We start from the raw sequence: 56478 nt of genomic DNA on the forward strand, positions 1-56478 counted from the left end.
GGGCGTGATTACGGTCACCCCGGTCAACGCCGCGCCGACAGCTACTGATGGCGCGGTGTACGGCGTCGAGGATACGGCTTACGTATTCTCCTGGGCCGACTTCAACGTCACGGATGCTGACTCCGATCTTGCATCGCTTGGCATTCAGGTCACTGTGTTGCCTGAAGATGGAGTGCTGCAGGTCTTTTCGGGTGGCAGTTGGCAGGATGTGACGCTGAATCAGACGATTTCGCAGGCCGATATTGCAAGCGGTAGCCTGCGCTTCGTCCCTGCCGCTGATGAGTCGGGCAGCGACGTCTTTGGCGGGACTGGAGTTGGTAACAAAGAGGCTGATTACGCGCGCTTCTCGTTCAAGCCAACTGACGGCAGCGATCTCGGTGCCGAAAAGAGCCTGTCGATCGATATTGAGCCGGTAGCCGATGCAGCATCGTTCACGGTCGCGCTTGGAAGTCCGGTACAGGTTACCGTTTCGCAAGGTACACCAGTGAGTGGTGCACTGACGAGTTCGAACTTGTTCTCGACGTCGGGCGTGACGGTTGGCGCTGCAAACGTTGACCCGTTGACCGGGCAGCTGACGTCCGTATCCGCTTCGAACGTCTATGTTGGGGGGGGGAAGATCGGTGCGACAGGGACACACCCCGGTTCCGTGACGCAGATCGGATACAGCTATGAGCATGACACGTCCGAGCAGCTTGTTTTCAAGTTTGACTATGCGCTGACCAGTGCCACGGCGACATTCTCGAATCTGTATGAGAAAGACAACGGTGTTGCAGGCCGGTCGGAGCAGGGGATTTACGAGCTGTACAGCAATGGCGTGCTGGTCGCGAGCGGGACGTTCGTTGCTGCTGCCAACAAGAACACGGGTTCGGTGACGATGTCGGTTTCTGGCGGCGGGACATTCGACACCGTCGTGTTCAAGGCGCAAAGCGGTTATGCACAAGGGCCGGGCGTCGAAACCGGGGACGGGAGCGACTATTTCATCACCGGGCTCACCTACGTGGGTACCACACAGCCAGTGCTGGAGACGCGCTATCCGATCGACATCTCCGTGCTCGCGCAGGACCAGGATAACTCCGAAGCCTTGTCGAGCCTTAGCATGAGCGGCATTCCTGCTGGTTCGGTTTTGCGCGATGGCAGCGGAAACGAATACTCATCCTCGTCTGCAGATGCCGTGCTCAGCCTTGCAGGCTGGGATACATCGACGCTGACGGTTACGTCGCCGAGCGGATCATCCACGGATTTCGCGCTGCAAGTGAGCGCCAGTTCGGTCGAGCCCAACGGCGACACCGCGCTGTCGGTAAAGAGCTTCACGATCATCGTTGGGACCGCAGACACTGTCGCGCCGGGCAGCGAGCTCGTGGGTGCCGCAGGCGACGATCTGTTGTCGGGCGGTTCCGGCAATGATTCCTTGCAGGGTGGTGGGGGCAATGACAGTCTGCTTGGCGATCTCGGCGCCGACACCTTCGTCTGGAAGCTCAACGATGGCGGCACGGCAGGGAACCCGGCGGTGGACACCGTTGGTGACTTTACCGTCGGCATCTATGACGGTACCGGTAACGCCGACCGTCTGGATCTGGCCGATCTGCTTAAGGACGAAAGCAGCACAACGATCGACAACTTCCTGAGTGTCGAGCAGGTTTCTGGCAATACCGTGCTGCATGTCAGCAGCAGTGGCGGTTTTGCGGGAGGGTACTCGGCGGGCGCGGAGGATCAGACCATCGTGCTGGAGAATGTGACCTTCGACAGTGCGCTGAGCAGTCATGACATCATTAATCAGCTCATCACCAATAATCAGCTTCTGATCGACAAATGATGCAGCAGTCTTTTTCCGGAGGATGGATGCGTGTTCGTAAGGCGTGATGAAGCGGGACGCATCGTGGCTGCCAGCCTTGAGGCTGAGGGCGCGATCAGCGAGTGGGTTGAGGATGGCGAGCCGGAGCTGCTGGCTTTCGGGCAGGGGGAGGCGAGCGATGCGACTCTGACGGCATCCGACCTCAGACTGGTCCGGGTGCTGGAAGATATCGTCGATCTGTTGATCGAGCGTGATGTCATCCGCTTCACCGACCTGCCCGAACAGGCGCAGGCGAAGCTCATGGAGCGCAAGTCCTTGCGTGCCTCGATGCGCAGTGGACTGAATCTGCTGGGCAGCGGGGACGATGGTGGCTTGATCTGAACCCGCAGGGGGACGGGCCTTTGGGCTCGCCCCTTTTTTCCGTTCTCAGCGGATGCCGGGGCCGGTCATGGCATCAAAGCCCACATCGCTCAGCATCGTGACGGCCTCAGGGTGATCCACGCCTTCCGCGATCACGCTCAGGCCCAGAGCGTGCGCCAGCATGCACAGACTGCGCGCGAAGGCCTGGTTGCCGCTGTTGCCGTCCAGGTCGCGAAGCAGTGAAGCGTCGACTTTAAGGTAGTCGAGCCCGAGGTCGTGCAGGTCGCCAAGCGCGTTGAAGTTCGGTCCGGCATGCTCCAGGCCGAGCTTGCACGCCAGGGGTTTGAGCGCGAGGCAGAACGTGCGGAACTCGGCCTGATTGCGCGCAGCCTCCTGCTCCGGAACTTCCATCCACAGCAGTGGTGCTTCGTTGGGTGCCATCTCCAGTTGGTGCAGCAGATCGGCCAGAAAGCCGGCGCTGCGGATGGCCTGGGACGAGATGTTAACCGCGACGGCTTGACCGGTGTTGCGAATGAGTTCCAGCGCAGTCTTTACCACGGCTGCATCGATCTTCCCCATCAGATCGAGGCGCACCGCCCATGGCATGAAGTAGGCGACGCCGCGCCACTCGCCATCGAGCCGCAAGCGCAGCGGTGCCTCGACGTGCACCAGTGCGCCATTGCCATCCCGCACAGGATAGGTTTCAAGGCGCAGTTCATGCTGATCGAGCGCCCTGGAAATGAGCTGATGCCATTGCGACTGGTCGCGCTGAGGCTGCGTCAGGCGCACCCAGGCGTCGAGCTGAACCGCCCGCCCGCCGGCCAGTTCGGCTTCGGCCAGCGCCGTATCGGTGCGGGTCAGCACCGTTGGCAGTGCTTCGCCGGGGGAGTACAGGGCCGCGGCGATGGGCAGGGCGATGCCCGTGCTGTCTCCGCCGGTGACGTGCTTGTCCGCTACGTCGTGCAAAGCCTTGACCAGGCTCTCGGCCCATAGCGGAAGATAGGCAACACCCGGGGCGAGGATCGCAAGGTCGCTTCCGTTCAGACGGCCCGCGACCCATGTCGGCTGCTCCCCGATCTGCTTGCGGATGGCATCTGCCAGCGCTCGCAGCAGGGCATCTGCGAACTCCCGGCCCTGGGTGCGGTTGAGTTCGGACAGATCGCCGACTCGTGCGATCAGCAGTGCGCCGCCCGTCGGTGCATCGTGGTCGACCAGTTGCGCACCGAGTACGTTGAGAAACTGGCGGCGCTCGAACAGGCCGGTCAAGGCGTCTTCCTGCGTTTGCTTGCGCAGGGTTTCAAGGCGCCGGGCTTCGTCCACCAGCATCAGGCGCACGCGTTCGGACAGCGCGTTCATCGCGCGCACCACGACGCGCAGTTCGGCGGTGGCGGGCTCGGGCGTGGTGACGAAGCGGCGCTCACCGATGGCCTCGGCCTGCCCAACCAGCTTGCGCAGAGGGGCCGTGATGCGGCCCAGCAGCAGACTGCCGATAACGCCGGCTGCGGCCGCCATGATGGCGAACCACACCAGCATCTGCCGAATGCTGTGCCACAGCTCGGTGTAGGCGTAGCTGGTCTGGCTTTCCAGCGTCAGGGTGGCGAACTGCTGCCAGCCGTCCTGCACATGCGCCACACCGGGGTGAGCTTCGATTGCTGCGAGGCGGACGAACCAGGCCGGGACGTCGTCGAGACGGGGCTCGGCAGTACGTTCGACGAGAATGTTGCCGTCGGGTCCGACCAGGCGAATGACCCGGTAGTGTCCGGCATCGAACTGTGCGGCGACCTGCAGTTCGACTGTGACCGGGTCCTTTGGCATCTGCGACAGTGAAAGCGCGAGCGCGGTGGCGTTGTCGACGTTCTTCACGTTGAGCTGCTGTTCCAGGTAGCGTTTTGCCGCCAGGGTGCTCACCACCAGGCTGCCGCCAAGGGATAGCAGGGTGACCACGACAATGGCGATCCAGAGTTGCTTGATCAGTGACATGGACGGGGTGCTCCGGGAAATTTCGGGTACGGGTTCATTGCAGTCCTTCGCTGCGCATGCGTTCGAGCACGTCGCGCCAGCGTGACAGGCGGGTGGTGGGGTCGGCGGCGGAGGTGGTGCCGCCGCCCACCCACAGGCCTTCATTGTTGAAGCTGAAAACCGGAAACAGATCGGGGCGTCGGCCGGCCGGGCGGATCTCGCCAATCAGATTGTCCAGTACCAGCGGTTCGGCGCTCGGTGTTTCGAAATAGCTCAGTACCATGTGGGCCTGGGTGATGGTGCTGTCGGCAGCGCCGATGCGGGCGCGCACGTAGACAAGTCGCAACTTATCGGCCGGTACGTCGAGCAGACGCAGGCTCATGTACTTGGCGATCGAGAAGTCTTCGCAGTCGCCGGCGTCGCGGCCGAGTGTTTCCAGCGGCGTGGCCCAGTAGTCGGATTGCTTCCAGACGATGATGTCGTCCACGAAGCGGATACGGCGGTTGAAAAAGGTGTTCACTCTGGCGAGCTTGCCTGCCTCGTCCAGTTCGCGGGCTTCACTGATCATCCGGCGCCATGCGGCGACCGCTTCGCCGGCCGGGTCGCCATAGCGGGCCACGGCAAGCGTCTGCATGCGGTCGAGGTCTGGCGCCGCTGCGCACAGACCGATCGCGAGTCCGAGCATGAGCACGGCCCGTTGTCCCGCGCGCCAGCATCTGTCCAGGGGCAGGCAGACTGAAAACAGCGGTCGGTCGGACAGGGGCATCGGGGCTCTGGGAGTGCTTGTCTCTGCATTATCCGGAATCGAAGCGTCTTGTGCTGTTCTTGTGACCGGCGCAGCGTGACTTTTATCTGGGTTGAGTGATGCCCATGCTAATGTGCTGAATGCCTTCTGGCTGGTGCTTGCAGCGTGGTTTCTTCGCGCGAGCGTTGAATTGTGCGCATTGTGCAGCGCGCCAAGGCGGTTATGATTCTTCCTGCTCAAGTTGGGCAACGCTCAATGCTGCTCATTCACTACTCAGAAGTGTCGGAGTTTCCATGAAACGAATTCGTATGCTGGTCTCGCTTGCGGTCCTGACGAGCCTGCCTGTTGTTGCCGCTGCGTCGGCCCCCGAGTTGCTGCGCGACGCTGCGCGCAAGGCCGTTGTGAGCAACCCCGAGGTGCAGGCACGCTGGCACGCATTCCGCGCAGCCGGTGCCGACCAGGATGCCGCGCGCGGCGGCTACCTGCCACAGATCGACCTGAGCACCAGTATTGGCCGTGAGAGTGAGAAGCTCGAGGGCAGTTCGACGGATTACTACACGCACAGCAACGCCACCCTGTCGCTTAACCAGATGGTGTACGACGGCTTCTACACCCGCAGCGAGGTGGCCCGCCTCGGCTATGCCCGTCTCGCGCGCTACTACGAAATCATCGATGCGTCCGAGTCGGCCGCGCTCGAGGCGGTGCGTGCCTATGCTGACGTGCAGCGCTACCGTGACCTGGTTGCGCTCGCAAAGCAGAATTATGTCGAACACAAGCTGGTGTACGACCAGATCGCTGAACGCGCCGGCGCGGGCGTCGGCCGTCGCGTGGATCTGGAACAGGCGACCGGACGTCTGGCCCTGGCCGAATCCAATCTGCTGACCGAGGTGTCCAACCTGCACGATGTCAGCAGCCGCTATCAGCGCGTGGTTGGCGAACTGCCGGCCGACGCGCTCACCCCGCTGGGAGACAGACTGGGTGTCGCGGGCATTCCGCCCACCGCAGCGAACGCCTTGCGCGACGCCTTTAACACCAGCCCGTCGCTCAACGCCGCGGTCGAGAACGTGCGTGCCGGCCAGGCCGCAATCGAAACCCGCCGGGCGGCTTACCACCCCCGCGTGGATCTGCGCGCCAGCCAGGCGATCGACCGCAACCTCGACAACTATGATGGCCGCACACGTGATGGCGTGGTAGAGCTGGTGCTGACCTACAACCTGTTCCGCGGTGGTTCGGACGACGCCCGCATTCGTCAGGCGGCCGAATCGCTCAATCAGGCCAAGGATCTGCGCGACAAGGCCTGCCGCGACCTGCGTCAGACAGTGTCGATTGCGTACAACGATGTGCAGCGAATCCAGGAGCAGTTGCGCTACCTCGACCAGCATCAGCTTTCGATCGAGAAGGCACGCGAGGCCTACCGTCGCCAGTTCGACATCGGCCAGCGTACCCTGCTCGACCTGCTCGATAGCGAGAACGAGTACTTTCAGGCGCGTCGTGCCTATACCAATGCGCGATACGACGGTCTGACCGCCGAGGCCCGCACCCTGTCGGGCATGGGGCGCCTGATGCGTGCGCTCGACGTTTCGCGCGATGACTTGCCGAGTGCTGTCGATGCAGGGCAGGACCGCGACGGTATCGACCCCGCCAGCCTGTGTCCGCCCGATGCCCCGGCGCCGCTGCAGATCGACAAGGCCGCCTTGCTCGCCAAGACCCTGAAGGAAATGGGCGCGGCAAAGTAAGGCGATCTCCGGTCGGTCGCTGCCGAACAAACGGCATGATGCCGGCCGGGCTCACATAGAATGGCGCAATCGCTTTTTGCATTGCGCCATTCTTACGTCCGATGAACGCTGCCGATTCTCCTTCCGACCGCCTCCCTGACGCTGCTGCGCAGACGGACGGACACGGCGCCGCGCCACAGCGGGTGGTGAAGATCCGGCGCGACTACAACACCTGGGTCGCCAACGAAACGCTCGAGGACTACGCGCTGCGCTTCACCCCGCGCAGCTTCCGCAAGTGGTCCGAGTTCCGGGTCGGCAACACCGCGTTTGGCGCGGCGTCCTTTCTGGTGCTCGAAGCGGTCGGCGCGACCATGCTGGTCAGCTACGGCTTCATCAACAGCTTCTGGGCCATCCTCGCGATCGGCCTCATCATCTTCCTCACCGGTCTGCCGATCAGCCTCTACGCCGCACGCTACGGCGTGGACATGGATCTGCTGACCCGCGGCTCCGGTTTCGGCTACATCGGCTCGACCATCACCTCGCTGGTGTACGCCTCCTTCACCTTCATCCTGTTCGCACTTGAAGCCGCGATTATGGCCTACGCGCTCGAGATGGCGCTCGGTATCCCGCCAAGCTGGGGCTACCTGATCTGCGCGCTGGTGGTGATACCGCTGGTCACGCATGGCGTGACCGTGATCAGCAAGCTGCAGACCCTGACCCAGCCGGTGTGGCTGTTCCTGCTCGCGCTGCCATTTTTCTTCCTGCTGCGCGAAGAGCCGACAGCACTCGCCGGTCTGTGGCAGTACCCGGGCGTCGACGGGCAGGGCGGGGCATTCGACTTCCACCTCTTCGCCGGCGCCATGACCGTCGGCATCGCGCTCATTACCCAGATGGGCGAACAGGCCGACTACCTGCGCTTCATGCCGGCGCGTACCGCGACCAATCGCTGGCGCTGGCTGTTCGGCGTGGTGCTGGGCGGGCCGGGCTGGGTGCTGATTGGCGTGGTCAAGATGCTGGGTGGAGCCCTGCTGGCGTGGATGCTGTTGCGCAACGGCATGGCGCCGGACAAGGCGGTCGATCCCAATCAGATGTATCTGCTCGGCTTCTCCGCGGTGTTCGACAGCAGCCTGTGGGCAGTGGTGGTGACGGCGCTGTTCGTCATTGTGTCGCAGCTCAAGATCAACGTCACCAATGCCTATGCCGGCTCGCTGGCGTGGTCGAACTTCTTTTCGCGGCTGACCCACAGCCACCCCGGGCGCGTCGTCTGGGTGGTGTTCAATATCCTGATCGCGCTGCTGCTGATGGAGATGAACGTTTTTCAGGCGCTCGGGCAGGTGCTCGGTCTGTATTCGAACATCGCGATTTCATGGATGGTCGCTGTCGTGGCGGACCTGGTGATCAACAAGCCGCTCGGCCTGTCGCCACCGGGCATCGAATTCAAGCGCAGCCACCTGTACGACATCAATCCGGTCGGCGTCGGGGCGCTGCTGATCGCCTCGGCGCTGTCGGTGAGTACCTTCATCGGCCTGTTCGGCCCGGCGCTGCAGCCTTATGCGCCCTTCGTGGCGCTGGTTGTGGCCTTGTTCACCTCGCCGCTGATCGCGTGGCTGACCAAGGGACGCTACTACCTTGCGCGGACGCCCGAACCGGTGAACACCGGTGGCAAGACCCGGGTGGCGACCCGCCAGTGCTGCATCTGTGGCCAGCACTTCGAGCCCGAGGACACCAGCCATTGCCCGGCCTATCAGGGCACGATCTGCTCGCTGTGCTGTTCGCTCGATGCGCGCTGCGAAGATCAGTGCAAGCCCCATGCACGCCTGTCAGTGCAGTGGTCGGAGCTGTTGCAGAAACTGCTGCCGAAATCCCTGTTGCCCTATCTCGATGCCGGGCTCGGTCACTACCTGTTGCTGATGATCGGAATCACCGCCTTTCTCGGTCTGCTGCTCGGCACGCTCTACTACCATGAACTGATCGCGCGCAGCGTCGACCTGGCCGCCGGCTACCCCGGCGAGATGCTACGGGGCGATCTGAAGGGCGTGCTGCTCAAGGCCTTTGCTGCCCTGTTCCTGATGGGCGGTATTGCGGCCTGGTGGATGGTGCTGACGCACAAGAGCCGGCAGGTGGCGCAGGAGGAATCGAACCGCCAGACCCGCTTGCTGATGGAAGAGATCGAATCCCACCGCCGTACCGACGAGCAGCTGCAGAACGCGCGTCGCGTGGCGGAGCAGGCCAATCAGGCCAAGAGTCGCTACGTCACCTCGATCAGCCACGAATTGCGCACGCCGCTCAACAGCATCCTCGGCTATGCGCAGATTCTCGATGGCGACGAGACCATCCCGCCGCAGCGGCGGCAGGCGGTGAGCGTGATTCGCAGGAGCGGCGAGCACCTGCTGTCGCTGATCGAGGGCACGCTGGACATTGCCCGCATCGAGGGCGGAAAGTTTGCACTCGAGATGCGCCCGCTGGCCTTCGCCGAGTTCGTGCGCCAGCTGGTGGCCATGTTCGAGCTGCAGGCGCGCAACAAGGGGCTCGGCTTCCACTTCGAGATCGTTGGCACGCTGCCGGAGTTCGTGCGTGCCGACGAGAAGCGTCTGCGCCAGATCCTGATCAACATCATCGGCAACGCGGTGAAATTCACCGCGCGCGGCACGGTTCGCGTGCGCCTGACCTACCGCCGTGAGATGGCCTTGTTCGAGGTCGAAGACAGCGGGCCCGGCATCGCTGCAGACGAGATCGCGCATGTCTTCGAGCCCTTCGCCCGCGGCAGCAGTGCCCGCGGCAGCACGACGACGGGCACCGGGCTGGGGCTGACGATCAGCAAGATGCTCACCGACCTGATGGGAGGTGAGCTCAGCGTCGACAGCCAGCCCGGCGCCGGCAGCGTGTTTCGCGTCCGCCTCTTTCTGCCGCAACTGCACGACGCGCAGGCCGCGGAGGTGCTGCCGCGCGTTCAGCGCATTGGCTACAAAGGTGTGCGGCGGCGCATTCTCACGGTAGATAACGAGCGTGTCGACCGCGAACTGCTGGCGAATCTGCTCGAGCCACTCGGCTTCGAGGTCGGTCAGGCCGAGTCCGGCTACGACTGCCTCGAACTGGTACCGCATTTCCGCCCCCACCTGATTTTCATGGATCTGGCGATGCCCGGCATCGACGGCTGGGAAACCATCCGGCGGCTGCGTGCAGCCGGGCTCGACGAGGCGCCGGTGGCGATCATCTCGGCCAATGCCTTCGACAAGGGGCTGGATCACGATGTCGGGATCGGCGCGGAGGACTTCATCCTCAAGCCCATCCGCGTGGAGGAGCTGCTCGACTGGATCGGTCGCCGTCTGCAGCTGGAATGGGTGTGGGCAGATGCGCCGGCCGCGGCTGCGGAAAGTGTGCCCACGGTCGAGGTGGAACAGCTAGTGCTGCCTCCGGCCGCCGAGCTGCGGGCGCTCGACGAGTTGATCGAACTGGGTTTCCTGCGCGGTATTCTTGCCCGGCTGGCTGACATCGAACGCATGGCACCCGAGTATGCCGAGTTCGTGCGGGTGCAGCGCGAGCTCGCGCGTCAGTTTCAGTTCGACGCCATGCGCGAAATACTGTGTCGCAAGGACTTGCCGGAATCATGAGCCCATCTGCCCTGAGTGCTGCCGACCCAACTGCTGCAGGCATCGTGCTGATCGTCGACGACGTGCCCGAGAACCTCGCGCTGCTGCACGATGCGCTCGACGAAGCCGGCTATCTGGTACTGGTCGCCACCAACGGTGAGAGCGCGATTGCGCGCGCGCGCCAGAGCCTGCCCGATGTCGTGCTGCTCGATGCGCTGATGCCCGGCATGGACGGCTTCGAGGTCGCGCGGCGGCTCAAGGCCGATTTTGCGACCCGCGCGATCCCGCTCATCTTCATGACCGGGCTCACGGAAACCGAGCATGTGGTTGCGGCGTTTGCCGCCGGTGGCGCCGACTATGTGACCAAGCCGATCAAGCCCGCCGAGGTGCTCGCCCGCATTGCTGCCCATGTACAGAACGCGCGTCAGATGAAGCAGGCCCGCAGCGCCCTCGACGCCTTCGGCCAGGCAACGGTCGCGGTGCGAGCAAGCGATGGGCGCCTGGTATGGCAGACGCCGCTGGCGCGCCAGCTGATCCGCAGCTGGTTCGAGCCCGAGCGCAGCGAACCGAGCGAGATTGCACCGCCGCGCCTGCTCGACTGGATCATGGCTGCCGAACTCGCGCGGCGCGAGCGTCGTGAGGTGCCCGGCCTGGTGGCGAGCGAAGGTGCACGTCGCCTGCTGGCCTCGTTCCACGATCAGACTGGCGACGAAGAGTGGCTGGTGGTGCTGCGCGAAGAGAACGACGCCAGCGCGATCGAGGCCCTGATCGCAGCCTTCCGCCTCACCGGGCGCGAGGCCGAGGTGCTCTACTGGGTAATCCGGGGCAAGACCAACCGCGACATCGGCGACATTCTCGGTACCAGCCCGCGCACGGTGCACAAGCACCTCGAACATGTGTTCGAGAAGCTCGGCGTCGAAACCCGCACGGCCGCGGCGTCGATGGCGATGGCAAAGATCCGCGCCGCGAGCGAGGGGGCCTAGCGGACGATGGCCGCCGCGCACCCTTGAGCGGCACGGGCGTCAGCGCATCGTCACCAGCTCTTCTGCGCTGGTCGGGTGGATGGCCACGGTGGAATCGAAGTCGGCCTTGGTGGCGCCCATCTTGATCGCCACGGCGAAGCCCTGCAGCATCTCATCCGCGCCTTCGCCGATGATGTGGCAGCCGACGACGCGCTCCTCTGCGCCGGCGCACACCAGCTTCATCGCGGTTTTGGGTTTGTGCTCGGTCATCGCGTTGTACATGCCGGTGAAGCGGGTGGTGTAGACCTTGACCGTTTCGTGTTGCTTGCGCGCCTCGTCCTCGGTGAGGCCGATGGTGCCGATCGGCGGATGGCTGAAGGTCACCGTCGGAATGTTGTCGTAGTCGAGCCTGGCGTCGGCTTCACCCTTGAACAGTCGGGCCGCGAGCTTGCGTCCTGCGGCGATGGCCACCGGCGTCAGTTCGGCACGGCCGGTGATGTCGCCAATGGCATAGATGCCCGATGTGGACGTGTTCTGGAAGGGGTCGGTGACGATCACGCCGCCGGCCTCGGCGGTAATGCCGGCGTTGGCAAGGTCGAGCCGGTCGGTATTGGCCTCGCGGCCGATGGCCCAGATCAGGGTATCGACCTCGAGGTCGAGCTGATCGCATTCAACGCGCAACGCGCCGCTCTGCGTGCGCTCGACCGAACGTGCCTGGGTGCTGGTCAGGATGTTTACGCCATCGTCCTTCATCTGCGTCATCAGCTCTTCACGCACCATCGCGTCAAAGGGCCGCAACAGCTGCTCGCCGCGCACCAGCATGGTGACCTTGCTGCCGAGTGCATTGAGCACCCCGGCGAGCTCGACCGCAATATAGCCGCTGCCGACTACCGCAACCCGGGCGGGCAGATGGTCGAGGGTGAAGAAACCGTCCGAGGTGATGCCGAGGACGGCGCCCGGAATCTCAGGTACCGAGGGCCGTCCGCCGGTGGCGATCACGATGTGTTCGGCGCTGTAGTGCTGACCATTGACCTCAACGGTGCGGCCATCGACAAAGCGTGCGAAGCCGCGCACCAGGCTGACGCCGGCTTTTTCCAGCATGTTGGCGTAGATGCCGTTGAGGCGGTCGATGTAGGCGTCGCGCGAATGCTTCAGCGTGGCCCAGTCGAATGAGGTCTGGCCAACGGTGAAACCGTAGCCGGGTGCATCTGCCAGGGTCTGCGCGATGCCGCCGGCGTACCACATGACCTTTTTCGGCACGCAGCCCACGTTCACGCAGGTGCCACCGAGGCGACCGCCTTCGATCAGCAGCACGCGTGCGCCGTATTCCGCCGCCCGTCTCGCAGTGGCGACGCCGCCGCTGCCGCCGCCGATCACCAGATAGTCGTACTCGCTCATGCCCGTCTCTCCTGTATGTGCAGCGGATTGGTCGCCGCTGACCGTCTTGTTCTTACAGTACCAAATTCTGTGCAGGCATGAATGCGGATGCCGGATCCGTCGTGGCTGTTTTCATCCTGCATCAGGTCCGCAGGGCATCTTCTGGTATACCGCTTGTCGACTGACCGGCGGCTCTGAAAGTCCGCCGGTATTCATGGAGAGTCTTTGCGTGTTTCGTCTGTTTGAAAAGCTGGTCGACCCCTATCCCGAGGCTGCACCTTCCTCGCCGCCGCGCGGCTTCTTCGCCTTCCTGTGGGCCGGCACCACCGGTCTGCGCCCCTTCATTGCCGGCATGACGCTGCTCACGGCCACCATCGGCGCCTTCGAAGCGCTGCTGTTTGCGATGCTCGGGCGGGTGGTGGACTGGCTGGCGAAAGTGGAGCCGGCAAGCCTGTGGGCCCAAGAAGGCAGCACCGTCCTGCTCCTTGCGGGGATCATCGGCGGAAGCATCGCGCTGGTGGCCTTGCAGACCATGCTCAAGCACCAGACCCTGGCGGGAAATTTTCCGATGCGGCTGCGCTGGAATTTCCACCGCATGATGCTGGCCCAGAGCATGGCCTTCTATCAGGATGAGTTTGCCGGGCGGGTTGCTGCAAAGGTGATGCAGACCGCTCTCGCGGTGCGCGACACCATCCTGATCCTCACCGACATCCTGGTGTTCGTCACCATCTACTTTGTCACCATGATCGTCGTGGTGGGGGGCTTCGACAGCTGGCTGCTGCTGCCCTTCATCGGCTGGCTGGGCTGCTATCTGCTGTCCCTGTGGTGGTTCGTGCCGCGCCTGTCGAAGGTTTCGCGTTCGCAGGCGGACGCACGCTCGCTGATGACCGGCCGTATCACCGATGCGTACACCAACATCGCGACGGTGAAGCTGTTCTCCCACGCCGGGCGCGAAGCCACGCATGCGCGTGGCGCGATGCAGGAGTTTCTGCACACCGTGCATGCGCAGATGCGGCTGGTGAGCAGCATCGAGGTGGTCAACCACACCCTGAGCATGGGCCTGATCATGAGCACGGCAGGCGTTGCGCTGTGGCTGTGGACACAGGGCGCGGTGGGTGTCGGTGCGGTGGCGGCCGCAACCGCGATGGCGCTGCGGTTGAATGGCATGTCGCACTGGATCATGTGGGAGATGGCGTCCCTGTTCGAGCATGTGGGCACGGTGCAGGACGGCATCAACACCCTGGCCCGGCCTCATCAGGTTGTGGACCGCCCGGATGCGCAGCCGCTCAAGGTCAGCCGTGGCGAGATCCGTTTCGAGCAGCTGAGCTTTGCCTACGGTGCGACCGGCCCCCAAGCCCGGCGGGTGATCGACGACATGACCCTCGTGATCCGCCCCGGCGAGAAGATCGGACTGGTCGGGCGTTCGGGTGCGGGCAAATCCACCATCGTCAATCTGCTGCTGCGTTTTTACGATGTCGAGCAGGGGCGCATCCTCATCGACGGGCAGGACATTGCGCAGGTGACCCAGGACAGCCTGCGCGCCCAGGTCGGGATGGTGACGCAGGACACCTCGCTGCTGCATCGCTCGGTGCGCGACAACATTCTGTACGGGCGCCCGGATGTGACCGATGAAGACATGATCGCGGCGGCCAGGCGCGCCGAGGCCCATGACTTCATCCAGACCCTCACCGATCCCCACGGGCGCACCGGCTACGATGCGCATGTCGGCGAGCGCGGGGTGAAGCTCTCGGGCGGTCAGCGTCAGCGCATCGCGATTGCGCGCGTTATGCTCAAGGATGCGCCCATCCTGCTGCTGGACGAGGCCACAAGCGCGCTCGATTCGGAGGTCGAGGTGGCGATCCAGGCCAGTCTGTACCGCCTGATGGAGGGCAAGACAGTGGTGGCGATTGCGCACCGGCTGTCGACCATCGCCGCGATGGACCGTCTGATCGTGCTCGACAAGGGGCGCATCGTCGAGGAAGGCGACCATCGCAGCCTGATGGCGCAGGGCGGACTGTATGCGCGGCTGTGGTCGCACCAGAGCGGCGGCTTCCTTGGCGAAGAGGCCGGGGACGAGGTCGCGGACGAAGTCGTGCAGGCTGCCTGAGTGCGGGGGGCGAAACGATGAAATACCTCAGCGGCTACCCCGAAGCCCTCCTTGCCCAGGTTCGTCAGCTCATGGAGCAGGGCAGGCTGGCGGATGTGCTGGCGCAACGCTACCCGGAGGCGCATGCGGTGCGTACCGATAGCGCACTTTACGACTACGTGACCGGGCTGAAGCAGGACTTCATGCGCAAGGCCGCACCCCTGTCGCGGGTGAACTACGACAACAAGCTGCATGTCGTGCGCCACGCGCTCGGTACCCACACCAGCATCTCGCGGGTACAGGGGGGCAAGCTCAAGGCCAAGCGCGAGATCCGCATCGCCAGCGTGTTTCGCGACATGCCGCCGGAGTTCCTGCGCATGATCGTGGTGCACGAGCTCGCGCACCTGAAGGAGAAGGACCATGACAAGGCCTTCTACCAGTTGTGCGCGCACATGGAGCCGGCCTATCACCAGCTTGAGTTCGACCTGAGGGTGTACCTCTGTCATCTGGATGCGGGTGGCCAGCCGCTGTGGTCGGCCGGCCCGGAAACGCCCGCACCCTAGCTCGGGTACGGCGTTCCGGCAGCGGACTTACCAGCGCAGATCCTCGATCGCATCCACCACCATGCCGGTACCGATCGCGATCAGCAGGATGTCGGCTGCAACGCGCACGTAGCGATGACCCGCCGGTGGCGCGCCGATCTCGATCACGATGGCCGGCGGCAGGTCGTAGAAGACGACATCGCGCGGCAAGGGACGTCCCTTCGACCATTTCCTGGCCAGTCCGGGGGGCATGCAGCCGTTCCCCTTCTTGCTCAGCCCGGGTGGGCAATGCTTGCTGGAATAGGTCTTGCGGTAGTAGTTCTGGATGACGACACGATCGTGGTCGTGATCCCGAAATCGATAGCTGCTCGAGCGTTCCCGGCTGTCGTACTTGCGGTCGTCACGTCGGTCACTGCTTCGATCATCACGCCTGTCGTCGCGGGCGCTGTTGCTGCGTTCCTGCCGCTCCTCGCGAGACTGCGATTTCGTCTCGGCGCGCGTCTTGTTGCCCTTGTCGCGCTGCTCGTATCTGTCCTTGCCCTTGTCCTTCTCGGCCCATTCGGGTTTTTCGGCAAAGCCGGGGGTGCTCAGCAGCAGGCCGAGTGCGAAGGTGGCCAGCAGGCGCCCCTTGATCATTCCATTCGTCATGCTTTCCGTCCTTGATTGACGAGGTCCTGATCAGGGCGCGCTGCAGCGCGGTGAAGCGCCTATATCGACCTGACCTTGACCTTCTTTCCCTTGATTTTGCCGTCTGCCAGTTTGCGAACGGCCAACGACACGATATCCCGGGCAACGGCCACATAGGTGTAAGCATCGGTGACCTGAATCTTGCCGACCTGTTCGCGGGTGAAGCCGGCTTCGCCGGTGAGTGCGCCGAGCACGTCGCCGGGGCGGATCTTGTCCTTGCGTCCGCCGAGAATCTGCAGGGTCGCCATCGGCGGCAGCAGGGGTGCGTCGCTGACCGCTTCGAGTTCATCGAGCTTGTGCCATTCGGGCTCGAACTTCTGCGCCTCCGCGATGGCGGCGATGCGACGCTGATCGGCGCGACTGGCCAGGCTCAGCGCCCAGCCGTTCTCGTCTGCACGTCCGGTGCGGCCGATACGGTGTACATGGATCTCCGGGTCGGGGGTGACGTCGACGTTGATCACCGCCTCCAGCCCGGCGATATCCAGGCCACGGGCGGCGACGTCGGTGGCGACCAGCACCGAACAGCTGCGGTTGGCGAACTGCACCAGTACCTGGTCACGCTCGCGCTGGTCCAGCTCGCCGTGCAGGGCAAGGGCGTGGATGCCGTGCGATTGCAGCACCTCGAGCAGGTCGCGACACTGCTGGCGGGTGTTGCAGAAGGCCAGGGTGCTGACCGGGCGATAGTGCTGCAACAGCTTCACCACGCCTTCAAGGCGCTGTTCATGCTCGACTTCGTAGAAGCGCTGGCGGATCTTGCCGCTGTCGTGTTGCTCCTCGAGCTTGACCGTCTTTGGCTGGCGCAGGAAGCGTGCCGCAAGGCGTGCAATTCCGTCCGGGTAGGTGGCGGAGAACAGCAGGGTCTGGCGGTGCGGCGGGCAGGCGTCGGCAACGGCGACGATGTCGTCGAAGAAGCCCATGTCCAGCATGCGGTCAGCCTCGTCCAGCACCAGGGTGTTGAGGGCTTCGAGTCTGAGCGTGTCGCGCTGCAGGTGGTCGAGCAAGCGTCCCGGCGTGCCGACAACGACGTGCGCGCCGTGCTCCAGGCTGTTGATCTGCGGACGGATCGGCGAGCCGCCACACAGGGTCAGCACCTTGATGTTTTCGGCTGCGCGCGCCAGGCGCCGGATCTCCTTGGCGACCTGGTCGGCCAGTTCGCGCGTGGGGCATAGCACCATCGCCTGAACCCGCGTGCTGCGCGCATTGAGCTTGCCCAGCAGCGGGAGGGCGAAGGTGGCCGTCTTGCCGCTGCCGGTCTTGGCCTGTGCGATGAGATCGTGCCCGCCCAGCGCCAGCGGAAGCGCCGCAGCCTGGATTGGCGTCATCGTGAGGTAGCCGAGCTGGTTAAGGTTGGCCAGGACTTCGGGCGCGAGGGCGAGTTCGGCGAATGCAGGCGCAGCAGAGACGGGTGTGTCAGGCGCAGCGCCGTCTTCGGGGATGTCAGGTGTCGAGTTCATACCGGATTATACGGTGCCCCCGGTATGAGACCCGAACTGGCGCGCATGCTGCTCACGACGCAAACAGAAAAGGCACCCGGAGGTGCCTTGAAAGCGGGACCTTGCAGCAAGGTCAGAAGCGGTAGCCGACGCCGATGCCGAGGGTCAGGGGGTTCAACCCGAGCTTACCGATCTTGCCGCCATTGAGTTTGACGTCGGTTTCCATCTGGATGTACTTGGCATCGATGTTCAGAGACCAGTTCTTGTTCAGCATGTAATCGGCGCCGACCTGGGCGACCAGGCCCACCGTGTTGGCGTCCACCGAGACCTTGCCCAGCGCGGTGTCGAAGCTGCGGTCGGTGAACATGGTGAAGTTCACACCCAGACCAACATAGGGCTTGAAGGCGCCGAGTTCGGTGAAATGGTACTGAACGAGGAGTGACGGCGGCAGGGCATCGACGCTGCCGATCTTGCCGAGCGCGGAAGTCTTGATGTCGACTTCCTGCGGGTAGGTCAGGACCAGTTCTGCAGCGATGTTCTTGGTGAAGAAGTAGCTGATGTCGACTTCGGGGATCCAGCGGTTGTCGGCTTCAACCTTGCCGACACCGGCATGCTGAAGGTTGTCGCCATTGTTGTTGTCCCAGTCCAGGGACACGGCACGGGCGCGAACCATGAAGCCGCTTTCGTCTGCAAAAGCGGCACCGGAGGACAGGACACAAGCGGCAGCGAGGATCCCGACGGCGATATTCATTTTCATCTTTACTCCCTAGTAGTGACAGCAGAACTGAAACGCGACGAATGCTACTGCTGCGGAATTTCTGCGATTTTGACCGGGGTCAAAATAACCCTTAGTAGTGTGTGGGTTTTACGGGCTGCGCACTCTGTGTGCCATCCTGTCCGTCTTCCCCGAAAAGTCATCCCTGCCGCCTTGGCCTGTGGAAAGGCCGCGTCAGGCAAGGCACGGATTCATAGCGTCACCCGGCGGAAAACTTGCGGACGACGGGCGCTTTTTCCGTTTCTCGTTGTCCATGCTGATTCAGACAAGGCAGCGCTTGTGCCGGTGTGTGGCCGGAGCAGTCTTCCATGGACGGATCGACGAGGAGGTGTGGAGATGAAAACGTTCGCGAAATCTCAGGTGTGGCTGGCCGGGCTGGCGCTGGTCATTGGCATGTTCGTGGCTCAGGCCTCACTCGCGCATCACGGCTGGGCGTGGGCGACGGACGTGGAGTTCGAGCTGACCGGCACGATCACCAAGGCGCGTCTGGGCAACCCGCACGGGGAGTTGAATGTCGCCGTAAAGGATGAAGACTGGGTGGTTGAAGTCGGGCAGCCGTGGCGCAACGAGCGTGCCGGCCTTAGCGACGAGATGCTCGGTGTTGGCCGCGTCATCACGGTGCATGGTCACCGTTCGGCCAACCCTGAGCAGCGCGTGATGAAGGCTGAACGCATCATCATTGATGGCAAGAGTTACGACCTCTACCCCGACCGCAAGTCCTGAGGCTTGAGCTGCGCCCATGATCGACAGCTGGCTGCTTGCTCTCGAGGGATCGGTGCTTGCGCGCTCGCTGCGGGCTTCGGTGTGGGTCTATCCGCTGGTCAACGCTGCTCATATCCTCGGGGTGGCATTGCTCGTCGGTGCCATCGTCCCGCTCGACCTGCGCTTGCTCGGCGCGTGGCGCGCGCTGCCACTGGCGCCGCTGTGGCACGTGCTGACGCGTACCGCAGCATTCGGGCTGATGCTCGCCGCGGGCGCGGGGGGGCTGATGTTCATCGCGCGTGCCACCGAGTACGCTGCGTCCAGCCTTTTTCTGGCGAAGATAATGATCGTGGGTGTGGCGACGGCCAATGCACTGGCCCTGCGCACGATCGGGCTCGATGCCTTGCTGCGTTCGGAAACCGCAGCGTCTAAGCTGCCCGGGCGGGTGCGCTTCGCAGCGCTCGTGTCGCTGCTGGCCTGGCTGGTGGTGCTGTTGCTCGGGCGTCTGGTGGGGTATTCGTAAGGCACGGTCTTGCCCCTCCTACGCAATCTTGCGTATTCCTGTTCCAGCGGTGAATCCCTAATCTGGCATTGCAGCGCAGCAATGCGCTCCTACTACCGATTACTGGGAGACCCACATGCAGACTCGTCGCAGCTTCATCAAGGCACTGGCCCTTTCCGCTTCCATCGCAGCGATCGGCGCGCCGATTGGCGCACATGCAGCCGACACCATCAAGGTCGGCATCCTGCACTCGCTCTCGGGCACGATGGCCATCTCCGAGACCGCGCTGAAGAACGTTGCGCTGATGACGATCGAAGAGATCAACGCCAAGGGCGGCGTGATGGGCAAGATGCTCGAGCCTGTGGTGGTCGACCCCGCTTCCAACTGGCCGCTGTTCGCCGAGAAGGCCCGCCAGCTCGTGGCGCAGGACAAGGTGGCCGCAGTGTTCGGCTGCTGGACGTCGGTGAGCCGCAAGTCGGTGAACCCGGTGTTCAAGGAGCTCAACGGTCTGCTCTTCTACCCGGTGCAATACGAAGGCGAAGAGCTTGAGAAGAACGTGTTCTACACCGGTGCAGCCCCCAACCAGCAGGCCATTCCCGCCGTGGAATACCTGATGAGCGAAGAGGGTGGTTCGGCCAAGCGTTTCGTGCTGCTCGGCACCGACTACGTGTATCCGCGCACGACCAACAAGATCCTGCGCGCCTTCCTCAAGAGCAAGGGCGTGGCCGAGTCGGACATCATGGAGGACTACACGCCCTTCGGCCATTCCGACTACCAGACCATCATCGCCAACATCAAGAAGTTTGCGTCCGAAGGCAAGAAGACGGCAGTCATCTCCACCATCAACGGCGACTCCAACGTGCCCTTCTACAAGGAACTGGGCAACGCCGGCCTGAAGGCGACGGACGTGCCGGTGGTGGCGTTCTCGGTGGGTGAAGAAGAGCTGCGCGGCGTCGATACCAAGCCGCTGGTCGGTCACCTTGCCGCCTGGAACTACTTCATGACGGTGAAGAACCCCGAGAACGATTCCTTCATCTCCAAGTACAAGGCCTGGGCGAAGAAGAACGGTGTGCCGAATGCCGATACCGTGGTCACCAACGACCCGATGGAAGCGACCTATGTCGGTATCTACATGTGGAAGCAGGCGGTCGAGAAGGCCAAGAGCACCGATACCGACAAGGTGATCGCTGCGCTTGGCGGCCAGACCTTCAAGGCACCGTCGGGCTTCACCCTGACCATGGACAAGACCAACCACCACCTGCACAAGCCGGTCTACATCGGTGAAGTGCGCGCCGACGGTCAGTTCGACGTGGTGTGGAAGACGAAGTCGCCGATCCGTGCTCAGCCCTGGAGTCCGTTCATTGCCGGCAACGAAGGCAAGCAGGGGCTTTGATGAAAGGACCGGCGATCGTCATCTGACGCTTGCCGGTGCCCGGTGCGCATGTGTCGCGCCGGGCTGTGCTCCGGGGATGTGCCTGGAGCCGTGTTTTCCGGTCAGGGGTTTCACCTTGGCCCGGCCGTAATTGATTGTTCCGACTTCGCCCTGCTCGGGCGGATGATCCGATGGAGCCTGCAATGAACCGATTGCTGATGCGGCTCGCGCTGCTCTTCGCCACCCTTGTCGCCCTCTCCAGTCCCGCCCGCGCCGCGCTCGATCCTGCGCTGGTCGCCGGCTTTGCCGGTGATTTTTCCAGCCGCATCAGTGCGATTGAAGCACTTGGCGTGGATGGCAGCGAGGATGCCCGCCGTGTGGTGAACGCGCTTGAGGCCGGCAATCTGGGCGTGGCAGCAGAGAAGGTCGTGATTCTCGATGGCGAGACCGTGCGCGATGCCGCCAGCGGTGAAGCGCTCGAGCTTGCCGTCGCCGATGTCGATACCATCACCGTGAATAACCGCGTGCGGCGCTCGATCGCCACCGCGAACGCTGCGTTCGAGCTGGTTTCACCCGATGCAGCAACGCGTCTGGCCAGCGCCAACGTGCTGATCGAGAACGCCAGCGAAGCGCTGTTGCCGCTGTTCGAGCGTACCCTCGCCAGCGAACAGAATGAGGCTGTACGCAGCGTGATCAGTCGCGCCGCTGCCCGTATCAACCTGGGTTCTGCCGATGCGGCCAAGCGCCTGAAGGCGGTCGAGGCTCTCGGCGAATCGTCCGACCCGGCCGTCAAGAACATGCTCGCCGCGCTGCTCGAGAAGCAGGGTGAGGGCAAGCAGGCCACCTGGGTTGAGCCTGACGCCAGAGTCCGTGCCGCGGCCGAGTCCGCGATCAGCGCAATCGATGGTCGTATCGCCACGGCGCAAACCATCGGTACCGTGTTCTCCGGTTTGTCGCTCGGCTCCATCCTGCTGCTTGCCGCGCTGGGCCTCGCCATCACCTACGGCGTGATGGGCATCATCAACATGGCCCATGGCGAACTGCTGATGGTCGGTGCTTACGCCACTTTCATGGTGCAGGGGCTGTTTCGCAATTATCTTCCTGCCTATGTCGACTGGTACGTGGTCGCGGCCGTCCCCGCTGCCTTCTTCGCCGCTGCACTGGTAGGCATCGCGATGGAGCGCCTGGTGCTGCGCCACCTGTATGGCCGCCCGCTGGAGAGCCTGCTCGCGACCTGGGGCCTGTCGCTGGTGCTGATTCAGGCTGCACGCGTGATCTTCGGGCCGCAGAACCTCGAGCTGGCCAACCCGAGCTGGATGTCGGGCGGGATCGAGCTCGCAGCCGGCGTGGTGCTGCCGTTCAACCGTATCGTGATCATCGGTTTTGCCGGCTTCGTGCTGGTGCTGATCTGGCTGATGATGCAGAAGACCCGGCTCGGCATGTTCGTCCGCGCCGTGACCCAGAACCGTCCGATGGCGGGTTGTGTCGGGGTGCCGACCGCACGTGTCGATACGCTGGCTTTTGCCATCGGTTCGGGCGTGGCCGGTCTCGGTGGCCTGGCCCTGTCGCAGATTGCCAACGTCGGTCCGGCCATGGGCACGGGCTACATCGTCGATGCCTTCATGGTGGTGGTGCTCGGCGGTGTCGGCCAGCTGGCCGGTGCGGTGTGGGCGGCGCTTGGTCTGGGCATCGTGGCCAAATTCCTCGAAGGCTGGGCGGGCGCGGTGATCGCGAAGATTCTGGTGCTGGTGTTCATCATCATCTTCATCCAGAAGCGGCCGCAGGGGATCTTTGCTCTGAAGGGGCGGTTTGCGGATAGCTGATTCTGGCGTGGTGCCACGAGTGAGCCAGTCGGGTGTATTTGCTCCAGGGCTGCGGAACTCGCTCGTGTCACTCGCTCGGACTGTCCTCGCCCTTGCACAACCACCATCGACCAGCGCTTGAAGTGGGGTTTCACGCCTCATGGGATGCAAAGAAACCAGCGATGGGTGGGGTGTTCGTGGCGCAGGCGAGGACTGTCCGAGCCGAGCGCAGCGAAGGTGAGTTCCGCAGCCTGCAGAACGAATACCCCATGCATCGCGAATCGCAGGCACTGCCCGTCGGGCAACAACGAATCAAGGCAACCAAGGAGGCGCCAAAAATGCGCACCCCATTTACCGTAAGACTGATCCAGAGCATGCCGAGAAGCGGCTGGATTGCGCTCGCGATCTTCGCCGCCATCACCTGGATCGGCATTCCGGCAGCTCACCTGATGCTGCCCGAATCGAGTCCGCTGCATCTCTCGGCCTATACCATCAGCCTGCTCGGCAAGATCCTGTGCTACATGGTGGTTGCCGTGGCAATGGACCTGATCTGGGGGTATGCGGGCATCCTCAGCCTCGGTCACGGGCTGTTCTTCGCCCTCGGCGGTTACGCCTTCGGCATGTACCTGATGCGCCAGATCGGTCGTGACGGCAGTTACGGTTCCGATCTGCCCGACTTCATGGTCTTCCTCGACTGGAAGGAACTGCCCTGGTACTGGGCCGGTTCGGATTCCTTCCTGTGGGCCATCTTCCTTGCCATGGCGCTGCCCGGCGTGGTCGCCTTCATTTTTGGCTACTTTGCCTTCCGCTCGCGCATCAAGGGGGTGTATTTCTCCATCATCACCCAGGCGCTCACCTACGCCGCGATGCTGCTGTTCTTCCGCAACGAAACCGGCTTTGGTGGCAACAACGGCTTTACCGACTTCAAGCGCATCCTCGGCTACAGCATCACCTCCCCGGAAATGCGCGTCACCCTTTTCGCCTTGTCGGCCGCACTGCTGGTCGCCTGCCTGATCCTTGGCCGCTACCTGGTGAGTTCGCGGTTCGGACGTGTGCTTGCCGCGATTCGCGATGCCGAATCCCGTGTCATGTTCATCGGCTACAACCCGCTGCACTACAAGCTCTTCATCTGGACGCTGTCGGCCGTGCTGTGCGGTCTGGCCGGCGCGCTGTATGTGCCGCAGGTGGGCATCATCAACCCGTCGGAGATGAGCCCGGCCAACTCCATCGAGCTGGCAGTCTGGGTGGCTGTGGGCGGGCGTGGCACGCTGATCGGCGCGGTGCTTGGCGCCGGCATCGTCAATCTGGCCAAGAGCTACTTCACCGTCACCGTCCCGGAGTACTGGCCGTTCTTCCTCGGTTTCCTCTTCATCGCAGTCACGCTCTACCTGCCGGATGGCGTGGTCGGTCTGTGGCGCAAGTTGCGCGCACATAAAGGGCCGGACAGCGCGGTGGCGAGTGAAGCGGCCGTCCGCCCGCAGACTGAAACCGATCACACCACGCCGGCCAATTCCTCAGCCAAGGGAGCAAGGGCATGATGCCGATCACCGATATCGAGCGCGCCGCAAACGAAGCCACGGCCAACGCAGGCAACCTTCGCGAGCAATGGGAGAGCGAGGCAACGACCAGTCACCTGGTGACCGGCGAGCTCGATCTTTCGCACAACGTCATCCTGTATCTGGACGACATCACGGTCAGTTTTGATGGCTTTCGGGCGCTGAACAAGCTTTCGCTGACGATTGATGCCGGCGAGCTGCGCTGCATCATCGGCCCCAATGGCGCGGGCAAGACCACGATGATGGATGTGATCACCGGCAAGACGCGGCCGGACGAGGGCAAGGCGTTCTTTGGTCAGACCATCGACCTGACGCGCATGACCGAGCCGCAGATTGCACACGCCGGTATTGGCCGGAAGTTCCAGAAACCAACGATTTTCGAGAAGCACACCGCGTTCGAGAACCTCGAACTGGCAATGAAGGCGGACAAGCGCGTGCGCCGCAGCCTGTTCGCGAGTCTGTTCGACGATGAGCGCGACCGCATCAGCGATGTGCTGAAGCAGATCCGTCTGGACAAGGAGGCCGACCGCAGCGCCGGCCTGCTCTCGCACGGTCAGAAGCAGTGGCTGGAGATCGGCATGCTGCTGATGCAGGAGCCGCGCCTCCTGTTGCTGGACGAGCCGGTCGCCGGCATGACCGACGATGAGACCGAGCGTACTGCCGAGCTCTTTGTCAGCCTCGCCGGAAAGCACTCGCTGATGGTGGTCGAGCACGACATGGCCTTCGTCGAGGCACTGGGCGGCAAGGTCACTGTGCTGTGTGAAGGCTCTGTGCTGGCTGAGGGCGACTTGGCTACGGTGCAGGCGGATCCGCGGGTGATTGAGGTTTATCTGGGGCGTTGATTTTGTGTCTGTTTTGTATGTGCTGCTAACGTCGGTCACGCGGGGTATTCCTTCCATGGGCTGCGGAACTCGCTCGTGTCACTCGCTCGGACAGTCCTCGCCCATTCCAGAAATACCCCGCATAACCGCCTTGACTGGGTTCGTTGTGAACGTGGGAAAGGCAGAGATGCTGCGGGGAAGTAGTGCACTAATGAAAATCGACGCATTCAGCGGTGTGTCGGTCTGACTAGCGAAGGTCTGACGCGTGACGAGCGCACCGCGCACAAGCTCTTTAAGCGTTTTTCGTTTCTTTTACGTTCCCTGGCACCCCCAGCCAACACCCGGCGTGGCTGGCGTTAGCAGCACTGTCCGCCGTGCTCAATGAACACAAAAGATCTACCCAAATAAAAACCGCGCCCGATTCTTGCTAATAAATCCCTGACCCAAGGCCCCAGGCCACAAGCCAGGAAGCGCCGAAAGGAAAATATCATGCTGAAAGTCGACAACCTGAATCAGTACTACGGTGGCAGTCACATCCTGCGCGGTCTCTCGTTTGAGGTCCCGGTGGGCAAGGTGACGACCCTGCTTGGGCGCAACGGTGTGGGCAAAACCACGCTGCTCAAGACACTGATGGGCCTCGTCCCTGCAGCCAGCGGTTCGATCCACTTTGGTGCGCAGGACATCACCCGCGCACCATCTTATAACCGAGTGCGCGCCGGCATCGGCTATGTACCCCAGGGGCGCGAGATCTTTCCGCGCCTCACCGTCGAAGAAAACCTGCACATGGGGCTGGCGACCCGCCCCAGCGGCGAAAGCATCCCCGCACGTATCTTCGACATGTTTCCGGTCCTCAAACAGATGATGGGCCGGCGCGGCGGCGACCTCTCCGGTGGTCAGCAACAACAGCTCGCCATCGGCCGGGCGCTCGCCTTCGGCCCCAAACTGCTCATCCTTGACGAGCCCACCGAGGGCATTCAGCCCTCCATCATCAAGGATATCGAACGCGCCATCCGCAGCCTGGCCGCCACCGGCGAAATGGCCATCCTGCTGGTGGAACAGTATTACGATTTCGCACGTGCACTGTCCGACCAGTACCTTGTCATGGAGCGTGGCGAAATCGTCATGCGTGGTGCGGGTGAAAACATGGACGCCGACGGCGTGCGAGAGGCGCTCGCCGTCTAACACCGGGCCCAGGTGGCCCGTACAGGAGAATCACTATGGCCAACGGATGCACCTGGGATTCACTCGACGCACACCTGCTGCGCGTACTGCATGTACTGCTCACCGAAGGCAGCGTGTCGCGCGCCGCGCGCCGTCTCAACCTGTCGCAGCCCGCGGTCAGCACCGCACTCAAACGCCTGCGCGACATCACCGGCGACCCGCTGCTGGTGCGCTCGCGTGGCGGCATGACACCGACCGAGCGCGGCGCCGAATTGCTCGAGCCGATCCGGATCGTTCTCGAACAGATCGAGCGCATCGCCGAAGGCCCGACCGGATTCGACCCCGCGAGCACCCGTCGCAGCTTCAACGTGGCTACGCCTGACTACCTCAACGCCATGCTGCTGGGCGAAGTCGTCACCGACGTGCACAAGCTCGCGCCCAAGGCACAGATTGCCTTCCATTCGATGACGCAAAACTCGGATTACCCGCGTGCGCTCGAATCCGGCGAACTCGACCTCGTCATCGGCAACTGGCCCAACCCGCCCGATCACCTGCGCACCGCCCCGCTGTTCGAAGACCGCATGGTGGTGATGATGCGCACCGGCCATCCGCTCGCCAGTGGTCAGCTCAGCATGAGCGACTGGCTGGCGGCGGAGCATGTCGTGCCCACACCGTATTCGGTCGGTCAGCGTGGTGTGGTCGACGTCTTCCTCGCGCGCGAACGCATGCGTCGCAACGTGGTGGCGCATGTGCCGTACTTTCACATGGCGCCCTTCATGCTGATCAATTCCGATCTGATCTTCACCGCGCCAGCACGCTTCGCCGAGCACTACACCACCATGCTGCCGCTGAACATCGTGCCCGCGCCGGTCGAACTGCCGTCGATGGCTTACTACCTGTTGTGGCACGACCGCACCCAGCACTCGGCAGAATGCCGTTGGTTCCGTGAGCGCATCGTGCGTGCGGCCCGCACAACGCCTGTTGCCTCACCGCTGCGGCGAGTTGCCTGAAACCTTTCCGGATCTGGGGGGGCGACTTTGAAACGCTGACGGCCCGGACCTCGTCTGCCCGGACCGTCTTTGCCTGACCTCCGCATACGGGTGCTTACATTGCCCCGTTCGGATTGCGGTGCGCCCAGCCGGTGAGCTTGCGTTCGACCAGTGCAAACAGTTCGTACATCACCACGCCCATGATGCCGATGACGATCAGGCCGGCGAACACCAGGGCCATGTCCATCGACGAACTTGCCGCCATCATCAGGTAGCCAATGCCAAGGTTGGACGCAACCGTCTCCGAGATCACCGAACCGACGAAGGCGAGCGTGATCGCGACCTTCAGCGAGGCGAAGAAGTAGGGCATGGCACGCGGCAGGCCGACCTTCTTCAGGATGTCGAGGCGGGATGCGCCCAGCGAGCGCAGCACATCTTCCATTTCGGGCTCCAGCGTCGCCAGGCCGGTGGCCACGTTCACCACGACCGGGAAGAAGGAGATCAGGAAGGCAGTGAGGATCGCCGGAATGGTGCCGATGCCGAACCACACCACCAGCACCGGAACGAACGCAACCTTGGGAATCGAGTTGAAGCCCACCAGCAGGGGGTAGAGCGCCTTGTAGATGATGGGCGAGGAGCCCACCGCGGCACCGACCACGAGCCCGAACACCACCGCGATGGCGAAACCGGCCAGGGTGGTGAGGAACGTCTGGGTGGCGTGCATCATGATCGGGTCCCAGTGCATCACCGTTGAATGCCAGACGGAAGATACCGAGGGAAACAGGAACTCTGGCACATCGAAGGCAACGACGATGCCTTCCCACAACAGGCCGAAGAACAGCACGACCAGCCAGGGGGCGAGCCGGATCAGGGTTTTCTGTGACAGCATGAAGGCCTCCGGGCTCAGGATTCGCGAATGTGGCCGATGTGCTCGCGCAGTTCGTGCACGTAGTTGGCAAAAGGCTCGGTGTAGGTCACGTCGAGGTCACGTGGGCGCGGCAGGTCGATTTCGCGTCGTACCAGGATGCGGCCCGGGCGCTTGCTCATCACGTACACCGTGTCGGCCAGAAACACCGCTTCGCGCAGGTCGTGGGTGACCAGCACCACGGTGAACGGCTCTTCCTGCCACAGGTCGCGCACCATGCACCACAACTCTTCGCGGGTGAAGGCATCGAGCGCGCCGAACGGCTCGTCGAGCATCAGCAGGCGTGGCTTGTGAATCAGGGCGCGGCAGATCGAGGCGCGCTGCTGCATGCCACCGGAGAGCTCCCACGGGAATTTGTCCTCGAAGCCTGCGAGGCCGACACGCTTGATCAGGGCACGTGCCTGCTCCTCGTATTCGGCACGCTTCGCACGCAGCGTGGAACGATAGGGTTCGACGATCTCCATCGGCAGCATCACGTTCTGCAAGGTGGTGCGCCAGGGCAGCAGGTTCGAGGCCTGGAAGGCCATGCCGACGCACTTCTGCGGTCCGCCGACCTCGCGCCCGTCGACATAGACATAGCCCTTCGAGGGGGGCTTGAGGCCAGTGACCAGCTTCATCACCGTCGACTTGCCGCAGCCTGAGGGGCCGACCAGCGAGATGAACTCGTTTTCGCGGATCGACAGGCTGACATCTTCGATCGCAAACGGACTGCCGGGCTGGTAGGCCAGGCTCACATCTTCAAAGCGGACGAAGTCCATGAATTTTCCGGCGGGCAACGACGAATGGTCGCCGCCCGCACACTCCTTGGTACGGTACTTACTTGATTGCGCGGTCGGCTGCGGACGGCAGGTAGGCGGAGGTGAACAGCGCGCCGGCATCAGGCGTGGCGGGCAGACCGAAAGCAGTGGCCGCTTCTGCCACCGAGCGCTTCAGGCGTTCGGGATTGACTGCGCCCAAACCGATCGAACGGGTTTCGGGCGTGATCACCACAGAGTTGATAGCGAGCTTCAGACGCTGGCTTTCGAGCGCCACATTGATCAGCGGATCGCGCTCCTTCACAGCCAGCACGGCGGTGTCGGGGTCAGCGATGGTGTCCTTCAGCGCCTTGTTGAAGGCACGCACGAAACCTTCGACGGCCTTGGGCTGTTCGCTCAGCATCTTCGGGCTGGCGATCAGGGTGTTGCCGTAGAACTCGACGCCGTGGTCGGGGTACTTCAGTGCGACGATCTGGTCGGCCGGCACGCCACGCGCCTGCAGGTTGAGGAGGCTGGTGAAATAGAAGCCGGTGATGCCGTCGACGTCGCCGCGCGCAAGCAGGGTCTCCCGAATCGCGGGCTCGACCGTCTGCCATTTCACTGCATCGAGCGCCAGACCATTGGCCTTGGCGAAGGCCGGCCACGCCTTGCGTCCGCCGTCGAATATCGGTGCAGCCAGCGCCTTGCCGACGAGGTCCGCCGCCTTGGTGACGCCCGACTTCTTCAGCACGAAGACCGCGGCGGGGGTCGAGTTATAGACCATGTAGATGGCCTGAATCTTCGAGCCCGGTGTTTTCGCATCGTATTCCACCAGGGCATTGAAATCGGCAAAGCCCATGTCGTAGGCGCCAGTGGCGACACGCGTCACGGCACCGGCCGAGCCGTTGCCGGCGTCGATCTCGACATCCAGACCTTCGGCAGCGAAGTAGCCCTTGCTCTTGGCAAGCAGGAATGGTGCGGACGGGCCTTCGAAGCGCCAGTCGAGGGTGAACTTGATCTTCACCGGGTCGGCGGCATGAGCCTGCCCGAGGCCGAGTGCGCAGGCCGTCGCGAGCAAGGCGCCGAGAACACGGCGGCGGATCTGGGTGGTCGGTGCGTCTTTACGGGTGTGAAACATGTAGTGCTCCTGTGTGTCGTTACAACACACATGGCAAGCGCCATGCCATGCCCGTTTAGCCCGGAAAACAGGCTTTGGCCATGTTCTGCGGCTCACGAGGCACCAAAACGGTGCGACATGTTTCGCTCACGGATCTCAGTACCTTGAAAACTATCATTTTTGCGGCGCACAAATACTGTGCGTCATGCAGTCGGCTGGCGCGAACATGGTGCCTTCAGGAGTGGCGTATCAATTGTTTAATACGCTTCATAAACAATAACTTAGATAGACGATCAGTATATCCATTACGTAATAATCCATATTGATCAAAATCACCGCGAGTCCTGTTAGCTTGAAAAAAACGCGGCGACTCATGTTGCGTTGAATCAAACACTTTTCTCGTTCAGGAGCCCTCGCATCATGTATCCCACCACCTCGCGAATCATCACCACTGCAGTGCTTGGCGCCTGTCTGGCTGCGCCGATCTCGGCCTCGGCCGCCAACTGGAGCGACACGTCCATCTCCTACCGTTATGGCGAAAAGTTCAACGAACCGGCCATTTCGGACGATGTGTCGAAAGACATCGTTGGCTTTACCCATGTGAGTGGCTATGACTACGGGCAGAACTTCCTGAACGTGGATATCCTGATGTCGGACAGCAAGGACCCGGCCAAAGGCGGCGATACCGGCGCGCAGGAAATCTATGTGGTGTATGCCCACCAGCTCTACCTGGGCAAGGTCTTCGACAAGAACCTGTCATTCGGACCGGTGAAGGAAATCGCGCTGACGACCGGTCTCGACTGGAACTCCAAGGACACGGCATTTGCGCCGAAGGTGCGCAAGATTCTGGTTGGTCCGACGCTGAAGTTCGATATTCCCAAGGGCTTCTTCGACGTGAGCCTGCTCTACTACAAGGAGTGGAACAACAACGGCATCGTCGGCAAATCGGTTGAATTCGATCCGACCTACCGGATCGCGATGGCCTGGGGCATTCCCTTCAACGTCGGCTCGGTGCCCCTGTCCTTCGAAGGTTACCTGAACTACACCGGCAAGAAGGGCAAGGACGGCTTCGGCGTGAAGACCGATCCCGAGACCTGGACCAACATGTTTGTCATGGCCGACGTCGGCCAGATGCTGATGGGCAAGCCGCGCACCCTGCGCGCAGGCATCGGTTACGAGTACATCAACAACAAGTTCGGTTCGAAGGAAGGCAGCACCGGCTCTGAAACCTCCGCGCCGATGATCAAGGTGCAGTGGCACTTCTGAGCTTGCTCATCGTGGTCTGAGTTTTGGGAAGGGCGGCATGGCCGCCCTTTTTTCGTTCACTGCCGTCTGTCTGCCCCGCTTTCTCATCCCGCTGTGCGGGATTTCTCTCGGGCATCGTTATTGCTTTTGTATACAACGAAGGCGCGTGGCAGCCCCACTTGCGCCATTCTTGTCAGGCGGTTCGCGTCAACACGCCTGTGTGAAGACTTTCCTGTCCCAGGAGGAGGTGTGCGGTGTTATGTACAGCAAGCCATATAAGAACCGGTGATCGTCGTCGTGCCGCAGACAGTGGCGAGCAGCCCTGGTGGGGCCGCTTGCCGATGGAGTGGCGCGACATGGTGGTGGTGCCCCTGTCCTTTGATCTGTTTCGCGAGGCCGAACTTGATGCCGAGCGGGTCTTCGGCTATGACCCTGACGGAGAAGCCTGCTATTACGCACACCGCTATGTATTGCGCGAGCCGCGCTCGGATGACGGCGAAGAGTTCTATGCCGCAGCGGCTTACGCGGAGTCGGTCGCGGCCTGGCGTTTGCGCGACCAGCGCTGGCTGATCCACCGCACCGTGCAGCCCGGTCAGGACTGCGCCGGGCAGTCCTTCTACAGCTTCAGCGAAAGCATGCCGCGCTGAGTTCCTGCGGCGACACGAATGTCCCGGCGTGCGCGCTCAGGCGGGAACCCCAAGAATGACGTTCGACGCCTTGATGACTGCAGTGACGGGGACGCCGGGCCTGAGTCCAAGCTCTGCGGCTGCTTCCTTGGTCACGACCGACGCCACCTCGCTGCCGCCGGGAAGGCTGATGGTGACCTCGGCGTTGACGGTGCCGACCTCGACCGATTTGACCGTGCCGGTCAGGCTGTTGCGTGCTGACAGGCGGATGTCGCTGCCTTCGCTCATCAGCATGACCCAGGGCGCCTTCACCAGCGCGACGACGTCCTTGCCCGTCTTGAGCTCAAGGGCATTGAGGCTTTCCATGGTGACGACGGCGACGAGGGTGTCGTTTCCGCCAATCGAAACTGCGACCTCTGCATTCACGATGCCGGTCTTGATTGCACTGATGGGGCCTTTGAAGATGTTGCGAGCGCTGACTTTCATGCTGTTCTCCAGAACGATCCTGCAATTGAAGGAAAAGAAACACGTTGTAGCTTGAGCTACATATAATTGTCAGGTAATCAACAAATGTCCCCGGCGTGCACTGTAGTTTCAAGGGTTGTTCCTATGCAACCATAGTAAATGCCGCCTGGCATGGTTTTGGCTTTATATAAAATGGAATACATAATGCCTTCACAGACGATGACCGCTACCCGCTTCCTCGCCCGCATGTCGCTCGAAACCGAGATCGGTGCAGCGCTATCCGATACGCGTATCCGGTTGCTGGAAGAGATCGGGCACAAGGGCTCGATCAACCAGGCGGCGAAAGCGGTACCCCTGTCGTACAAGGCGGCCTGGGACGCGATCGACACCATGAACAATCTGGCGCCCGAGCCCCTGGTCGTTCGTGTCACCGGCGGCCGACAGGGTGGAGGCACCCAGCTCACCGAATACGGCCAGAAGATGGTGGCGATGTATCGCGCGCTGGAAATCGAGTATCAGGCCGCGCTCGACCGCCTGTCCGAACGACTGAACCAGGCGGGTGGGTGCGACATTCGCGGCTTCCAGAAGCTGATGCACCGAATGAGTCTGAAGACCAGCGCCCGTAACCAGTTTTCCGGGTCGATTACGGGCTTGCGCGATGGTGGGGTCGATTACGAGGTGCGGGTGCGCATCGATGAAGAAACCGAGATCGCCGCCATCATCACCAAGGCCAGCGCCGAAAATCTCGGGCTGACGATCGGCAAGGAGGTCTTTGCACTGGTGAAGTCGTCCTCGGTGATGTTGTCGGTCGATCAGACGATGCGGCTCACCGCACGCAACCAGCTGTGGGGCAAGGTCGCCGAAGTGCATGCAGGGCCGGTGAACAACGAGGTCACGCTGGTGCTGCCATCGGGTCGCAGTGTGACCTGCGTGGTGACCGGCGAGAGCTGCAAGGCATTGGGTATCGAGGCCGGCGTGCCGGCCTGTGCCTTTTTCAAGTCATCCAGCGTCATTCTTGCGATCTACGACTGAGGCTGGCCTTTTTCGTCATCATCTACAGGAGTTGAATCATGAAGCCGCCCGTTTCCCGCCTTGTCATTGCACTCAGTCTTGGTGTGTTCGCCGCTGGCGCGAACGCAGCCGAAGTTCAGGTCGCCGTTGCCGCCAACTTCACCGCACCAATCAAGGAGATCGCACTGCAGTTCGAGAAGGATACGGGGCACAAGGTGCTGGCGGCGTTCGGCCCGACGGGCGGGCTCTACACCCAGATCAGGAACGGCGCGCCTTTCGAGGTCTTCTTCGCCGCCGACAGCAAGACGCCGGCGAAGCTGGAAGCCGAAGGTGGCATCGTGCCCGGGTCCCGCTTCACCTATGCGGTCGGAAAGCTCGTGCTGTGGTCGTCTGATGGTGCTTACGTGGATGACAAGGGCGAGGTGCTGAGCAGGAATGCGTTCAAGCACCTGTCGATTGCCAATCCCAAGACGGCGCCCTACGGGTTTGCTGCAACTCAGGTGCTGGACAAGCTCGGCCTGACGGCAGCGGTCGGACCCAAGCTGGTCGAGGGCACCAACATCACTCAGGCCTACCAGTTCGTTTCCACCGGCAATGCCGAGCTTGGATTCGTCGCGATGTCGCAGGTGTCGAAGGATGGCAAGATCACGTCGGGTTCAGCCTGGGTGGTGCCCGCCGACATGTACGATCCGATCCGTCAGGACGCGGTGATCCTGAGCAAGGGCAAGGACAGCGAGGCGGCGAAGGCGCTGGTCGATTACCTCAAGGGGCCGAAGGCTGCGGCGGTGATCCGCGCCTACGGCTACGATCTGTAAGGAGCGGGGCGGGCATGTCACTCACTGCGCTCGATCTCTCGGCAATCTGGCTCACGCTGGAGCTGGCGGGCCTGACCACGGTGTTGCTGCTGCTGATCGGTACGCCAATCGCCTGGTGGCTGGCACGCACGCGTTCGTGGCTCAAGGGACCGATCGGGGCGGTGGTGGCATTGCCGCTGGTGTTGCCGCCGACGGTGATCGGCTTCTACCTGCTGGTGACCATGGGGCCGCACGGGCCGATTGGTCAGATGACGACCGCACTGGGGCTGGGCACGCTGCCCTTCACCTTTGCCGGCCTGGTCGTCGGTTCGGTGTTCTACTCGATGCCCTTCGTCATTCAGCCCTTGCAGAATGCCTTTGAAGCGATTGGAGAGCGCCCGCTGGAAGTCGCCGCCACCCTGCGCGCCAGTCCGTGGGACACCTTCTTTTCGGTGGTGCTGCCGCTGGCGCGACCGGGCTTCGTCACCGCGTCGATTCTGGGGTTCGCACATACCGTGGGCGAGTTTGGCGTGGTGCTGATGATCGGCGGCAATATTCCAGGCAGCACGCGGACGGTCTCGGTGCAGATCTTCGATCACGTCGAGGCCATGGAGTACGCACAGGCACACTGGCTCGCTGGCGGCATGGTCGTTTTCTCCTTCTTCGTCCTGCTCGCGCTGTACACCAGCCGCCGCTTCAAGCCGGGGATGGGCACATGACGACAGAAGGCATACAGGCCCGCTTTCGCCTCGACTACAGTGGCTTTTCACTCGACGTCGATCTGCAACTGCCGGGGCGCGGCGTCACCGCCCTGTTCGGTCATTCGGGGTCGGGCAAGACGACCTGCCTGCGCTGCGTCGCCGGTCTAGAGCGCGCACCGCTGGGACGGCTCTTCGTCAATGGCGAGCACTGGCAGGATGCCGACGCCGGGATCTTCGTGCCGACGCACGAGCGTGCGATCGGTTATGTCTTTCAGGAGGCCAGCCTGTTCCCGCATCTCTCGGTGCGGCGCAATCTCGAGTTCGGCATGAAGCGGGTCGCCGCAGCAACCCGGCGCGTGGCCTGGGACCAGGCCGTCGAACTGCTGGGGATCGGGCATCTGCTGGACCGCATGCCGGAGCGCCTGTCGGGCGGCGAGCGGCAGAGAGTGGGCATGGCGCGGGCGCTGCTGACCAGCCCGCGACTGTTGCTGATGGACGAGCCTCTGGCCGCGCTGGATCTCAAACGCAAGCAGGAGATCCTGCCCTACCTCGAGCGCCTGCACGACGAGCTCGACATCCCGGTGCTCTACGTCAGCCACTCGCCCGACGAGGTGGCGCGGCTGGCGGATCATGTGATCCTGCTTGATCAGGGGAAGGTGGTTGCACAGGGCGGGCTGGTGGAGACGCTGGCGCGCCTGGACCTGCCGACGGCGTTTACCGAGGATGCAGGGGTCGTCATCGAGTCGGTCATTGCCGAGCATGATGAACGCTACCACCTGACGCGGCTCGATTTTGCGGGTGGCAGCGTACTGGTTGCGCGCCGCCCGGAGCCCGTCGGCCACCGTCTGCGCTTCCGCGTGCATGCGCGCGACGTCAGCCTTGCCGAGACGCGCAACGAAAACAGCAGCATCACCAACCTGCTGCAGGCCATCGTGCAGGAAGTGGTCGTGGCCGATACCCCTGCGCATGTGCTGGTCCGCCTCGATGCGGGCGGCACCCCGCTGATCGCGCGCATCACCCGGCGCTCGTGCGACCAGCTCGGCATCGTGGCCAATCGACGAATGTGGGCGCAGATCAAGACGGTGGCCCTGCTGGGGTGATCCCGCGCGCAGGAATTGCCGGTGCCGTTTGGAAGTGCCCTTGTGCAGATGTCTTCCGGAGTTCGAGTCATGCCTTGCTGTCTGTCCGATCACGCCCTGTCCGAGCTGCTCGCCGATGATGTGCCGGCGGGCGACCTGACCACCGAGACCCTGGCCATCGAGAATGCGCGCGGGCATGTGTCCTTCCACGCTCGCGGTGCGATGCGGGTGTGCGGCAGTGAAGAGGCAGTGCGCCTGTTTCAGCTGGCAGGCGCGACCGCGCGGATCCATGTCGCGTCGGCGACGGCGGTCGAGGCGGGGACCTTGTTGCTCGAGGCCGAAGGCGGGGCGGGCGAGCTTCACCGTGCGTGGAAGGTGGCGCAGACCCTGATGGAGTGGTCCAGCGGCATCGCCACCGCAGCGGCCGCCATCGTCGCGGCTGCGGCGCCGGTTGCTGTCGCCTGCACACGCAAGAACGTGCCCGGCACCAAGGCGATGTCGGCCAAGGCAGTGAAGGCGGGCGGTGCGATCATGCACCGGCTGGGTCTGTCGGAAACCCTGCTGATCTTCGCCGAGCACCGTCTGTTCCTGGAAGAGGCGCCGCAGGACACCGTGGCCCGTCTGCAACGCCTTCAGCCTGAGCGCAAGCTCACGGTGGAGGTGGCCTCGGTCGAGGAGGCGCTGGTCTGGGCGCGTGCGGGGGCCGGTGTGTTGCAGCTGGAGAAATTCCCGCCCGAGGCGGTGGCAGCGTGCAAGGCGCGGATTGCAGCAGAGGGCCTCGGCGCGGTGCTGGTCGCCGCCGGCGGCGTGCGCGCCGACAACGCCGCAGACTACGTGGCGGCCGGGGCGGATCTCATTGCCACCTCGGCCGCGTATACGGCGCCGCCCTGCGACGTAAAGGTGCGATTCGCGCTGACGTGAGCGCGAATCGCGCCGCGTGGGGGCTTTTCAGCCCCGCAGCAGCAGTGTCGGAATGGTGGCGGTGCGCAACAGGTCGGTGGTCTTGCTGCCAAACAGCAGGCTGCGCAGCGGCGAATGGGCGTAGGCGCCCATGATCAGCAGATCGATGCCCTGTGCCTTCACCGTTTTCTCGATGACCTGCTCCGCGTCGCCGGGAATCAGTGAAGCAGGGGCTTCGAAGCCTGCCGCCTCGAGCGTGTTCTTGGCCCATTCCAGCTGCTTGGGCGCGCTCTGGCTTTCCTTGCCCGACATCAGCAGATGGATGGGCAGGCCGCGGAACAGCGGGCTGTTTGCCACCATCTCCACGCCGCGACGGGTGACGATGCCGCCGTCAAAGGCGATCAGGATCCGGCGCGGTTCGCTGAAACCCTCGGTCACGGTCAGCGCCGGCTTGTGCAGGGCACGCACCACGCGCTCAACGTTGCTGCCGATGCTCTGGCTGCTGGTCCCGGCCGAGGCGCCGCGACGACCGAAGACGAACATGCGTACGCCGTCTTCCTGCTCGGCCAGAGTGTCGTCGAGCGCACCGTGGCGCTGGCGCATGTCCGGTGCCGGCACGCCGGCGGCGATCGCGCGCTCGCGCAGGCGGTTGAGGAAGATGCGTCCCTGTTCGCGTGCCGCGCGGCTGAGCGCCGCATCCTTGTCGCTGAGGGTATGCAGCAACTGCTCCTGGGCGTTGAAGCCGATGGCGCCGCTATGATCCTCGCCGGAGCCGAGTTCCGGATGGCGGTCGATGACATGGAGAAACTCGAGCGGCGCGTCCATGCGCGTCGCGGCCCAGGCTGCGTAGTCGGCAACCGTGTCGGCAAAACGGGACTGATCCACGCAGGCCAGAATCTTGTTGTCTTTGCTCATGGTCTGCTCCTCAGTGGCCCATCAGGTTTTCGACGGCTTCAGGCTTGTCGTGCACCGCGAAGCGGTCGACCATGGTCGCACTGGCTTCGTTGAGGCCGATGACCTCGACTTCGGTGCCTTCGCGGCGGAACTTGACCACCACCTTGTCGAGCGCACTGATGGCAGTGACGTCCCAGAAATGGGCGCGGGAGACGTCGATGCTGACCTTGTCGATGACTTCCTTGAAATCGAAGGAGGCGATGAAACGGTCGGCCGAGGCAAAGAACACCTGGCCGGTGACGGCATAGCGGCGCATCCGGCCTTCGTCTTCCGTGCGCGAACCGACGTGCAGCACCTTGCCGACCTTGTGCGCAAAGAAGAAGCCCGACAGCAGCACCCCGACCAGCACCCCGCGGGCGAGGTCGTGCGTGGCAACGGTGACCGCGACGGTGGCGATCATGACCACGCTGGAGCTGGGCGGATTCTCGCGCAGCTTCAGTACCGAGTCCCAGCTGAAGGTACCGATCGAAACCATGATCATCACCGCGACCAGGGCCGCCATCGGGATCTGGCGCACCCAGTCGCCGAGGAAGACCACCAGGATCAGCAGCACCACGCCAGCGGTCAGCGTCGACAGGCGTCCGCGGCCGCCGGACTTCACGTTGATCACCGACTGCCCGATCATCGCGCAGCCGGCCATGCCGCCGAGGAAACCGGAGGCAATATTGGCCACGCCCTGACCGACGCATTCGCGGCTCTTGTTGCTGGTGGTGTCGGTGAGGTCGTCGACGATGGTGGCGGTCATCAGCGATTCGAGCAGGCCCACGACCATCATCGTCAGTGCGTAGGGGAAGATGATCCCGAGCGTCTCGAGGTTGAGTGGCACATCGGGCAGCAGGAACACCGGCAGGCTGTCCGGCAGTTCGCCCATGTCGCCCACCGTGCGGATGTCGAGATCAAGCACCATGTACACCGCGGTCAGTACCACGATGGTGACCAGCGGCGACGGCACGGCACGGGTGATGTAGGGGAAGAGGTAGATGATGCCGAGCCCGGCTGCGGTCATGGCATACACATGCCAGCTGACGTTGGTCAGCTCCGGGAGCTGGGCCATGAAGATCAGGATCGCCAGCGCATTGACGAAGCCGGTCACCACCGAGCGCGACACGAAGCGCATCAGCACGCCCAGGCGCAGCCAGCCGGCGAGGATCTGCAGCACGCCGGTGAGCAGGGTCGCGGCGAGCAGATACTGCAGGCCGTGGTCCTTGACCAGGGTCACCATCACCAGGGCCATGGCACCGGTTGCGGCCGAGATCATGCCCGGGCGACCGCCGGCGAAGGCGATCACGGTGGCGATGCAGAAGGAGGCATAGAGCCCGACCTTGGGATCGACCCCGGCGATGATGGAGAAGGCGATGGCCTCGGGGATGAGGGCAAGCGCGACCACCAGGCCGGCGAGCAAGTCGTTGCGGACGTTGGAGAACCAGTCCTGCTGAAGGGATTTCATTGTCTGTTTTGATCCGTCTTGGGCTGCGTGGCAGGCGCGGCCTTGCTGCTGATGTGCCGGATGGAGTGTCGCAGGGCGTCCGGGTGCGGCCTTGCGGGCGGCGACGTGGCCTGCAGCCTGTCGTCTGATGCCGCGTCTGCGGGTGTTGCGGGAAAGCGCGTCCGTAAACGCATTGACCGGTGAGTTTACTATTCATGCTGCAACGCAGCAACAGCGCATCGTGCGCGCTTCTTTTACAATCATACCGATGAACGATACATCCCCTCTCCGCCATGGTGCCGAAGCCTCGCCGCTCGGCAAGCCTGTCGCCTATCGCGATACCTATGCGCCCGAGCTCCTGTTTCCGATCGAACGTCAGCTCAAGCGCGACGAAATCGGCGTGCGCGGCGATGCCTTGCCCTTTGTCGGTGAGGATCTGTGGAATGCCTATGAGCTGTCGTGGCTGAACGCGCGCGGCAAGCCGGTGGTGGCGCTCGCACGCTTCCGGGTGCCGGCCGATACGCCGCGGCTGATCGAGTCGAAATCGCTCAAGCTTTACCTCAATGCCTTTAACCAGAGTCGTTTTGCCGATGCGGGCACCGTGCGCGAAACGATTGCTCGCGACCTGTCCGCGGCGGCAGGCGGCGCGGTGGCGGTTGAGCTGATGCCGCTCGGCGAGCGCCCCCTGCGCCAGATCGGCTACCCGCAAGGAGTCTGTCTGGACGATCTCGATATCGATATCGATACCTATCAGCCGGCCCCGGCCCTGCTGGCAGCCCGTGGTGAAGTCGTCAGCGAGACCCTGTATTCCCACCTGCTCAAGTCCAACTGTCTGGTGACCGGTCAGCCCGACTGGGGCATGGTCGTGGTGCGCTACACCGGGCCTGCGATCGAGCGTGAGGGCCTGCTGCGCTACATCGTCTCCTTTCGCGAGCACAACGAGTTTCACGAACAATGCGTGGAGCGGGTGTTCTGCGACATCATGGCGCGCTGCCACCCGCAGGCGCTTGCGGTGTGGGCACGCTACACGCGGCGCGGTGGTCTGGACATCAACCCGTTCCGTGCGACTCCCGGTGTGGGCAAGGCTGACGAATTCGACGAGTGCGACGAAGTGCGGCAGTAAGCGCGGGAGGGCGTTCATGCACTGTACTGGTGCATCCGGTCGGTGTTTACATGGTCGCCTGGCACAGGTCGTGCGCCTGCAAGCCTTGTCTGCACAGAATAGTCAGTCTAAACAGTCGTATATCGGGTCGGCCTTTGAGCTGGAACATTGCTTGCTAATGGAAGCTCCATGAATGCTGTGACAGCCCCTGAATCCCGTTCGCTCGGCGCGCCTGCCTGTAATGCTGCCGCCGGGCGCAGCTGGCGTGCCGAGTTGCGGCTGGCGTATGAACGCCGTGGCGAGCGTACCGTGCTTGCGGAGCGCGCGCATGTCGGTCCGCTGGTGGTGCAGCGTCCGCTTTATCCCGAGGGCCATGAGGTGTGCCACACCATTCTGGTACACCCGCCCGCGGGTATCGCCAGTGGCGACAGCCTCAGCGTCGATGTCGATGTCAGGGCAGGCGCCCATGCGCTGCTGACCACACCGGGTGCGGGCAAGTGGTATCGCAGCGCCGGCGCACGCGGCGGGCTGACACAGCGTATTGCGGTGGCCGCAGGCGCCGTGTGCGAGTGGCTGCCTCAGGAAAGCCTGGTGTTCGACGGCGCCTTCGGTGACCTCGTGACGGAGGTCAGCCTGTCCGGAGATGCCTGTTTCATCGGGGCGGAGATGCTGTGTTTCGGCCGCACGGGCTCGGGGGAGCGCTTTACCCGAGGTGAGCTTGCGATGCGCACCAGGATAGTGCGAGACGGGCGTCCGCTGTGGCTGGAGCGCGGCAGGGTGGGTGGTGGCAGCGCCCTGCTGACTGCCGGCATCGGGCTGCAGGGCGAGCCGGTGAGCGGCAGTCTGCTGGTCGCTTCGCCGCTGGTGAATGTCGAACTCCTCAAGGCCTGGCGCGAGATCGCGCCGACGCACGGGACGGGCGGCGTCACCTTGTTGCCCGGCTTGCTGGTAGCGCGTTATCTCGGGCCCGCATGCGAGCCGGGACGCGAATGGTTTGCGCGGCTTTGGGCTGCGGTCAGGCCGACCGTAGCCGGGCGCCCGATGCAGACGCCGAGAATCTGGAATACCTGATCAACTGATGGCGGCGCCACTGGCGCCGTGGAGAAATCGATGGAACTGAGCCCACGAGAGAAGGACAAGCTGCTGATTTTCACCGCCGGACTGCTCGCCGAGCGGCGTCGGGCGCGCGGCCTGAAGCTGAACTACCCCGAGTCGGTCGCCTTCATCACCTGCGCGATCCTTGAAGGTGCGCGCGACGGCAAGACCGTGGCCGAGCTGATGAGCTACGGTGCCACCCTGCTCACACGCGACGACGTGATGGACGGCGTGGCCGAGATGATTCCCGATATTCAGGTCGAGGCCACCTTCCCGGACGGCACGAAACTGGTCACCGTGCATAACCCCATCATCTGACGCATTGGCGGCGACCATCATGAGCGAAGCCGAAATCGAACTGGCGAGGTTGCTGGCCCGCTTCAAGCTGCAGGTGAAGCGTACGCTGGGGCGCAGCGTGAATCTGACGGCGATGACGAGCGATCCGGCGTATGCAAAGGCGACGCTGGACGAGATCGAAGAACTCGCCGACGACGAGGAGTTCTTGCTGCTCGTCATCTGTTTGCGCGAAAAGCTGGCACCGGCTGCAGTGGTCGAACCCGTCGTACCCGCTCCGGCCCCCGAGGCTGCGCCGGCGCGCTCACAGGCCATGCGCGATTATCGCTTCGGCGCCCGTGGCGGTTGAACCGCCAGGCACATCAGGAGAAGAAAATGATTCCAGGCGAACTCATGCCGCTCGACGGCGAGATCGAACTCAATGTCGGACGCTCGACGCTGACGCTTTCAGTCACGAATACCGGCGACCGCCCGATCCAGGTCGGCTCGCACTACCATTTTGCCGAAACCAATGCCGCGCTCGACTTCGATCGCACGGCTGCACGCGGTTTCCGCCTCAACATTGCCGCCGGGACGGCGGTGCGATTCGAGCCGGGACAGTCGCGCACGATCGAACTGGTCGCGCTCGACGGTGCGCGCAAGGTGTTCGGCTTCAACGCCCAGGTCATGGGAGCGCTCTGATATGGCAAAGATTACGCGCCGCGCCTATGCGGAAATGTTCGGCCCCACGGTGGGAGACCGCGTGCGACTGGCCGACACCGGGCTGATTCTCGAAGTCGAACAAGACCACACCATCTACGGTGAAGAGGTGAAGTTCGGCGGCGGCAAGGTCATCCGCGACGGCATGGGTCAGGGGCAGCAGCTCTCGGCCGAGGTGGCCGACACCATCATCACCAACGCGCTGATCGTCGATGCCGTCACCGGCATCGTCAAGGCGGACGTCGGCCTCAAGGACGGCAGGATCTGGAGGATCGGCAAGGGCGGCAACCCGGATATCCAGCCCGGCGTCACCATTCCGGTCGGTGCGGGCACCGAGGTCATTGCCGGCGAGGGCATGATCCTCACCGCCGGGGGCATCGACAGCCACATCCACTGGATCTGCCCGCAGCAGATCGAAGAGGCGCTGATGTCGGGCGTCACCACCATGCTCGGGGGCGGCACCGGGCCGGCGACCGGCACCTACGCCACCACGTGCACGCCAGGGCCGTGGCACATCCATCGCATGCTCGAGGCGGCCGAAGCCTTCCCGATGAACCTCGGCTTCTTCGGCAAGGGCAATGCCAGCCTGCCGGGGCCGCTCAACGAGCAGGTCGAAGCGGGCGTGATCGGCCTCAAGCTGCACGAGGACTGGGGCACGACGCCGGCGGCGATCGACAACTGCCTGAATGTGGCCGAGCAGCACGACGTGCAGGTCGCGATCCACACCGACACCCTGAACGAATCCGGCTTCGTCGAAACCACGCTGGCCGCGTTCAAGGGCCGCACCATCCACACCTTCCACACCGAAGGTGCGGGTGGCGGTCACGCGCCGGACATCATCAAGGCGGTGGGGTCGCCGAACGTGCTGCCGTCCTCGACCAACCCGACGCGCCCATTCACGGTCAACACCATCGACGAGCATCTCGACATGCTGATGGTGTGTCATCACCTCGACCCGGCGATTGCCGAGGACGTGGCCTTTGCCGAGTCGCGCATCCGGCGCGAGACGATTGCGGCCGAAGACATCCTGCACGACACCGGCGCCTTCTCCATGATGTCGTCCGACTCGCAGGCGATGGGGCGGGTCGGCGAGGTCATCATCCGCACCTGGCAGACCGCGCACAAGATGAAGGTGCAGCGCGGCGCACTGCCCGAGGATGGCGAGCGTGGCGACGGCAAGGCGGACAACTTCCGCATCCGGCGCTACATCGCCAAGTACACCATCAACCCCGCGATCACCCACGGCATCTCGCACGTCGTGGGCTCGATCGAGCCCGGCAAGCTGGCCGACCTGGTGTTGTGGCGGCCGGCCTTCTTCGGCGTCAAGCCCAGCCTGATTCTGAAGGGCGGCATGATCGCGGCGGCGGCGATGGGCGATCCCAACGCGTCGATCCCCACGCCGCAACCGGTGCATTACCGGCCGATGTTCGGCAGTTTCGGCAAGGCGCTCAAGACCTCGGTGACCTTCGTCTCGCAGGCCGCGCTGTCCAACCCGGCGGTCGCCGCGCTCGGCCTGACGAAGCCGCTGGTCGCGGTGAAGGGGTGCCGCGGCGTGCAGAAGTCCGACATGGTGCTCAACGGTGCGATGCCGACCATTGACGTCGATCCCGAAACCTATATCGTGCGCGCCGATGGCGAATTGCTCACGTGCGAACCCGCGACCGAACTGCCGATGGCGCAGCGCTATTTCCTGTTCTGACGCAATCCGCCATGATCGTCGTCGAACCTCGTGTCGCGTCAAGCAGGCCCTGGAAACTGAACTGACATGCTGCTGATTGAATCGCTTTACACCGGCGTACGCGCCGCAACGGAAACCCTGGAACTCGATTTTGGCTACCGCACCAAGAGCCGCTTGCGCGCCAAACTGAGCTCGGGCGAGGAAGTCGGTCTGTTCCTCCCCCGCGGCACCATTCTGCGCGGCGGTCAGAAACTCCACGCCCAGGACGGACGGATCGTCGAAGTCGTGGCTGCGCCAGAATCCCTGCTCGAGGTGCGCTGCGCCGATGCCTTCGAGCTCGCACGCGCGGCCTACCACCTCGGCAACCGCCATGTCGCCGTCGAACTCGGCGAAGGCTGGCTGCGGATTCAGGCCGATCACGTGCTCGAAGGCATGCTGGTCGGGCTGGGCGCGGAAGTGTCGCCGATCTCGGCGCCCTTCGAGCCCGAGGCCGGTGCCTATGCCCATGGTCACCAGCATCCGGGTGACGGCAGCGGCGCGCGCATCCACATGATGAGTGCCAAGTGACGCCAGCCATATCCGGTGCGGCGGTCGGCGGCGGGCTGCTGCCGCTGGTGCGTCTGCTTCAACTGGCCAGCCCGGCACTGCCGGTCGGCGCCTACACCTACTCGCAGGGGCTGGAGTGGGCGGTCGAATGCGGCCGGGTCAAGACCGAGGCCGACACCCAGCGCTGGATTGGCGACCTGCTCGAATGGAGCGTGGCGCGCTTCGAGGCGCCGCTGGTGGCGTGTCTGCTCGAGGCCTGGGCGCAGGGCGACGATGACAGGGTGCGACGCCTCAACGACGATTTCGTCGCCAGTCGCGAGACCTCGGAGCTGCGTGCCGAAACCGTGCAGATGGGCTACTCGCTGGTCCGCATGCTGGTCGAGCTCGACGCCTGGTCTTCACTGCCCGGCTGGCGGGCGCGGCTGCAGACGCTCGATACCCCGGCGTTTCCGACTGCATGGACCGCTGCTGCTGCAGCCTGGAAGGTGCCGGTGGCCGATGCGCTCGCCGCCTACCTGTGGGCATGGCTGGAGAATCAGGTGATGGCGGCGGTCAAGACCGTGCCGCTCGGCCAGAGCGCGGGGCAGCGCATGCTGGCAGTGCTCGGCGCGCGCATTCCCGATCTGGTGCCCCTTGCGATCGCGCTCCCGGAAGACGACTGGAGCAACTACACCCCCGGCCTGGCGCTTGCCAGCAGCCACCACGAAACGCAGTATTCACGGCTCTTCAGAAGCTGAACGACGGAAACCACAGAATCATGACTACTCCTGCATCCCAGGCACTCCGTGTCGGCATCGGCGGCCCCGTCGGCTCCGGCAAGACCGCGCTCACGCTCGCCCTGTGTCAGGCCTTGCGTGACAAGTACAACATCGCCGTGGTCACCAACGACATCTACACGGCGGAAGACGCCCAGTTTCTGGTGCGCAATGAGGCGCTGGCGGCAGATCGCATCATCGGCGTCGAAACCGGCGGCTGCCCGCACACCGCCATCCGCGAGGATGCCTCGATCAACCTCGAAGCGGTCGATCGCCTCAACCGCAGCTTTCCGGGGCTGGAGATCATCTTCGTCGAGTCGGGCGGCGACAACCTCGCTGCCACCTTCTCGCCTGAACTGTCGGATCTGACGCTCTACGTCATCGACGTTTCGGCCGGCGACAAGATCCCGCGCAAGGGCGGGCCCGGCATTACCAAGAGTGATCTGCTGGTGATCAACAAGATCGATCTCGCACCGCTGGTCGGCGCCTCGCTGGAAGTCATGGACCGTGACGCGCGCAAGATGCGTGGCGAGCGGCCCTTCATCTTCTCCAATCTGAAGACGGGCCAGGGTCTGGCCGAGATCATCGACTTCGTCGAGCGCCAGGGGCTGTTGCGCACAGTGGAGGCGTGACCCGGCGGGTGGGCGTCGTCACGTCTGGCGTGCTGACCCGGGCCATCGCGCTGTGGCGGACGGCCCGGCAGCTGAAATGAAAACGGGGACAGGTCTTGCGACCTGTCCCCGTTTGATCCTCGACTGATCGAGGATCAGGGCTTCTTGGCCCAGGCAACACAGGTGCCGTTCGGGTTCACTTCCGTGTCGCCCGCGAACAGCTTACAGCCGCCCAGCGGAGAGCCGGCTACGAAGTGCATGCAGCCCGAGCAAACCTTGGCCGCGTCGGTCGACTTGTCGACGTACTTCATGCTGGTACGCATTGCGTCGTTCTTGGCTGCGAAAGCAACGACCGGAATCATGGCCACGACTGCGCCGCTGGCCTTCATGAACGTGCGACGGGTTTGGTTGATGCTGTCAGACATATTCCCTCCTTGATTTGAAAACGCTCCACCCAGGACCGAACCTTCGCTCCGGGATATGCGGGTGCCATTCCGTTACCGCAGGGCGAATAGTATGCCACTCCTCCAAGAATAAATAATCGAAAGCTAATATGGCTTTTTTATCCAGCCATTGATTCGATTGCTTGTACGTCCTGTATCCGCTTTGTGCCGAGCGGCGGTCTTGCGAACAACCCCCCCTGCTCCAGCTGAAGACACGATGCGGGCGCAGGGGGCCTGGATTCAGGCGTCCGGTTCGGTCAGGGCGTCGGGGGTGCCGGGGCCCGCGAGGGGGGCGGCGTCGCTGTTGTCTTTCAGGGCTACGCCAGTCTGGCCGAGCTGGCGACCGGCCTGACACAGCCACCACAGCTTGCGCGCGGCCGCCGGGTAGGCGAGGCCCGCTGGACGTACGTTCGAGATGCAGTTGCGTTCGGCATCCATGCATCCGGGGCGTGGGCCCAGGGTCAGGTAGATGCCGAGGCTGTCCGGTGCGCTCAGCCCGGGGCGCTCGCCCACCAGCACGGCGACCATCGGTGCGTGCAGCGCGGCACCGATCTCGTCGCCGAGTCCCACCCGCGCCTGTCGGGCGAGGACCACAGGGCCGAGACACCAGCCCTCGGGCCGGCTTGCGCAGATGGCGTCCACCAGTGGCAGGGCATGGCGCTCGATGGCCATGGAGGATAGCCCGTCGGCGATGACCAGCAGCAGTTCGAAGGGCGCATCCTTGCGTTCGGCCAGCCGTTTCGCGTCGGCCGGATCGAGCCGGCGGCCCAGGTCGGGGCGCAGCAGATAGGCCGCGCGGTCCGTCGCCTGGCTGGCGACCGTTACCGAGGCGAGGCCGCGTTGCGTAAGGCCTTCGGCCAGGGCGGCGAGGTCGAGCGGCAGGTGCACTGCGTCCCGGGCCTGGGCGTGGGCAAGACCGAAGCCGAGCACTTCACGCGTGGGCAGGCTGGCGCCGCTCCGGCCGAGGGCGAGGCGTGCGGCGGTGTAGCGGCGCAGCCCGGACCACGGGTCCTGGGCGACGCGCTCGGGTGCGGTGTCGTGGCGCGGGTCGATGTCCTTCGATGCCATGAGAGTCTCCGGTGGATCAGGGCAGCAGGCGCAGGCGCTGCATGGTGCCCAGCAGCGCCGGGTCGGCCGCAGCCGGGAGCAGGCGGCCGTCGGCGTTGGTCAGGCCCGCGGCGGCGAGCCAGCTTTCGAACTCGGGGGCACGCTTCAGGCCGAGCACCTCGCGCACGTAGAGGGCATCGTGAAAGGAGGTGCTCTGGTAGTTGAGCATGATGTCGTCGGCGCCCGGCACCCCCATGATGAAGTTCACCCCGGCCACGCCCAGCAAGGTCAGCAGGGTGTCCATGTCGTCCTGGTCGGCCTCGGCGTGGTTGGTGTAGCACACGTCGCAGCCCAGGGGCACGCCCAGCAACTTGCCGCAGAAATGATCCTCCAGTCCGGCGCGGATGATCTGCTTGCCGTCGTAGAGGTATTCCGGGCCAATGAAGCCGACCACGGTGTTGGTCAGCAAAGGCTTGAACTCGCGGGCCACGGCGTAGGCGCGTGCCTCGCAGGTCTGCTGGTCGACGCCGTGATGGGCATTGGCAGACAGGGCGCTGCCCTGGCCGGTCTCGAAGTACATGACGTTCTCGCCCACGGTGCCACGCCCGAGGCTCAGTGCGGCTTCGCGCGCTTCGCGCAGGAGCGACAGGTCGATGCCGAAGCCGGCATTGGCCTGTTCGGTGCCGGCGATGGACTGGAACACCAGATCCACTGGCGCACCGCCCTCGATCATCCCGAGCGTGTTGGTCACATGCGTCAGCACGCAGCTTTGAGTGGGGATGTCCAGGGTGGCGATGACCTCGTCGAGCATGTGGTTGAGGCGGGTGAGCAGGGGCAGGCTGTCGCTGGCGGGATTGATGCCGATCACTGCGTCGCCGGCACCGTAGAGCAGGCCGTCGACGATGCTCGCGGCGATGCCGCGCAGGTCGTCGGTCGGATGATTGGGCTGCAGACGCACCGCCATCCGGCCGGGCAGGCCGATGGTGTTGCGAAAGCGCGTGATCACCCGGCATTTCTTCGCCACCAGGATCAGGTCCTGGTTGCGCATGAGCTTGCTGACGGCAGCCACCATCTCCGGGGTGAGTCCGGCCTGTACCCGGGTCAGTGCCTCGGTGTCGGTGGATTCGGCCAGCAGCCAGTCGCGCAGGCCAGCGACATCGAGGTGCGCGATGGGGGCGAAGGCGGCAGGGTCGTGGCGATCGATGATCAGCCGCGTGATCTCGTCTGTCTCGTAGGGGATCAGGGCCTCGTCGAGGAAGCGGCGCAGTGGCACCTCGGCGAGGCACAGGCGCGCGGCCATGCGTTCGACGGCGGTGTCGGCCGCCAGGCCGGCGAGGACGTCGCCCGAGCGCAGCGGGCTGGCCTTGGCCATCAGGGCCTTGAGGTCGGCAAACTGCCAGGTGTGGCCGGCAACGGTGTGTCGATAAGCCATGGTTGTTTCTCGTCAGGGCATGGGCGGGTGTTGCGTGCTCATGCGAGCACGACCTCGATGCCGGTGTCGGCGAAACCCGCGAACTCGGCGTGCTTTCGGGCGGCCTGATTGGTCACCAGCACGTCGATCCGTTTCGCCGGGCAGAAGCAGCGCCGGCTGCGCATGCCGATCTTGCTGTGATCGGCGAGGATGATCCGGCGCTCTGCGGCATCGCACATGGCCTGGGCCACGGCAGCTTCGTCCAGATCGAAATCGCTCGCGCCCTCGGACGGGTGCACCCCCACCGGCGAGAGCAGGGCCAGGTCGGCGCGGTAGCGTCCGATCTCGGCCACGGTGGCCGCGCCGCAGGTTGCCGGGACGCCGCGCATCAGCTCGCCGCCGAGCACGATGACCCGATTGCCGCGCTCAGCGCCGCCGGCGGCAGCCATCCGGGTGGCGATCTCCAGGCCGTTGGTGAGGACGGTCAGCCCGCTCAAAGAGACCAGTTCCTCGGTCATGATCAGGGTGGTGGAGCCGGCGTCGAGAAACACCGTGTGGCCGCTCTTGAGCAGGCGCACCGCGGCCTTGGCAATGGCGCGCTTTTCCCGGTGATGGCTCTTGAGACGGCGCTCGAACGGCGGTTCGGCCTCGGGCTGGTTGAGCACCACGCCACCATGGATGCGGCGCAGTTCGCCGAGGGCTTCCAGCGCGACCAGATCGCGCCGCGTGGTCTCGCGCGACACGCCCAGATCCTTGGCGATGCGTTCGGCGCTGAGGCGGGTGAAGCTGGCGAGCAGGGCGCGGATGCGTTGATAGCGTTCTTCCTGAAGCATGATCGATCCGGGTGATGGTTCAGTGGCCGCTGGCGCGGCGGTTGGCGAGGTGCAGACCCAGCGATACGGTGCCCACCACCAGCATGATCAGCGACGAGAAGGCTGCCGCCTGCGAGGTGAAGCCGGCCTCATCCAGGCGCATCACGGTCACCGCCGACAGCGACAGCGTGGGCGTGATCAGGAAAATCACCGCCGAGAGCGTCACCATCGAACGCATGAAGAGGAAGGCCGCAACGGTCCACAAGGTGTTGCGCGCCGCGGGCAGATACACGTCGCGCAGCAGGCGCACGGTGCCTCCGCCGAGCACGCCCACTGCGTCCTCGAGCGCCGACGGCACGTTGCGCAGACCGGTCATCATGGTGACGTAGCCTTGGGTGTGATAGTGGTAGAAGTTGCACATGGCGAGCAGCCACACGGTACCGTAAAACACCGTCCACGGCATGTCCGGCGCGTTGAAGGCGAACACGTAGCCAAGGCCGAGCACCAGCCCCGGAACTCCCACCGGCAAGGCCGCGAGCAGGGTCACCAGCCGGGCTGACCAGCCGCCAAGGCGGCGCACCGAGAAGCTCAGCAGGAACAGGAGCGCGGCGCCTACGGCGGCTGCCAGCAGCGACACGGCCAGCGAGGTCCACAGGCTGTCGTAGCCTCCCGATACGGTGATGTCGTAATGCTTCAGGGTGAAGTCGAGACGGTAGGGCCACAGGCGGATGAAGCCGGCGACCACCACCGTGGCGACCACGAAGAAGATGCTTGCTGCAATGCCGATGCCGATCACCGTGTAGGCGGCGTCGCGCGCGGGGGCGCGCACCGGCTGAGGCGGACTGGCCGACTCGGCGCCAATGCCGGCCTGGCGGCGGGCGGCGACGCGCTCGATCCAGACCGACAGGGCGGCTGGCAGCAGCAGCAACAGGCCGACCACCGCGCCCATGCCGAACCGCACCTGACCGCTGACCTGGTTGTAGATCTCGGTGGCGAGAACCGAATAATCGCCGCCGATGACCACCGCGTTACCGAAGTCGGTGATGGTGATGGTGAACACCACGAGGCCGGCGCTGAGCAGGCCGTAGCGCAGGCCCGGCAGGGTCAGATCCATGAACTGGCGCCAGGGGCTCGCGCCGAGCACCTCGGCGGCTTCGTACTGGCGGGCATCGGCCTGGGACAGGGCGACGCGCAGGATCATCACCGCCTGGGGCAGGGCGTAGAGCACGTCGGCGATCAGCAGGCCCCAGAAGCCGTACATCTCGGGGCGGATGTCCAGCACCTTGCCGACGATGCCGTTGCGCCCGAGGATGAAGATCAGGCCCAGGCCAAGCACCAGCGAGGGAGCCAGCATGGGCAGGCTCAGGCACAGGCCGACGAAGCGCTTGCCGGCCATGCAGGTGCGCTCCAGCCCGTAGGCGAGGAAGAAGGCCAGCACCAGAGTGACCACCGTGGTGGCGAGTCCCAGCCACAGGCTGTTGAGTGTGGCGCGCCAGACGCCAGGGGTGTCGAGCAGGGCCAGGTAGTTGCCCAGACCGACGCCACCGCCGTCGATCATGAAGCTGCGCGCGCCGATGTAGAGCATGGGCAGGGCGAAAAACAGCAACAGCGCACCCAGGGGGATCCACAGGCTGACCCGCAGCAGCCAGCGGTCTGCCGGCATCAGGGGGATTTGGGCGGCGGCACTCATGGGGCAATCCAGGCGCAGGCGTGGGGTGCGATGGCGACCCGGGCGGCATCGCCCGGGCGCAGGGGTGTGTGGGCCGGGACTTCGGCCAGCAGGGTGCGGCCGAGCCAGTCCAGGCGCAGGCGCTTGAAGTTGCCCAGGAACAACTGATCGAGCACGCGCGCGTGGCCATCGGTTGCAGCCGTCACGGTCAAGGCTTCGGGGCGCACGCAGGCCAGAGCGGCTTCACCCAGTTCGGTCGGTGCGGTGGCCGCCAGGGCGGGCTCGACCTGTTGCAGCCAGTCGCGCGGCAGCAGATTGCTCTGACCCATGAACTCGGCCACGAAGCGGGTCCTCGGCTGCTGGTAGAGCGCCTCCGGTGAGCCTACCTGCTCGATCCGGCCATGGTTCATGCACACCACCTTGTCGGCGAGCACCATGGCCTCTTCCTGGTCATGGGTCACCATTAGGGTCGGAATGCCCAGGCTGCGCTGAACCTCGCGTAACTCCTCGCGCAAGGCGGCGCGCACCCGCGCGTCCAGAGCCGAGAGTGGCTCGTCGAGCAGGAGCAGGGCGGGATTGACCGCCAGTGCACGGGCAATCGCCACCCGCTGCTGCTGGCCGCCGGACAGTTCGCCCGGGTAGCGGCCGGCGAACTCGGAGAGCTTGACCGTCGACAGCAGTTCCGCCACACGCGCCTCGACCTGGGCCTTGGGCGTGCGGCGGATGGACAGACCGTAACCCACATTCTGGGCCACGGTCAGGTTTGGAAACAGGGAGTAGGATTGGAACACGATCCCGAAGCCACGCTCGCGAGTGGGCACCGCCGACAGGTCGCGCCCATCGAGCAGGATGCGCCCCCGGTCGGCGCCCAGCAGCCCCGCGATGATGCGCAGCAAGGTTGTCTTGCCGCAGCCGCTGGGGCCGAGCAGGCAGACGAACTCGGAGGCCTCGATCGTCAGGTTGATGCGTTCGAGGGCGGGTACGCCGCCGAAGCTCTTGTTCAGGTCTCGTATTTCCAGTGCCATGATGCTTTTCCGTTGTGTCCTGTTTCAGCGGCCAATGGTGGTCTGCCAGGTCTTCAGGATGGTGTCGCGGTCCAGTGCCGACTTGGCGAAGTCCATCGGGTACAGCACCTTGCTCAGATCCTTGGGCAGGCCGGCAGCGGCGGCGGCCTTGGACTGAGGGGTGCCCGGAATGGTCACGACCGCCTTGTACTTGGTGTAGAGCGCGGCGGCCGAGGGTGACAGCGTCCAGTCGAGGAAGCGCTTGGCATCGGCCGTGTTCTTCGAGCCGGTCATCAGGGCCGTGGCCTCGAGCTCATAGCCTGCGCCGTCGTTGGGGATCACCATCTTGAGCGGATAGCCTTCCTCGATGGACTGCATGGCGGCGAAGGCGAGGGACGTTCCGATGGCGTACTCACCAGCGCGGGCGGCCTTGCACGGACGCGAGCCGGACTTGATGTACTGGGCGACGTTGCCGTCGAGCGTCTTCAGAAAGGTCCAGCCAGCCTCGTCGCCCTTGGACTGCAGCAAGGCGGCGATCTGAAGGTAGCCCGTGCCCGAGGAGACCGGGTTGGGCATCACCACCTCGCCCTTGTAGATTGGGTTGCTCAGGTCCTGCCAGGATGTGGGCATGGGCAGGTTCTTGCGCTTGAGCACTTCCGTGTTCACACAGAACGCACCCATGTAACCGGTGGCGGCGAACCACTTGCCGTCGGCGGCCTTGTTGGCAGCAGCGAGCTTGTCCTCGCCCTTGGCGGTGTAGGGCTCGACCAGTGCCTGCACGCGCGGGTCGAGCATGTTGGTCAGTGCCCAGCCCCAGATCACGTCATGCTGCGGATTGGCGGCCTCGGCCAGGATGCGCGCACCGAGATCGCCGGTGGACAGGCGCAGAACCTTGATGTCCAGGTCGGGCATGTCCTTGTTGGCAGCGGCAACATATTCCTTGATCTCGTCTTCCTCGAGCGCGGTATAGACCACGATGGTGCCGGCATGGGCGGCGCCCGCGAAAGTAAAGGCGGCTGCAAGGGCGGCGAGAGGGCGCAGGGCGAAGCGGGACGATTTCATCATTTTCTCCAAAAGGGTGTGCGCGATGAACCAAGGTGGTGCGTGAACCACGCGCTCAAATCAGAAAGCTTGTGGATTTTTGGGTAAATGTGCATAGTTTTGCTATTACACGTCAAGAGCCGAGCAATAATCATGCCTTACACCGACAACCCCGAGTCCTTACTCAGCACGGCGGTCGCGCTGGCCCACCGGCTTGCGGACGAGGCTCGGCGCATCGCCCTGCCACGTTTTCGCACCCCGCTCGATGTCTTCGTCAAGGACGACGAGAGTCCGGTGACGTTGGCAGACCGCGAGGTGGAAGCCGCCTTGCGCACGCTGATCGGCGAGACCTTTCCGGATCACGGCATCCTCGGAGAGGAGCAGGGCCGGGAGAACATGGATGCCGAGTATGTGTGGGTGATCGACCCCATCGACGGGACCAAGAGCTTCATCACCGGCTCGCCCTTGTGGGGATCATTGATCGCGCTGCTGCACCGGGGGCGTCCTGTGCTCGGGCTCATCGACATCCCGTACACCGGCGAGCGCTGGAGTGCCGCCGGTGGTGCACAGACGCTCTTCAACGGTCAGCAGGCCCGCACGCGAGGGTGTGCCGAGCTGGGCGCGGCCTGCATTTACACGACCTCGCCAGATGCTTTTGAGCCTGCCGACTGGGCCCGCTTTGACGCCTTGAGCCGGCGGACGGCCCTGCGCCGTTTCGGTGGTGACAGCTACTGCTATGGCCTGCTCGCCAGCGGCCATGTGGATCTGGTGGTGGAAGCCGGTCTGCAGCCTTACGACTACCTGGCCCTCGTTCCGGTGATCGAAGGGGCAGGCGGGGTGATCACCGACTGGCAGGGTCGGCCGCTTGGCGTGGACTCCGATGGTCGCGTGGTTGCGGCGGCGACGGCGTCATTGCACGCCGCGGCACTGGCCGGGCTGGGGGGCTGAGGCGACGCGCACGGCGCTCCCGCAACTGGCGGGCGATCGGCGCTGTACGCGTGGTGGGCTGTCGTCATCTGTGGCGTCTGCCGCATGGCGCGTTCGCGCCGGTGCGGCATTCGGGCTTTGCGTCGGCCTGCCAAAGGCGGTGCGCCCTCGCATGGTGCCTACTTGCCGACAACGCAAACCGCCAGTGCCGCCAGGGGAACCAAGTGACAGTTCGTAGCATCTCTTAGCTACTGTGTCTCTGACTTATTGGGTAGCATAGGTCTGCCCCTTGGGTTAGTATCTCGCGGCATTTAAGATCATCATAAAGAGGAAGACAACATGAAGGCTCTTGTTGCTGTTGTGGTCGCTGCTGGTCTCCTTTCTGTCGCCCCGGCATTCGCTTCTGCAGATCTGGCGAAGGCCAAGAACTGCATGGCCTGTCATGCTGTCGACAAGAAACTGGTCGGTCCGGCTTACAAGGACGTGGCTGCCAAGTACGCTGGCCAGAAAGACGCCGCTGCCATGCTCGCTACCAAGGTTCAGAAGGGTGGTGTAGGCGCCTGGGGCCAGATCCCGATGCCCCCCAACCCGCAAGTGTCGGCCGAAGAAGCCGCCACGCTGGTGACTTGGGTTCTGTCGCAGAAGTAAGTATTTCCGGGGCGGTTTCGCCGCCCGCTGCAATCAAAAGCCGGCTGATGCCGGCTTTTTCACGCGGGTCGGTGTACGAGCTCGGGCTGTGGTGCCACTTCCAGCCAGCCCGTCGCCTGTGCCGCAGTACCGGGGCGTGCAAACAGATAGCCCTGCATGACGTCGCAGCCGAGGATGCGCAGGGTTTCCGCCTGTTCGGCATGTTCCACGCCTTCGGCGATCAGGTGGAGCCCGAATCCGCGCGCGATGCCCGTGATGGCCGAAATGATCGGATTGGTCGACGGGCCATCGAGGTCACGCACGAAACTGCGATCGATCTTGAGCGTGCTGACCGGAAATTTCTGCAGGTAGGCCAGCGCCGAATAGCCCGTGCCGAAGTCGTCGATTGCCACGCTCAGACCGGCTTCGCGCATTGCCTTGACCTTGGTCGCGACCCCGGCCGTGTCCTGCATCATCATGCTTTCGGTGATTTCGAGCTCGACCTGTGCCGGCGGCAGCTGATTGCGGCTCACGCACTCGGTCACCATGTCCACGATGTCCGGGCGGCTGAAATCGTGAGGTGAAAGATTGAGCGACATGCGCAGGTCTTCAAAGCCGTCAGCGCGCCAGCGTGCGAGCTGCGCACAGGCTTCTTCGAGCACCCAGTGGCTGATGTCGCCGATCAGCCCCATCTCTTCGGCCACCGGAATGAACGTGGCCGGTCCGATCTGCCCGTGGGTGGGATGATTCCAGCGCAGCAGCGCCTCCATGCCAACCACACGGGCGGCTTTCATGCTGACCTGTGGTTGGTAGTAGAGCTCGAACTCCGAGCGCTCGAGCGCAAGCCGGAGATCGTTTTCGAGAGCAATGCGTTCGCGGTAGTGCGCGTTGAGCTCGGGATCGAAGAAGCGAAACGCGTTCTTGCCCGAGCGCTTCACTTGGTACATCGCGATATCGGCGTGCCGGGTCAGGTCTTCAGCGGTGTCACCGTCGCGCGGGAAAAGCGAAATGCCGATGCTGACCGTGGCGCGGAAGTCGCCGTGGTCGAGGCGGAAGGGCGGTGCCAGCGCATCAAGGATCTTGTGCGCAATGATCTCCGCATCTTCCGGGTGGTTGATGTCGGGAAGCAGGACGGTGAATTCATCGCCGCCGAGGCGAGCGAGGGTGTCGCCGCGCCGCAGGGTCGTCGATAGGCGGGCGGCAATGCCGCGCAGCAGGGCATCACCCTCAGCATGTCCGAAGGTGTCGTTTACCAGCTTGAAGCGGTCGACATCGATGAACATCACCGCCAGTGCGCCAGTGCGACGCTGTGCCTGAGCAATCGCAAGCTCCAGTCTGTCCTTGAACAGCACGCGGTTGGGCAAACGGGTCAGCTGGTCGTGATAGGCCTGAAAGGTAATGATCTCTTCGGCGCGCTTGCGCTCCGAGATGTCGCGCGCCACGCCGTAAAGGCCGTTCGAGGTGCGACCGCCGCTGCCGGGCATCGGAATGCCGGTGAGCGATACCGTGGCGCTTTCCGGTCCGCCTTCCACCAGCGTTTCGCGATTTCGCCGCAGGCGCAGTTCGATGTTGAAGCTTTCGCCCGGGGTGTTGCCGCGTGCAAACATCAGGCTGTTGATGCGATCGACGTCTTCCGCCACGACCAGGGTGGAGAAGGGGCGTCGCATCAGCGCGGCCCGCTCGTAGCCGAGCATCTGGCGCACGCGCGGGTTGATGTAGCTGAAGCGGCCCTCGGGGTCGAGGGTGAAAATCATGTCGGGCGAGCTCTCGACCAGAAAGCGGTGCAGGCGTTCCGACGCCCGCAGGCGCTGG

At 64.0% G+C, this 56478-nt stretch carries 53 protein-coding genes (1 of these 53 only partly in view); 33 read left to right on the forward strand and 20 right to left on the reverse strand.

Features of this window, described 5'->3' with window-relative positions:
- The coding region (locus AC22G6_RS13685) for a type I secretion C-terminal target domain-containing protein (RefSeq protein WP_487367227.1) at positions 1-1813 on the forward strand (1813 nt) is incomplete at its 5' end.
- Positions 1814-1843: 30 nt separating this feature from the next.
- A complete protein-coding gene (locus AC22G6_RS13690) occupies positions 1844-2173 on the forward strand; it encodes a tryptophan synthase subunit beta like protein (protein WP_108949849.1) in 330 nt (109 codons plus the stop codon).
- A 45-nt stretch (positions 2174-2218) separates the two neighbouring features.
- On the opposite strand, the gene AC22G6_RS13695 is transcribed toward AC22G6_RS13690, so the two are convergent.
- Complete coding sequence (locus tag AC22G6_RS13695) at positions 2219-4132, reverse strand: bifunctional diguanylate cyclase/phosphodiesterase (protein WP_487367228.1); 1914 nt, start codon at positions 4130-4132, stop codon at positions 2219-2221.
- A 34-nt stretch (positions 4133-4166) separates the two neighbouring features.
- On the reverse strand, positions 4167-4796 hold the full coding sequence (locus AC22G6_RS13700) for a transglutaminase-like cysteine peptidase (protein WP_487367309.1): 630 nt from the start codon (positions 4794-4796) through the stop codon (positions 4167-4169).
- A gap of 353 nt (positions 4797-5149) precedes the next feature.
- Between AC22G6_RS13700 and AC22G6_RS13705 the strand changes: the two genes are divergently transcribed.
- The 3 genes from AC22G6_RS13705 to AC22G6_RS13715 all read left to right on the forward strand — a co-directional run bounded on the left by AC22G6_RS13705 (position 5150) and on the right by AC22G6_RS13715 (position 11144).
- Positions 5150-6592, forward strand: coding sequence for a TolC family outer membrane protein (locus AC22G6_RS13705; protein ID WP_487367229.1), 1443 nt, complete (start codon positions 5150-5152; stop codon positions 6590-6592).
- A 101-nt stretch (positions 6593-6693) separates the two neighbouring features.
- Positions 6694-10182 carry an ATP-binding protein gene (locus tag AC22G6_RS13710; RefSeq protein WP_487367230.1) on the forward strand — a complete coding sequence of 1163 codons (3489 nt, stop codon included), beginning with the start codon at positions 6694-6696 and terminating at the stop codon, positions 10180-10182.
- The gene (locus AC22G6_RS13715; RefSeq protein ID WP_487367231.1) at positions 10179-11144 is read left to right on the forward strand and encodes a response regulator; all 966 of its coding nucleotides are present in this window, start codon (positions 10179-10181) and stop codon (positions 11142-11144) included. The genes AC22G6_RS13710 and AC22G6_RS13715 overlap by 4 nt, the downstream gene beginning before the upstream one ends.
- 39 nt (positions 11145-11183) lie before the next feature.
- Here the strand turns inward: AC22G6_RS13715 and gorA are convergent, their stop codons facing one another.
- Positions 11184-12521: a glutathione-disulfide reductase gene (gene gorA, locus AC22G6_RS13720; protein ID WP_487367232.1), complete on the reverse strand. Its 1338-nt coding sequence runs from the start codon at positions 12519-12521 to the stop codon at positions 11184-11186.
- Between the two features lie 208 nt (positions 12522-12729).
- Here gorA and AC22G6_RS13725 point away from each other — a divergent pair, with 208 nt between their 5' ends.
- Together AC22G6_RS13725 and AC22G6_RS13730 are read left to right on the forward strand one after the other, a co-directional pair.
- Positions 12730-14607 (forward strand): ABC transporter ATP-binding protein, encoded by a 1878-nt coding sequence (locus tag AC22G6_RS13725; RefSeq protein WP_487367233.1) that lies wholly within the window; start codon positions 12730-12732, stop codon positions 14605-14607.
- Between the two features lie 17 nt (positions 14608-14624).
- Positions 14625-15149: a M48 metallopeptidase family protein gene (locus tag AC22G6_RS13730; RefSeq protein ID WP_487367234.1), complete on the forward strand. Its 525-nt coding sequence runs from the start codon at positions 14625-14627 to the stop codon at positions 15147-15149.
- 27 nt (positions 15150-15176) lie between these two features.
- On the opposite strand, the gene AC22G6_RS13735 is transcribed toward AC22G6_RS13730, so the two are convergent.
- From AC22G6_RS13735 to AC22G6_RS13745, 3 genes are all read right to left on the reverse strand, one after another.
- Positions 15177-15776, reverse strand: a complete 600-nt coding sequence (locus tag AC22G6_RS13735; protein ID WP_487367235.1) for an RcnB family protein — start codon at positions 15774-15776, stop codon at positions 15177-15179.
- Between the two features lie 59 nt (positions 15777-15835).
- Positions 15836-17269 (reverse strand): ATP-dependent RNA helicase DbpA, encoded by a 1434-nt coding sequence (gene dbpA / locus AC22G6_RS13740; RefSeq protein ID WP_487367236.1) that lies wholly within the window; start codon positions 17267-17269, stop codon positions 15836-15838.
- Positions 17270-17381: 112 nt separating this feature from the next.
- Entirely contained in the window at positions 17382-18005 is a 624-nt protein-coding gene (locus tag AC22G6_RS13745) for an OmpW/AlkL family protein (protein ID WP_487367237.1), read from the reverse strand.
- Between the two features lie 354 nt (positions 18006-18359).
- Between AC22G6_RS13745 and AC22G6_RS13750 the strand changes: the two genes are divergently transcribed.
- From AC22G6_RS13750 to AC22G6_RS13785, 8 genes are all read left to right on the forward strand, one after another.
- A complete protein-coding gene (locus AC22G6_RS13750; RefSeq protein WP_487367238.1) occupies positions 18360-18746 on the forward strand; it encodes a DUF6152 family protein in 387 nt (128 codons plus the stop codon).
- A gap of 16 nt (positions 18747-18762) precedes the next feature.
- The gene (locus AC22G6_RS13755; RefSeq protein ID WP_487367239.1) at positions 18763-19248 is read left to right on the forward strand and encodes a hypothetical protein; all 486 of its coding nucleotides are present in this window, start codon (positions 18763-18765) and stop codon (positions 19246-19248) included.
- Between the two features lie 115 nt (positions 19249-19363).
- Positions 19364-20620: an urea ABC transporter substrate-binding protein gene (urtA, locus tag AC22G6_RS13760; RefSeq protein WP_108949837.1), complete on the forward strand. Its 1257-nt coding sequence runs from the start codon at positions 19364-19366 to the stop codon at positions 20618-20620.
- A gap of 182 nt (positions 20621-20802) precedes the next feature.
- Positions 20803-22422, forward strand: coding sequence for an urea ABC transporter permease subunit UrtB (gene urtB, locus AC22G6_RS13765; RefSeq protein WP_487367240.1), 1620 nt, complete (start codon positions 20803-20805; stop codon positions 22420-22422).
- Positions 22423-22739: 317 nt separating this feature from the next.
- Positions 22740-23939, forward strand: a complete 1200-nt coding sequence (urtC, locus tag AC22G6_RS13770; protein WP_487367310.1) for an urea ABC transporter permease subunit UrtC — start codon at positions 22740-22742, stop codon at positions 23937-23939.
- Positions 23936-24799, forward strand: a complete 864-nt coding sequence (gene urtD, locus AC22G6_RS13775) for an urea ABC transporter ATP-binding protein UrtD (RefSeq protein ID WP_108949835.1) — start codon at positions 23936-23938, stop codon at positions 24797-24799. The genes urtC and urtD overlap by 4 nt, the downstream gene beginning before the upstream one ends.
- 468 nt (positions 24800-25267) lie before the next feature.
- Positions 25268-25960, forward strand: coding sequence for an urea ABC transporter ATP-binding subunit UrtE (gene urtE / locus AC22G6_RS13780; RefSeq protein WP_108949834.1), 693 nt, complete (start codon positions 25268-25270; stop codon positions 25958-25960).
- Positions 25961-25995: 35 nt separating this feature from the next.
- Positions 25996-26949, forward strand: a complete 954-nt coding sequence (locus tag AC22G6_RS13785; RefSeq protein ID WP_487367241.1) for a LysR family transcriptional regulator — start codon at positions 25996-25998, stop codon at positions 26947-26949.
- Positions 26950-27043: 94 nt separating this feature from the next.
- Here the strand turns inward: AC22G6_RS13785 and AC22G6_RS13790 are convergent, their stop codons facing one another.
- The 3 genes from AC22G6_RS13790 to AC22G6_RS13800 are packed head-to-tail and all read right to left on the reverse strand — an operon-like array spanning position 27044 to position 29725.
- Positions 27044-27817: an ABC transporter permease gene (locus AC22G6_RS13790; RefSeq protein ID WP_108971712.1), complete on the reverse strand. Its 774-nt coding sequence runs from the start codon at positions 27815-27817 to the stop codon at positions 27044-27046.
- Positions 27818-27831: 14 nt separating this feature from the next.
- On the reverse strand, positions 27832-28611 hold the full coding sequence (locus AC22G6_RS13795; RefSeq protein ID WP_199917121.1) for an ABC transporter ATP-binding protein: 780 nt from the start codon (positions 28609-28611) through the stop codon (positions 27832-27834).
- Positions 28612-28669: 58 nt separating this feature from the next.
- The gene (locus tag AC22G6_RS13800) at positions 28670-29725 is read right to left on the reverse strand and encodes an ABC transporter substrate-binding protein (RefSeq protein ID WP_487367242.1); all 1056 of its coding nucleotides are present in this window, start codon (positions 29723-29725) and stop codon (positions 28670-28672) included.
- A 399-nt stretch (positions 29726-30124) separates the two neighbouring features.
- On the opposite strand from AC22G6_RS13800, the gene AC22G6_RS13805 reads away from it, so the two are divergent.
- Positions 30125-30970, forward strand: coding sequence for a hypothetical protein (locus tag AC22G6_RS13805; protein ID WP_487367243.1), 846 nt, complete (start codon positions 30125-30127; stop codon positions 30968-30970).
- Positions 30971-31203: 233 nt separating this feature from the next.
- Complete coding sequence (locus AC22G6_RS13810) at positions 31204-31596, forward strand: hypothetical protein (RefSeq protein WP_487367244.1); 393 nt, start codon at positions 31204-31206, stop codon at positions 31594-31596.
- Positions 31597-31632: 36 nt separating this feature from the next.
- On the opposite strand, the gene AC22G6_RS13815 is transcribed toward AC22G6_RS13810, so the two are convergent.
- The gene (locus AC22G6_RS13815) at positions 31633-32061 is read right to left on the reverse strand and encodes a TOBE domain-containing protein (protein WP_487367245.1); all 429 of its coding nucleotides are present in this window, start codon (positions 32059-32061) and stop codon (positions 31633-31635) included.
- Positions 32062-32244: 183 nt separating this feature from the next.
- Between AC22G6_RS13815 and AC22G6_RS13820 the strand changes: the two genes are divergently transcribed.
- The 5 genes from AC22G6_RS13820 to modD all read left to right on the forward strand — a co-directional run bounded on the left by AC22G6_RS13820 (position 32245) and on the right by modD (position 36546).
- Positions 32245-33072 carry a TOBE domain-containing protein gene (locus AC22G6_RS13820; RefSeq protein ID WP_487367246.1) on the forward strand — a complete coding sequence of 276 codons (828 nt, stop codon included), beginning with the start codon at positions 32245-32247 and terminating at the stop codon, positions 33070-33072.
- A gap of 38 nt (positions 33073-33110) precedes the next feature.
- The gene (gene modA, locus AC22G6_RS13825; protein ID WP_487367247.1) at positions 33111-33866 is read left to right on the forward strand and encodes a molybdate ABC transporter substrate-binding protein; all 756 of its coding nucleotides are present in this window, start codon (positions 33111-33113) and stop codon (positions 33864-33866) included.
- A 14-nt stretch (positions 33867-33880) separates the two neighbouring features.
- Positions 33881-34564, forward strand: a complete 684-nt coding sequence (gene modB, locus AC22G6_RS13830; RefSeq protein ID WP_108949824.1) for a molybdate ABC transporter permease subunit — start codon at positions 33881-33883, stop codon at positions 34562-34564.
- Complete coding sequence (modC, locus tag AC22G6_RS13835; RefSeq protein ID WP_487367248.1) at positions 34561-35646, forward strand: molybdenum ABC transporter ATP-binding protein; 1086 nt, start codon at positions 34561-34563, stop codon at positions 35644-35646. Before modB ends, modC begins: the two co-directional genes overlap by 4 nt.
- 69 nt (positions 35647-35715) lie before the next feature.
- On the forward strand, positions 35716-36546 hold the full coding sequence (gene modD / locus AC22G6_RS13840) for a ModD protein (RefSeq protein ID WP_487367249.1): 831 nt from the start codon (positions 35716-35718) through the stop codon (positions 36544-36546).
- A 27-nt stretch (positions 36547-36573) separates the two neighbouring features.
- On the opposite strand, the gene AC22G6_RS13845 is transcribed toward modD, so the two are convergent.
- The gene (locus AC22G6_RS13845; RefSeq protein WP_487367250.1) at positions 36574-37440 is read right to left on the reverse strand and encodes a universal stress protein; all 867 of its coding nucleotides are present in this window, start codon (positions 37438-37440) and stop codon (positions 36574-36576) included.
- Between the two features lie 10 nt (positions 37441-37450).
- Positions 37451-38926, reverse strand: coding sequence for a SulP family inorganic anion transporter (locus AC22G6_RS13850; RefSeq protein ID WP_487367251.1), 1476 nt, complete (start codon positions 38924-38926; stop codon positions 37451-37453).
- Between the two features lie 247 nt (positions 38927-39173).
- On the opposite strand from AC22G6_RS13850, the gene queF reads away from it, so the two are divergent.
- From queF to ureG, 9 genes are all read left to right on the forward strand, one after another.
- Entirely contained in the window at positions 39174-40028 is an 855-nt protein-coding gene (gene queF, locus AC22G6_RS13855) for an NADPH-dependent 7-cyano-7-deazaguanine reductase QueF (RefSeq protein WP_487367252.1), read from the forward strand.
- Positions 40029-40196: 168 nt separating this feature from the next.
- On the forward strand, positions 40197-41078 hold the full coding sequence (locus tag AC22G6_RS13860) for an urease accessory protein UreD (RefSeq protein ID WP_487367253.1): 882 nt from the start codon (positions 40197-40199) through the stop codon (positions 41076-41078).
- A gap of 39 nt (positions 41079-41117) precedes the next feature.
- Complete coding sequence (gene ureA / locus AC22G6_RS13865; RefSeq protein ID WP_108949818.1) at positions 41118-41420, forward strand: urease subunit gamma; 303 nt, start codon at positions 41118-41120, stop codon at positions 41418-41420.
- A 19-nt stretch (positions 41421-41439) separates the two neighbouring features.
- Positions 41440-41745 carry a hypothetical protein gene (locus tag AC22G6_RS13870; protein ID WP_487367254.1) on the forward strand — a complete coding sequence of 102 codons (306 nt, stop codon included), beginning with the start codon at positions 41440-41442 and terminating at the stop codon, positions 41743-41745.
- 26 nt (positions 41746-41771) lie between these two features.
- The gene (locus AC22G6_RS13875; RefSeq protein ID WP_108951403.1) at positions 41772-42077 is read left to right on the forward strand and encodes an urease subunit beta; all 306 of its coding nucleotides are present in this window, start codon (positions 41772-41774) and stop codon (positions 42075-42077) included.
- 1 nt (position 42078) lies between these two features.
- Positions 42079-43794, forward strand: a complete 1716-nt coding sequence (gene ureC / locus AC22G6_RS13880; RefSeq protein WP_487367255.1) for an urease subunit alpha — start codon at positions 42079-42081, stop codon at positions 43792-43794.
- Between the two features lie 66 nt (positions 43795-43860).
- Positions 43861-44340, forward strand: a complete 480-nt coding sequence (gene ureE, locus AC22G6_RS13885) for an urease accessory protein UreE (RefSeq protein WP_108971697.1) — start codon at positions 43861-43863, stop codon at positions 44338-44340.
- Positions 44337-45056, forward strand: a complete 720-nt coding sequence (locus AC22G6_RS13890; protein ID WP_487367256.1) for an urease accessory protein UreF — start codon at positions 44337-44339, stop codon at positions 45054-45056. The genes ureE and AC22G6_RS13890 overlap by 4 nt, the downstream gene beginning before the upstream one ends.
- Before the next feature lie 20 nt (positions 45057-45076).
- Positions 45077-45706, forward strand: coding sequence for an urease accessory protein UreG (ureG, locus tag AC22G6_RS13895; RefSeq protein ID WP_108971696.1), 630 nt, complete (start codon positions 45077-45079; stop codon positions 45704-45706).
- Between the two features lie 134 nt (positions 45707-45840).
- On the opposite strand, the gene AC22G6_RS13900 is transcribed toward ureG, so the two are convergent.
- From AC22G6_RS13900 to AC22G6_RS13930, 7 genes are all read right to left on the reverse strand, one after another.
- The gene (locus AC22G6_RS13900) at positions 45841-46110 is read right to left on the reverse strand and encodes a high-potential iron-sulfur protein (protein ID WP_108971695.1); all 270 of its coding nucleotides are present in this window, start codon (positions 46108-46110) and stop codon (positions 45841-45843) included.
- A 258-nt stretch (positions 46111-46368) separates the two neighbouring features.
- The gene (eutC, locus tag AC22G6_RS13905) at positions 46369-47196 is read right to left on the reverse strand and encodes an ethanolamine ammonia-lyase subunit EutC (RefSeq protein ID WP_487367257.1); all 828 of its coding nucleotides are present in this window, start codon (positions 47194-47196) and stop codon (positions 46369-46371) included.
- A gap of 16 nt (positions 47197-47212) precedes the next feature.
- Positions 47213-48607 carry an ethanolamine ammonia-lyase subunit EutB gene (locus AC22G6_RS13910; protein WP_487367258.1) on the reverse strand — a complete coding sequence of 465 codons (1395 nt, stop codon included), beginning with the start codon at positions 48605-48607 and terminating at the stop codon, positions 47213-47215.
- A gap of 38 nt (positions 48608-48645) precedes the next feature.
- Complete coding sequence (locus AC22G6_RS13915) at positions 48646-49419, reverse strand: DeoR/GlpR family DNA-binding transcription regulator (RefSeq protein WP_487367259.1); 774 nt, start codon at positions 49417-49419, stop codon at positions 48646-48648.
- Positions 49420-49438: 19 nt separating this feature from the next.
- Positions 49439-51088, reverse strand: a complete 1650-nt coding sequence (locus AC22G6_RS13920) for an ABC transporter permease subunit (protein ID WP_487367260.1) — start codon at positions 51086-51088, stop codon at positions 49439-49441.
- Positions 51085-52092: an ABC transporter ATP-binding protein gene (locus AC22G6_RS13925; protein WP_487367261.1), complete on the reverse strand. Its 1008-nt coding sequence runs from the start codon at positions 52090-52092 to the stop codon at positions 51085-51087. Before AC22G6_RS13925 ends, AC22G6_RS13920 begins: the two co-directional genes overlap by 4 nt.
- 24 nt (positions 52093-52116) lie before the next feature.
- Positions 52117-53133, reverse strand: coding sequence for an ABC transporter substrate-binding protein (locus AC22G6_RS13930; protein ID WP_487367262.1), 1017 nt, complete (start codon positions 53131-53133; stop codon positions 52117-52119).
- Positions 53134-53265: 132 nt separating this feature from the next.
- Between AC22G6_RS13930 and hisN the strand changes: the two genes are divergently transcribed.
- Together hisN and AC22G6_RS13940 are read left to right on the forward strand one after the other, a co-directional pair.
- Positions 53266-54060 (forward strand): histidinol-phosphatase, encoded by a 795-nt coding sequence (gene hisN, locus AC22G6_RS13935; protein WP_487367263.1) that lies wholly within the window; start codon positions 53266-53268, stop codon positions 54058-54060.
- A gap of 318 nt (positions 54061-54378) precedes the next feature.
- A complete protein-coding gene (locus tag AC22G6_RS13940; RefSeq protein ID WP_487367264.1) occupies positions 54379-54687 on the forward strand; it encodes a c-type cytochrome in 309 nt (102 codons plus the stop codon).
- A gap of 59 nt (positions 54688-54746) precedes the next feature.
- Here the strand turns inward: AC22G6_RS13940 and AC22G6_RS13945 are convergent, their stop codons facing one another.
- Positions 54747-56478 carry the 3' portion of an EAL domain-containing response regulator gene (locus AC22G6_RS13945; RefSeq protein WP_487367265.1) on the reverse strand. The gene runs 452 nt beyond the window's last position, so the window shows 1732 of its 2184 coding nt (coding positions 453-2184); the start codon falls outside the window, past its right edge — the gene reads right to left on this strand; its stop codon occupies positions 54747-54749.

The organism is Parazoarcus sp. PS-13 R2A (assembly GCF_057621855.1).

Coding starts and splice junctions, on each gene's coding strand:
- urtC (WP_487367310.1), top strand. CDS start 22,740: ATGCGCACCCCATTTACCGTAAGACTGATCCAGAGCATGCCGAGAAGC.
- AC22G6_RS13915 (WP_487367259.1), bottom strand. CDS start 49,419: ATGCTTCAGGAAGAACGCTATCAACGCATCCGCGCCCTGCTCGCCAGC.
- urtB (WP_487367240.1), top strand. CDS start 20,803: ATGAACCGATTGCTGATGCGGCTCGCGCTGCTCTTCGCCACCCTTGTC.
- modB (WP_108949824.1), top strand. CDS start 33,881: ATGTCACTCACTGCGCTCGATCTCTCGGCAATCTGGCTCACGCTGGAG.
- AC22G6_RS13925 (WP_487367261.1), bottom strand. CDS start 52,092: ATGGCACTGGAAATACGAGACCTGAACAAGAGCTTCGGCGGCGTACCC.
- eutC (WP_487367257.1), bottom strand. CDS start 47,196: ATGGCATCGAAGGACATCGACCCGCGCCACGACACCGCACCCGAGCGC.
- ureC (WP_487367255.1), top strand. CDS start 42,079: ATGGCAAAGATTACGCGCCGCGCCTATGCGGAAATGTTCGGCCCCACG.
- AC22G6_RS13710 (WP_487367230.1), top strand. CDS start 6,694: ATGAACGCTGCCGATTCTCCTTCCGACCGCCTCCCTGACGCTGCTGCG.
- AC22G6_RS13805 (WP_487367243.1), top strand. CDS start 30,125: ATGTATCCCACCACCTCGCGAATCATCACCACTGCAGTGCTTGGCGCC.
- AC22G6_RS13745 (WP_487367237.1), bottom strand. CDS start 18,005: ATGAAAATGAATATCGCCGTCGGGATCCTCGCTGCCGCTTGTGTCCTG.
- AC22G6_RS13850 (WP_487367251.1), bottom strand. CDS start 38,926: ATGAAATCCCTTCAGCAGGACTGGTTCTCCAACGTCCGCAACGACTTG.
- urtE (WP_108949834.1), top strand. CDS start 25,268: ATGCTGAAAGTCGACAACCTGAATCAGTACTACGGTGGCAGTCACATC.
- urtA (WP_108949837.1), top strand. CDS start 19,364: ATGCAGACTCGTCGCAGCTTCATCAAGGCACTGGCCCTTTCCGCTTCC.
- AC22G6_RS13860 (WP_487367253.1), top strand. CDS start 40,197: ATGAATGCTGTGACAGCCCCTGAATCCCGTTCGCTCGGCGCGCCTGCC.
- gorA (WP_487367232.1), bottom strand. CDS start 12,521: ATGAGCGAGTACGACTATCTGGTGATCGGCGGCGGCAGCGGCGGCGTC.
- AC22G6_RS13930 (WP_487367262.1), bottom strand. CDS start 53,133: ATGAAATCGTCCCGCTTCGCCCTGCGCCCTCTCGCCGCCCTTGCAGCC.
- AC22G6_RS13695 (WP_487367228.1), bottom strand. CDS start 4,132: ATGTCACTGATCAAGCAACTCTGGATCGCCATTGTCGTGGTCACCCTG.
- AC22G6_RS13735 (WP_487367235.1), bottom strand. CDS start 15,776: ATGACGAATGGAATGATCAAGGGGCGCCTGCTGGCCACCTTCGCACTC.
- AC22G6_RS13875 (WP_108951403.1), top strand. CDS start 41,772: ATGATTCCAGGCGAACTCATGCCGCTCGACGGCGAGATCGAACTCAAT.
- AC22G6_RS13785 (WP_487367241.1), top strand. CDS start 25,996: ATGGCCAACGGATGCACCTGGGATTCACTCGACGCACACCTGCTGCGC.
- AC22G6_RS13820 (WP_487367246.1), top strand. CDS start 32,245: ATGCCTTCACAGACGATGACCGCTACCCGCTTCCTCGCCCGCATGTCG.
- AC22G6_RS13795 (WP_199917121.1), bottom strand. CDS start 28,611: ATGGACTTCGTCCGCTTTGAAGATGTGAGCCTGGCCTACCAGCCCGGC.
- queF (WP_487367252.1), top strand. CDS start 39,174: ATGAACGATACATCCCCTCTCCGCCATGGTGCCGAAGCCTCGCCGCTC.
- ureE (WP_108971697.1), top strand. CDS start 43,861: ATGCTGCTGATTGAATCGCTTTACACCGGCGTACGCGCCGCAACGGAA.
- AC22G6_RS13845 (WP_487367250.1), bottom strand. CDS start 37,440: ATGAGCAAAGACAACAAGATTCTGGCCTGCGTGGATCAGTCCCGTTTT.
- modC (WP_487367248.1), top strand. CDS start 34,561: ATGACGACAGAAGGCATACAGGCCCGCTTTCGCCTCGACTACAGTGGC.
- AC22G6_RS13940 (WP_487367264.1), top strand. CDS start 54,379: ATGAAGGCTCTTGTTGCTGTTGTGGTCGCTGCTGGTCTCCTTTCTGTC.
- modA (WP_487367247.1), top strand. CDS start 33,111: ATGAAGCCGCCCGTTTCCCGCCTTGTCATTGCACTCAGTCTTGGTGTG.
- modD (WP_487367249.1), top strand. CDS start 35,716: ATGCCTTGCTGTCTGTCCGATCACGCCCTGTCCGAGCTGCTCGCCGAT.
- AC22G6_RS13750 (WP_487367238.1), top strand. CDS start 18,360: ATGAAAACGTTCGCGAAATCTCAGGTGTGGCTGGCCGGGCTGGCGCTG.
- AC22G6_RS13900 (WP_108971695.1), bottom strand. CDS start 46,110: ATGTCTGACAGCATCAACCAAACCCGTCGCACGTTCATGAAGGCCAGC.
- ureG (WP_108971696.1), top strand. CDS start 45,077: ATGACTACTCCTGCATCCCAGGCACTCCGTGTCGGCATCGGCGGCCCC.
- AC22G6_RS13910 (WP_487367258.1), bottom strand. CDS start 48,607: ATGGCTTATCGACACACCGTTGCCGGCCACACCTGGCAGTTTGCCGAC.
- AC22G6_RS13700 (WP_487367309.1), bottom strand. CDS start 4,796: ATGCTCGGACTCGCGATCGGTCTGTGCGCAGCGGCGCCAGACCTCGAC.
- AC22G6_RS13790 (WP_108971712.1), bottom strand. CDS start 27,817: ATGCTGTCACAGAAAACCCTGATCCGGCTCGCCCCCTGGCTGGTCGTG.
- AC22G6_RS13920 (WP_487367260.1), bottom strand. CDS start 51,088: ATGAGTGCCGCCGCCCAAATCCCCCTGATGCCGGCAGACCGCTGGCTG.
- AC22G6_RS13870 (WP_487367254.1), top strand. CDS start 41,440: ATGAGCGAAGCCGAAATCGAACTGGCGAGGTTGCTGGCCCGCTTCAAG.
- AC22G6_RS13755 (WP_487367239.1), top strand. CDS start 18,763: ATGATCGACAGCTGGCTGCTTGCTCTCGAGGGATCGGTGCTTGCGCGC.
- urtD (WP_108949835.1), top strand. CDS start 23,936: ATGATGCCGATCACCGATATCGAGCGCGCCGCAAACGAAGCCACGGCC.
- AC22G6_RS13815 (WP_487367245.1), bottom strand. CDS start 32,061: ATGAAAGTCAGCGCTCGCAACATCTTCAAAGGCCCCATCAGTGCAATC.
- ureA (WP_108949818.1), top strand. CDS start 41,118: ATGGAACTGAGCCCACGAGAGAAGGACAAGCTGCTGATTTTCACCGCC.
- AC22G6_RS13715 (WP_487367231.1), top strand. CDS start 10,179: ATGAGCCCATCTGCCCTGAGTGCTGCCGACCCAACTGCTGCAGGCATC.
- AC22G6_RS13705 (WP_487367229.1), top strand. CDS start 5,150: ATGAAACGAATTCGTATGCTGGTCTCGCTTGCGGTCCTGACGAGCCTG.
- AC22G6_RS13730 (WP_487367234.1), top strand. CDS start 14,625: ATGAAATACCTCAGCGGCTACCCCGAAGCCCTCCTTGCCCAGGTTCGT.
- AC22G6_RS13800 (WP_487367242.1), bottom strand. CDS start 29,725: ATGTTTCACACCCGTAAAGACGCACCGACCACCCAGATCCGCCGCCGT.
- dbpA (WP_487367236.1), bottom strand. CDS start 17,269: ATGAACTCGACACCTGACATCCCCGAAGACGGCGCTGCGCCTGACACA.
- hisN (WP_487367263.1), top strand. CDS start 53,266: ATGCCTTACACCGACAACCCCGAGTCCTTACTCAGCACGGCGGTCGCG.